Raw genomic sequence first — 56,208 nt, 5'->3', positions numbered from 1 at the left:
GAACGGCCGATCGATTACGTCCCCACTCAGATCACGCCCGAGCATGTGCTCGCGTCGTCGGCCATTCCGATCGCGTTTCCGCCCGTTCACGTCGGCGACAAGCAAAGCTGGGACGGCTGGTACATGGATGGGGGAATCCGGCTCAACGCGCCACTGAAACCCGCGCTCGCGCTGGGCGCCGACGCGATCGCCGTCGTGGCAACCCATCCCGAAATCGACGACAGCAAACCGGCACCCGCCGAAGGCGCGCCGCCCGACGTGTACGACGTGGTGGTACGGCTGATGGATGCGACACTGATCGACCGGATGGTCGAGGACCTGCGCACACTCGCCAAAGTCAACACACTGGTCGACTCGACGGAGCCGGCACAAGCAACGGACCGACCGCGAAAGGTCATTCCTTTCCTGGCGATCGCCCCGGCGGCGCGCGCGACCCTGGCCCAGCTGGCTGACGAGGTGTTCCAGCAGAAGCGCCACCAGTGGGGAGGCGGGTCGGGGGTGCTGCGCGAGGCGGAGTTACGGCTGCTGGGACGCGCGCTGGGCGGTGACGGCCCGCGCCGCGGCGACTTGTTCAGCTACCTGTATTTCGATCGGGAGTTCATCGACGCATCGATCGCACTCGGCCAGCGCGACGCGCAGGCCGTTTTCGATGGCTCGCCCGCCGGGCAGGTGCCGTGGCGAACCGGTCTGCGGTAAGCGGTTGCAAACCTGTCAGGAGGAAGCGATGCACGTCTATGAAGCGATCGTCAAAGGCCTCGAAAGCATCGGAGTGGATACGGCATTCGGCGGCAACGGCGAAAACATCGCCAGTTTAACTGTGGCGCTGAAACATTCGCGCATTCGGGCGATAGCGACGCGCCACGAGCAGGCGGCCGCGTACATGGCCTGTGGGTATGCAATGTTCACCAACAAGCTTGGTGTGTGCTATGCCACCGTGGGGCCCGGCGCGTTCAATCTGCTGACCGGCCTCGGCGTGGCGATGTCCGATTCGTATCCGGTGTTGGCGATTACCGGGTTCATCCGGACGGAGTGGCAGGGGCGCGGCGCCGTCAACGACACATCGGGCGTCAACGGCACGCCGGACTCCCGTGCGATTTTCGCCGCGGCCACCAAGGAGTCGTTTTTCATCGAGGGTGTCGAAGATACCTGCGACATCCTGGAAGAGGCGGTCAACACGGCGTTTTCCGGCCGGCCGGGGCCGGTGCACATCCACGTTCCGCAGAACCTGACCGACCGCGGCGTGAGAGTGACGAACTACCGCGATATCCGCCTCAACGTGCGGCCGGTGCAGCCAGAGCCCAACGAGGTCGCCGATATCGCCGCGGTTCTGGCCGACACCTTGCGCAGCGGTCGACGTGCCGTGCTGCTCGCCGGATACGGCGCGATCCGAAGCGGCGCCCAGGATGTGGTGCTGCGCTTCATCGAGCGCTTCCAGCTGCCGCTGATCACCACGCTGGACGGCAAAGGGATTGTCGCCGAGTCGCATCCGCTCTGCGCCGGAGTCTTTCATGAAAGCGGTCATTCCAGCGCGTGGAAGGCATTTCGTGAGGCCGAGGTGGTGTTGGCGGTCGGCAATTCCCTCAGCCAGCATGCGACATTTGGCCTGCGCAAAGATCTGTTTGAGGACAAGACGCTGGTACAGGTCAACATCGCGGCGGGCGAGATCGGTAAGTTCTATCCCGCGCAGCATGCGCTGGTGTCCGACGCCCGGCTGGGTCTGGAGGCGATCATGGCGCTGCTTGAGACCAAGGTCGGCGACGTCGCGCCGGTGCGCATCGACAGTCAGGATTACGAGTTCCGCAAGCTGCTCCCGCGAGTCGGGGCGGTACATCCGGGCAAGCTGGCACAGTCGATCGGGCGCCACCTGCCACCCAACGCGGCATTGCTGGCCGATGCGGGCACGCACCTCGCGTGGATGGGCTATTACGTCGATCTGAAGGCGGGGCAGAATTTCCGCAAGTGTGGCCAGTTTGGTCCGATGGCCGCGCATACCAACGGTGCGATCGGCGTCAAATTGGCCCAACCGGAACGCACCGTTGTGGTGGGTTGCGGAGACGGATGTTATTCGATGGCCGGCTTTGAACTGATGACCGCGTTGCAACACGATGTCGCGGTGATCTGGGTCATCTTCAACGACGACGAGTACAAACTGGTCAAGGTGTATCAGCTTGCGCAGTACCAAGAGTCGGCCTTGGTCGAATTCCGCAATCCGGACTTCGCCGCCTACGCGCGGGCGTGCGGCGCCGACGGGCACTCCGTCGATTCGCTCGACGATTTCGAGCGCGTATTCACCGCGGCGATCGCTTCTGGCCGGCCAACCGTGATCGACGTCAAAATCAGCCGCTGGGCGCTGCCGCACTACAGCACGTCACCCGATGGCGTTCTGGCGAGCGTGTTCGACCAGATCGAGCAACGGCTTCGCGGCGACTGAGCGGGTTCAGCTGCCCTTGGGTGGTTTGCCCCTAGGTGGCTTGGCGCAGCGCGGCGCGGGCGCGCGCCTGCTCCGGCAATGTGTTTGGTACGCGGCCGGCCACATCAACGACAGCGGAACGGGCGGACTGGCCACAAAACTCGAAATCATCGAGCGCAGCGCGGAGTTCCAGCAGGGCCGCGCCCTGACTGCGGGCGAGCTGCAGCGCAGCCGCGATGTCGGATCGGCGTGCCCGCGGGTCGGGCTGGGCGCGGGCCCGCCACCGCAGCAGCTCAGCGTCATAGAAATGCATCCCGGTGGTTGCGGTCCGCCGCAACGTGCTGTCCAGATGGCCGCGCGCCAGATCCGGTTTGCCGGCGGCGCTCAGCAGGCGCCCGAGGACGGCGTCGTAGAAGGTTAGGTAGATATCCAGCCCGACCGCGCGCCAGGTATCGAGCAGCATGGTCATCGTCGCGATGTGCTGCTCGAGCGCAGCCTGATCGTGGTCCGCCGAGGCCAGCGCGACGAGGGCGGCGACGGCGCCCTGGTTGGTCATCCCGGCCAGGCGCCATTGGTCAAAGCCTTGCCGTTCGGCCTGCTCAATCAGCTCGGCGGACAGCGCCGCGGCCTGATCAAGCTGCTGCGCCTCGATATGCACCCAGGTCGCCATGAACCGGCCGAAGCATTCCATGAATCCGCCCTGGGGGAAGCCGAGGTGTGCGGCTCGACGCGCCGCAAACCCCAGCTCCGCCTCGGCAGCGACGAGATCACCGCGCCACATGCGGATGAGGCTCAGGTGCAGGTGCGCCGACGCTAACGGCTCGTTGGGCAAGTACCACACCGCCTCGATCGGGTGTTGACCGGCTGGGGCCCGGCCCGCCGTGGCCTCGGTGAAGTACGTCACCGCGGCGTCGAACTCGCCGCGCAGCCACGCCAGCACGCCGAAGGACGAGTCAACGGCGGGGCGGCACCACAGCCGACCCGCGGTGAGGTCGGCCTCCAGTGAGTCCAGCACCTGCGCCATGCGGGGCAGGTCCGCACGGGTGGCGCAGTAGCTAACCAGCGCGATCAGCGTCGCGACCGCCTCGTCGTCATGCAGCTGCATGCCGCCGACCTGCAGACACCGCTCGAAGTCGGCGGCCACCGCCGGGCTGGTATAGAACTCCGCGGCGGCGGCCAGCAACCCACGCTCCAGCCGCATCGCGATCTCTCGCTGGTCTCGGTGCGGACCCGCGGCGCAGCGCTCCAGCCCCGCCAGAGCGAGGTTCATGTAGCTGCGTGCCTCCGCCAACGCGCCGCGGCGCCGAGCTGCGGCGGAGGCCTGCTGATAGGCCGCGGCCGCATCCTCGAACCGCTCGGCCTGCTCATAATGGGCAGCGACAAGCCGCCAGTCCGGGTCACCCGCCGCTCCGGTGACCAGGGCGTTGGCCACCCGGGCGTGCAGGTCACAGCGCACGCTGGGAGGCACCAGCTCGGCGCCCAGCTCCCGCAGCAGCTCATGGCGGAAACGCCAGGTGTCGGCGCCCCACGCCTCGAACACCATCGCGTTTTCCAGGTCGTCGATGACGTCGTCGATGTCGTCCTCGCTGAGGGTGCACACCGCCCGCAGCAGGCCGCGATCGACCTGACGCCCGATGATGGCGGCCGCCTTTACCACCTCGACGACATTCCGGGTCGCGCGCAGCCTGGCGAACAGCGGCTCATAGAGCGGCTCCGGCACGCCGGTCCTCCCCGGGGCTTCTGACCGGGCGGCGCTGATCGCCCCAACGACTTGCTCGATATAAAAGGGCACGCCGTCGCAGCGGGTGCGGACCGCCGCGCGCTCGTCTGCGGTCGCGGTCGGATCCAGCGCGAGGATCAGCTCGTCCGTGTGCTCATCGGAAAGCGACGTCAGATCGAAGACCTTTACCGGCCAGCCGCCAGGCAGCCAATCGCCGCCGCGCCCGGTGATGACCACCAGCAGCCGACCGTCGGCCGCGCCGAGCAGTGTGTCGAGCACCTCGACGGTCGACGGGTCAAACCAGTGCATGTCCTCGGCGACGATCAGTCCCGCCCCACCGCCGAGGCAGGCCAGCAGATAGTCCCGCACACCCTGCGTGATCAGTTCGTAGAGCTTGCGCCCCTCGGCCGGCACGGGTTCATAGCCGGCCTCTGGCCCGACACCGAGCACCGGCGCCAAGAATGGAAGTGCGATCGCGGGCTCCAGCGCGTACGCGCGCAGGTCGTGCTCGAGAAGCGCCAGCCGCTCGCCGGGCTCGGTGAGCCGGCTGATACCGCACCGGCGCTCGAGCATGATTCGCACCGGATGCAGGCCCGCGTCGGTGTGAAACGGTGAACCGTGCAACTCCAACACCACGGCGCCTGAACCCTCGACGAGCTCGACTGCCGCCGTGGCCAGCCGGCTCTTGCCGATCCCGGGCTCTCCGCGAAACACCACGCCCGGTGTGGTCAAGGTTGCGGCCTGCGCCCGCGCCCAACTTTTCTGCAGGCGCGCCCGCTCGCGGTGGCGACCGACCAGCGGGCCCCCGCGGAACCTGTCTGCGCCAACCCGTTCACCGAGCACCCGGTAGTGGACAACCACCCCGTCGACACCCTTGACGGCGGCCGAAGGACCACGCTGCAGCTCAAAGTCGTGGCGCACCAACGGCTCTACGGCATCCGAGACGACAAGCGCGCCCGGCGAGGCAAGACTGCACACCCGCGCAGCCACGTTGGCCGCCAATCCGTACACATCATCCTGGGCAATGTCCAGGTACACCAGGCCGCGGTGCACTCCGACGCGGATATCGATGCTCTCCCCTAACCGGCGCCGCGCGTGTTCACTCAAGTTCGCGGCCTCGCGGGCGATCTCCAGCCCCGCCAGCACCGCGCGACGCGCGTCGTCCTCATGGGCGGTGGGGTGGCCGAACACCGCCAATAGCGCCTCGCCCTTAGTCGATCCGAGATGCCCCTCGTAGCGGTTGACGATCTTGCATACCTGTTCGCGGTAGTGCCGCACCACCATGCGGTACGCCTCCGGGTCGATACGCGCCGACAAGGCCGTGGCATTGCTCAGGTCGGCGAACAGGATCGTCAGCCGCCGAATCTCGCCGACATCGCCCGGTGCGGCCAGCAGATCCTCCGCGTCGGCGTTGCGGTGATCGACGGCCAGCACCTGTTCCGCCAACACCGTCGCGGTGGCGCGATCACCGCGGTTGATCGCCACCACCGCCCGATCAAGCAGCTCATCAATCGGCGCAGCGCGCCCGACAAGGCCCATGCGCCTCCCGTCTCCGCAGATGAGAATCATATCCCGCGGTCGGCGGTCAGGCGACGCTCAAAGGCCCTGGTAAAGCCGTGCATCCGACGGTTCGATGCGACACACGATGCCGTCGGCGCGCAGCCGAGACATGACCTCGTGGCCGCCGTTTGGTGTCGTATTGGCAACGCGTCAAGGTGCGGCACCGGCCCGACTACACGATCAACCCGTGACGCCGCACGATCAGCGCGGCGACCGCGCCCGCCTCATTGATCGCCAAGTGCGCCAGCATGGGTGCGGCGAGGCTCCCGGAACGCTCGGCCAGCCAGCCGAACAGCCAGCCCGCGAGGCCGGTGACGAGCACGGTGCCCACCACCGGCTCGCCCGTCGCTCGCGCGTCGGCGATGTGGGATAGGCCGAAAGCGGCGGCCTGCAGCGCCCGGCCGCCGGATCGCCCGAAGGCCGTGGATCCGGCGGCCGCCAGCGCGGCGCGGAAGGCGGCCTCCTCGGACCACACGGTTCCGATGGGGATCCGCACCAGCAACCACACCGGCGCGGACGCCGGCGGCTCGTGGGCGCCCATCGCCGAACGGACCGCCGGCAGAGAGGTGGTCGCGGCGATCACTGCGGCTGCGGCCACTCCGGCCGACGCCCCCGTCCGCACACCGGGCCAGAGCCGCGGCGGGCGCAGGCCCAGCGGTGCACGGGTCACCAGTACCAGCAGCGCGCCCACGCCGGTCTGCAGCGTCACCCGCCAGCTGCCGGGTAGCCGCGGACTGACAAAGCTCCAGCCGACCAGTGCGGCGGCCAACGACAGCGCGCGCAGCCGGCCTATCGGAAGAATCGCGGCAGCACCGCCTCGGACGTCTCGCGCAGTTCGGCCAGCGACACCGTGAACAAGCCCTGGACCTCCACCGCGCGGGACGCCTGATCGACGACGCCGATGCGGACCGCGGGCAGCCCCCGCGCCTCGCACATCGCGCGGAACCGGCTCTCCTCGGTGCGCGGCACCGCCACCAGCACCCGGCCGGCGGACTCGGAGAACAGCATCACGAACGGATCGGTATCCTCGGGAAGCACGATGCGACAACCGGTTTCGCCCGCCAGCGCCGATTCCACGATGGCCTGGGCGAGGCCGCCTTCGGACAAGTCGTGCGCAGCGGACACCAGCCCGTCGCGCGACGCCGCGGCCAGCACCTCGGCCAGCAGCTTCTCGCGCGCCAGGTCCACCGCGGGCGGCAGCCCGCCCAGATGGTCGGCGGTCACCTGCGCCCACACCGAACCGTCGAACTCGTCGCGCGTATCGCCCAGCAGCAGCAGGGTTTCCCCCGGCTCGGTGCCCAGGGCGGTGGGGATGCGCCGCCCCACGTCATCGATGACGCCGAGCACGCCGACCACCGGAGTGGGCAGGATTGCCGCCGATCCGGTTTGGTTGTAGAAGCTGACGTTGCCGCCGGTGACCGGAATCCCAAGGGCCGCACAGCCATCCGCCAGGCCCCGCACCGCCTGCGAGAACTGCCACATGACGCCGGGGTCTTCGGGTGAACCGAAGTTGAGGCAGTTGGTCACCGCGACCGGAGTCGCGCCGGTGACGGCGACGTTGCGGTACGCCTCGGCCAGCGCGAGCTGCGCGCCGGCGTAGGGATCGAGCAGCGTGTAGCGCCCCGAAGCATCCGTGGACACCGCGACGCCGCGACCGGTGGACTCGTCGACGCGCAGCACGCCGCCGTCGGCGTGCTCGGCCAGCACGGTGTTGCCGCGGACGTAGCGGTCGTATTGCTCGGTGATGAACGCGCGGCTGCACAGGTGCGGACTGCCAAGCAGCGTAAGCAAAGTCGCGCGCAGCTCGTCGCCGGTGACCGGCCGCGGCAGGCTCGTCGACCGGTCCGCGTTCATGGCGTCCTGGGATTCGGGGCGCGCGACCGGCCGCTGGTACACCGGACCCTCGTGGGCCACGGTGCGCGGCGGCACGTCGACGACCGTCTCACCGCGCCAGGTGATCTGCAACCGGTCGCCCTCGGTGACCTCGCCGATCACGGTGGCCAGCACGTCCCATTTGCGGCACACCGCCATGAAGGCGTCGACGTTCTCGGGCGCGACCACCGCGCACATGCGCTCCTGCGACTCGCTGCACAGCACCTCGGCGGGCGTCATCTCCTTGGTCCGCAGCGGGACGGAGTCCAGTTCAACCGCCATCCCGCCGTCTCCGGCTGACGCCAATTCGGAGGTGGCGCAAGCCAATCCGGCGCCGCCCAGGTCCTGAATGCCGATCACCAGCCCGCCCGCGTACAGCTCGAGGCAGCACTCGATGAGCACCTTCTCCATGAAGGGATCGCCCACCTGAACCGAGGGCAGCTTCTTGCGGGATCCGGTGCTGTCGAAGGTGTCCGACGCCAGCACCGACACCCCGCCGATGCCGTCCAGCCCCGTCCGCGCGCCGAACAGGATGATCTTGTTGCCGGCGCCGGAAGCGAACGCCAAATGCAGGTCCTCCTGGCGCAATACGCCGACGCACAGGGCGTTCACCAACGGGTTGCCGGCGTAGCAGGCGTCGAACACCGTCTCGCCGCCGATGTTCGGCAACCCCAGCGAGTTGCCGTAACCGCCGATGCCACGGACCACGCCGTCGACGACGCGGCGGGTGTCCGGCGCGTCGGCGGCGCCGAACCGGAGCTGGTCCATCACGGCGACGGGCCGTGCGCCCATGGCCATGATGTCGCGGACAATGCCGCCGACGCCGGTGGCCGCGCCCTGATAAGGCTCGACGTAGGACGGGTGGTTGTGCGACTCCACCTTGAAGGTGACGGCCCAGCCGTCGCCGATGTCGACGACGCCGGCGTTTTCGCCGATGCCGGCCAGCATGCCGGCGCGCATCTCGTCGGTCGTGGTCTCACCGAAGTAGCGCAGGTGGACCTTGGACGACTTGTACGAACAGTGCTCGCTCCACATCACCGAGTACATCGCCAGCTCGGTGTCAGTGGGCCTGCGGCCCAAGATCTCGCGAATCCGCTGGTACTCGTCGTCTTTGAGGCCCAGCTCGCCGAACGGCTGCGGTTGATCGGGGGTGGTGGTGGCGTGCCCCACGGTGTCGATGGCCTGGGTGCGCGCGCTCGTCCCGGAGACGGTCACGCAGACAGTCTAGGGTGGCGCCGCCGCGGCCGCCGGGGCGCTCAGCAGCCGCTTGCGTCGGCTATTGAGCGACCACGCAGAAGACGTTGCCCTCGGGGTCGGTCAGCACCACCCAGCGGAAGCTGTCGCCGAAGGTGTGCCGACCGACCTCACTGGCCCCGGCCGCGGTCAGCCGCGACACTTCGGCGTCGACGTCGGCCGCACTCAAGTCGAGATGCACGCGGTTCTTTCCGGGCGTGGGATCGGGCACCTTCTGGAACCCGAGCCGCATCCCCTCCGCGAAGGTCACCGCGGTGAATTCGTCGGCGAGCACTTCATGCGTCTTCCCGCCGAACTGCTCAGCCCACCAGCCGGCAAGTTTCGCGGGGTCGCCGCAGTCGAAGGTGACCATCTCCACGTTGAGCGCCATGTCGACGACGGTACTCACCCCGCCGAGGGCTGACCCACCGACTCGATGGCGTCGCCGCGTAACAGAGCGGCGCTCTGCGCATCGGCGGGATAGAACAATTCGACGGCAAGTTCGGCGAGGGTGACATCCAGCGGGGTCCCGAACGTGGTCAGCGTCGTGAACATGGCAAGGCGTCGACCGCCGGCTATCGCGAGTTGGAACGGCACCAGCAACGACGCGTTGCGCGGCGGCGCGTTCCACGCCGTGGCCGCGGCCGCAACGCCGGGGTACCCGCGCACCTCCTCGTAGAGCACCTGCAACGCCGGGTCACCGGTAAGAGCGATCGTGCGCCGCAGCTGATGAAGCAGGTAGCCGGCCCACTCCTCGAAGTTCAACGTTCGCGCGGCCAGGCCATCGGGATGCAGCGATAAGCGGTAGACGTTGGCCGGCGGGCCGAGCAGGCAATCCGGCATACCGGCGGTGAGCGCGTCCGCGGCGGCGTTGGAACCGACGATGTTCCAGCACCGATCGATGACGAGGCCCGGGTACGGGTCGTGCGCGTCGAGGAGCCGCTGCACGGCCGCACGAGCCGGTGCGAGCGCGTCGTCGTCCAGCGCGCGCGACGGGTATCGCGGTGCGTAGCCGGCGGCCAGCAGCAGGGTGTTCCGCTCCCGCAGCGGCACGTCGAGGCCTTCGGCCAGCGCGAGCACCATCTCGGCGCTGGGCTGGGAGCGACCGGTCTCGATGAAGCTCAGGTGCCTTGCCGAGACGCCCACGCTCGACGAAAGGTCGAGCTGGCTCACGCGCCGGCGCGCCCGCCAGTCACGCAACAAGGTCCCAACCGCTGCTTCGGTCACGAAGAAACGGTAACCACATTGCTGCGCTCAGGGCGATGACCTCCGAGGTAATTGTGCTGCCCCAACCCGTGGGCCCAGGCTCGATGCGACGGGCTCTACCGGAGCCCCCAACCCTTGGAGGAGGAGCCATGACGAACATCCAGTCCCCGTCGTTCAGCGCCGAACGGTGGGCGGCGTACTGGGCGGCCCCCGATATGTCTGGTGAGTTCGAGATGCTGGCCGACGACATCGTCGGCTACTGGCCCGAGGCCCCAGAACCGGTGCGCGGCAAGGACGCCTACACGGCGAAGATCGCCGAACTGCTGACGGTGGCGCCGGATTTGCGGTTGCAGTTGGTCGACAGCGCGACCGTCCCCGGCGCCATCGAGGGCGAGGAGCTGGTCTTCCTGCACTACGTCGGCCAGGGCACCGGCCCGGCAGGACCGTTTGAGATCCGCGGCATCGATCGGGTCCGCACCCGCGACGGCATCGTGGTGGAGAACGTCATCCGCTACGAACCGGCCATCGTTTCCGAACGCTGACCGGGTCACCGCGGCGACAAAAACGCCTGCAGCGCAGCCGCATAGGCGTCCACGTCGTGGGCGCCCATCAGCTCGCGCGCGGAATGCATGGCGAGCTGCGGGGCGCCGACGTCGACGGTCGGGATGCCGGTGCGCGCTGCGGCCAGCGGCCCGATCGTCGAACCGCAGGGCAGGTCGGCGCGGTGCTCGTAGCGCTGCAACCCGACGCGGGCCTGTCGGCAGGCCAGCTCGAACCCCGCGGCGGTGCGCCCGTCGGTGGCATAGCGCAGGTTCGGGTGCACCTTGAGCACCGGCCCGCCGTTGATGTCGATCAGGTGGCCGGGCTCGTGCCGTTCGGGGTAGTTGGGGTGGGTGGCGTGGGCCATGTCGGCCGAGGCCAGCAGCGAGGCCGGCAGCCGGCGCAGGAAGTCTTGCCGGTCGCCGCCGGCCGTGAGGACGATCCGTTCCAGCACGGTGCTCAGCAGGTTGGACTGCGCGCCGTGGTCGGAGGACGAACCGACCTCCTCGTGGTCGAAAAGCACCAGCACCGGCAGGAAGCCGCTCGGCTGGGCGGCCAACAATGCCTCCAGGCCCGCATAGCAACTGGCCTGATTGTCGAGCCGGGGGGCGCTGAGCAGGCTGGCGTCGGCGCCGATCACGCTCGACGGGGTCAGGTCGTGCGTCATCAGGTCGGCGGCCAGCACGTCGGACGGCGCCACCCCGGCGCGCTCGGCGACGTAGTCGACGAAGCGGCCCGGTTGGTCGGCGACGCCCCAGACCGCGTTGAGGTGTCGCTGCGGGTCCAGAGTCAGCGACTTGCGGTCCTCGGCCAGGTGGATGGCGAGCTGCGGCACCCGCAGGATCGGATCGTCGATGCGGACGAGCCGGTGCGCGATCCCGGCGCCGTCGCGCACCGACAGCCGCCCACTGATGCCGAGATCGCGGTCCAGCCACGAGTTGAGCCACGCGCCCCCGTACGGCTCCAAAGCCACCACCCGCCAACCGGCGACCAGCCGGTCCGGATGCTGCTTGACCCTCAGGTTCGGACTGTCGGTGTGTGCGCCGACGACGCGGAACGGGGCCTGTGGCCCGTCGGAGTTCCAGGCGACCAGGGAGCCGGCGCGGACGGTGAAATAGCGGCCCGGTTTCTCGGGCCAGCGGTCGGCTTCGCCGAGTTCGGTGAATCCCGCGGCGCCCAGCCGGGCGGCCACCGTGGCGCAGACGTGAAACGGCGACGGGGACGCGTCGATGAACTCGCAGAGGCCTGCGGCGCTGGCCGGCATGTTCAACATCATGGCTTCCGGCGCTCGCCGTCGCCACGCTAGGCCCCATTGCGCGGCTCCTTACTCGCGCCGCTTCCGGCGCTCGCCGTCGCCACGCTAGGCCCGATTGCGCGGCTCCTTACTCGCGCCGCTTCCGGCGCTCGCCGTCGCCACGCTAGGGTCGGCAGCGTGCCTCCGGTTCAGCCGCAACCCATCCTCGAGCCGCTGACGCCCGCCGCGATCTTCCTCGTCATCACCATCGACGAAGGCGGCGAAGCGACCGTGCACGACGCGCTGCCCGACATATCGGGGCTGGTGCGCGCGATCGGTTTCCGCGAGCCACCGAAAAGATTGTCGGCGATCGCCTCGATCGGCTCTGAAGCCTGGGATCGCTTGTTTTCCGGGCCGCGCCCCGCCGAGCTGCATCCGTTCGTCGAGCTGCACGGTCCGCGGCACACCGCACCCGCCACACCGGGCGACCTGTTGTTCCACATCCGCGCCGAAAGCCTAGACGTCTGTTTCGAGCTCGCCGACCGGATCCTCAAGTCGATGGCCGGCGCGGTGACGGTCGTCGACGAGGTGCACGGCTTTCGCTACTTCGACAACCGGGACTTGCTGGGCTTCGTCGACGGCACCGAAAACCCCGACGGCCCATTGGCCTTGAGCGCCACCGCGATTGGCGACGAGGACCCCGATTTCGCGGGCTCGTGCTACGTACACGTCCAGAAGTACGTGCACGACATGTCGTCCTGGAATTCGCTGTCGGTCACCGAGCAGGAAATGGTGATCGGCCGCACCAAGCTGGAAAACGTTGAACTCGATGACGACGTCAAGCCGGACAACTCACACATCGCGCTCAACGTGATCACCGACGACGACGGCGCCGAACTAAAGATCGTTCGGCACAACATGCCTTTCGGTGAGCTCGGTAAGGGCGAATACGGAACGTATTTCATCGGATACTCGCGCACGCCGCGGGTCACCGAGCAGATGCTGGAAAACATGTTCCTCGGTGATCCACCCAGCAACACCGACCGCATCCTGGACTTCTCCACGGCGGTCACCGGCGGGCTGTTCTTCTCACCCACCGCGGACTTCCTCGACGATCCGCCTCCCCTTCCCGGATGCGCGCAACCGGCGCGCCCAACCACCCCAGCATCTGATGACGGCTCACTGGCGATCGGCAGCCTGAAAGGAACCACTCAATGAACAACCTCTACCGCGACCTGGCACCGGTCACCGAAGTCGCTTGGACCGAAATCGAATTGGAGGCGACCCGGACGTTCAAGCGTCACATCGCCGGGCGTCGCGTGGTGGACGTCAGCGAGCCGGGCGGACCGGTCACGGCGGCGATCAGCACCGGTCGGCTGCAAGACGTCGAAGCACCGACCGACGGCGTGGTGGCCCACCTGCGGGCAAGCAAACCCCTTGTGCGGCTGCGTGTTCCGTTCACCCTGTCACGTACCGAGATCGACAACGTCGAGCGCGGTTCCAACGACTCCGATTGGGACCCGGTCAAGACCGCGGCCAAGAAGCTGGCGTTCGTCGAGGACCGCACCATCTTCGAGGGCTACGCGGCCGCGTCGATCGAGGGCATCCGGACGTGCAGCTCGAACCCCGCGCTGACGTTGCCCGAGGACCCGCGCGACATGCCCGACGCCATCTCGCAGGCGCTGACCGGTCTGCGGCTGGCCGGTGTCGACGGCCCCTACTCGGTGCTGCTGGCCGCCGACGTCTACACCAAGGTCAGCGAGACCACCGAGCACGGATATCCCATCCGCGAGCACCTGAACCGATTGGTCGACGGTGACATCATCTGGGCGCCGGCCATCGACGGCGCCTTCGTGCTGACCACCCGCGGCGGCGACTTCGACCTGCAGCTCGGCACCGACGTCGCCATCGGTTACCTCAGCCACGACGCCGACACCGTGCAGCTGTATCTGCAGGAGACGCTGACGTTTTTGTGCTACACCGCCGAGGCGTCGGTCTGCCTGGCGCCGTAGGAATAAATCTCGCGGGCCCGCTGCTTCGGGGAAAGCAAGTCAACTTCTCTCCCGAAGGCAGGTTTGATGGCTTCATCATTGACCGGCTCGACCGCACTGGTCACCGGCGCCACGTCTGGGATCGGCCGCGCAATAGCGCTGCAACTCGCGGATCGCGGTGCCGAGGTCGTGGTGCACGGACGCAGTGCCGAGCGCGGCGCCCAGGTCGTGCGTGAAATCGAAAGTGGAGGCGGGAAAGCCCGTTTCGTCGCGGCGGACCTTGACGACGCCGACGACGTCCGACGGCTGGCCGCCCAGGCCGGCACGGTTGACATCCTGATCAACAACGCCGGCATCTACAAGTTCGGTGGAACCATCGACACCGATGACGCAACCTTCGACGAGCATGTGAACGTCAACATCCGCGCGCCGTTCATCTTGGTCCAAGAGCTTGCGCCCGCGATGGCGAAACGCGGCGGCGGCGCGGTGGTCAACGTGAGCACCCTGGCCGCCTCGGTGGCGGCGCGTGGGGCCGGCATTTACGGAGCGAGCAAGGCCGCGCTCGAACAGCTGACCCGCGTGTGGGCGGACGAGTTCGGCAGGTCGGGGGTGCGGGTGAACGCGTTGGCCGCGGGTCCGACCGACACACCTGGCGCCAACGTGCTGCCGGGCTTGGTCGAGGGGCTGGGGGCAACCACCGCGTTGGGCCGGCCGGCCGACCCACGTGAAATCGCCGGTGCAGTCGTCTTCCTCGGCTCACCGGAGGCGAGCTACATCAACGGCGCCGTCCTGCACGCCACGGGCGGACAACTGGCGATCGCGCCTTAGTTGCTCAAAGGTCAAGAACAAGTTCGCTACACGGTGCGGCCGAGCAGATGAGCACCTCCCCGTCCTCGGGCGGCTCCAACGGCGGTTGGACGTAAGTCGTCGCCCCGGTGACGACTCCGGTGACACAGACATGGCAGACCCCGCTTCGGCACGAGAACCGGGTCGGCACGTCGCACGCTTCGGCGAGCTCGAGGATGCTTGCGTACTCGGTCGACCAGTTGACGGTCAACCCGCTGCGCGAGAAGGTGATCGACGGTCCGGCACCGGGAGTTCCGGCGGGCGGGTGTGGCGGCTTGTGGGGGGCCCCGTCGACGATGCCGGGATTGATCGGCGGTAAGGCACCGAACAACTCGCTGTGGATTCTAGCGGGGTCGAGCCCCGCTGCGGTGAGGGCCTCTCGCATGTCGGTCATGAACTGCGTTGGGCCGCAAAGGTATGCCACGGCATCGGTCGGCAGGCCCAGCGCCGCGATCGACTGTTGGTTGAGGCGGCCTTGCGTTTCGGTGTAGGAGGTCAGCTGTCGAGCATGGGGCAACGCCGCCAGCAGGGTCGTGACTTCGGCTGCGAAGGCTTGTGTTTCGCGATTGCGGGTGGTGTGCAGCCACCAGATTTCTCGGTTGCTGCGCGCCGCCGACAGCTTGTGCAACATCGCCAAGACCGGCGTGATGCCGATGCCCGCCGACATCAGGACCACGGGGCTGTCGGCGTCGGTGAGAAAGAACTCGCCGCGCGGGGCGGCGGCCTCGATGACGGATTCCGCCCTGATGTGGGCGTGCAGCCAGCGGCTCACCAGGCCGTGATCTTCGCGTTTGACGCTGATGCGGTAATACCCCCCGGCGGGGTCGCCCGACAGGGAGTAGCTGCGCAGGGGCATCGGCTCACCGGCACCGGGAATGCGCAGGGTCAAGTATTGGCCGGGGAGCGGAGGCGGCAGCGCGCTGTGGTCGTCGGCCTCCAGAAGGATCGATAAGACCTGCGGACTCTCGTGGCGTACTTGAGTGACCCGAAGGGGACGGAATCCGTTCCATGGGGGCTCCACTCCGACCGGCGGTTCGGGCCCGGTCAGCATGTCTCGGAACGACTGTTGCCAGCCGGGGCTGAGCGCCGGAACGTCGACGATTTTGTGGAGTTGCTCGATATTGCGGTTCGGCAGATACAGCAGAGCGTCGACGTCGGCGACACTGAGCTCGTGCCTGCCACGGCGGGTCCGCACGATGTCGTCGCCGGCCCGGACGTGACCCTCGGTGATGACACGGAAGTAGAAGCCTGGCCGATGCTCGGAGACAAGCAGATTCGGCATCCTGGGCTCGTTGAGGCGCATGCCGACCCGGAAGCAGGTAACGCGCGGCTGGGTCACCTCGAATTCCGCCTCACCGATCCGATAGCGGTCGCCGACACAGACCGCGTCGTCGGAAAGCCCGGCGATGGTGAAGTTTTCGCCGAAATGGCCGGGTTCAAGGTCGTCGCGGCGCAGGTAGTGCTTCCAGAAGTCGTACGACTCCGTTTGGTACACCATGACGGCCCGTTGCTCGCCGCCATGGCCGGCGAGATCACCCTGCCCGTCACCGTCGATGTTCAGGCGGCGCACCATCACGGGTCCGTCGACCGGGGCCTTCCATATGCCCGTGTAGACGGTCTTGCCCCGCCACTGCACGTTCTTGGGTAGGCCCACGTTTATCGAGACGAGCTTGGCCACTGCGCCTCCGCCGTAACGTGATCAAACTGGGTTAGTCAGCCCAGACTAGGACTCGCGATGGGAGCGGTCAACTCCTGCGGGACGGTCTTGCGGCTTGGAAATTTTGGCGCATACTGGGATACATATCCCAATTTGCGTCCGATGCGGAAGGATTGTCATGCCGGCGGTTCATCATCGATACGCCACCGTCGACGGCCATCGGCTGTTCTTCCGTGAATCCGGCGACCCGGACGCGCCCGCAGCGGTGTTCTTGCACGGCTTCCCGACCAGCTCCCACATGTTCCGGAACCTGCTACCCGCGCTCGCTGACCGCTACCACGTCATCGCGCCGGACCACCTGGGTTTCGGGCTCTCCGATGCGCCGCCCGTCGAGGAGTTCGACTACACCTTCGACGCGCTCGCCGACCTCACCGCGGGCCTGCTGCGCACACTCGGCATCGACCGGTACGCCATCTACGTGCAGGACTACGGCGCACCGATCGGCTGGCGGCTCGTGCTGCGTGAGCCGTCGTCGATCACCGCGATCATCACCCAGAGCGGCAACGCTTACGACGCCGGGTTCGTCGAGAGTTTCTGGAAAGTCCTGTGGGACTATCAAGCTGAGCAGACGCCCGACACCGAGGCCGCGGTGCGGCAGTTCCTCACGCTGGACGCGACCCGATGGCAATACGTCACCGGGGTCGCCGACGAGACACTGGTCGACCCCGACTGCTGGCATCACGACTACGCGCTGATATTGCGCCCGGGCAACGACGAGGTGCAGCTGAAACTGTTCCTCGACTACGCCACCAACGCGCCGCTATACCCGCGCCTGCACGAATACTTCCGCGCCAGCCGCGTACCACTGCTGGCGGTGTGGGGCCGAGGTGACGAAATCTTCGGCCCGGCCGGCGCCGAAGCGTTCGCCGACGACCTGCCCGAAGCCGAGATCCATGTGCTCGATGGCGGTCACTTCCTGCTCGAGTCCGCGCTGGACGAAGCCACCGAGCTGATCCGCGGGTTTCTCGCCAAGGTGCACGCACCCGCCTGACCCGACCCGCGACAGCGGGCCGCCCGGACAGTGGGCTGGATATCCCAAATTCCGGGTCGCCCGGGGTTAACCTGACGCGATGGCCCAGCTGCAGTCGCAGGACGAAAAGCGGTTGACCGCCAAAGGGCGTGCCACCCGCGATCGGATCGTGGAATCGGCGGCACAGCTGATCGTCACCGAGGGCCTGGCGGCCTTCAACATGGACAACGTCCGCAAAACGGCGTCGGTGAGCGGCTCGCAGCTCGCCCACTACTTCGCGGACAAGGGCGCGCTCGTCCGCGCGGTCATCGCCCGTCAGATCGGGGTGGTCCTCGAGTTTCACCGTCAGCCCAAGCTTGGCGGGCTGGCCTCGTTCGACGACTTCGAACGCTGGATCGACCTCAACATGCGCTACCTCAGGCGCATTGGATACTTCGGCACGCCCACTTACCACGCGCTTGCCGGGCAGCTGGCCAAATCCGATGACGCAACGCGCCAAACGCTCGCGGCGGGCTACTGGGACTGGGTCGAGGTTCTTCAGCAGGCGATCCAGCGGATGAAACACGACGGGATTCTGGTCGCGGATGCCGACCCACGGCAGCTCGCTCTGGTCATTGTCAGCGCTCACCAGGGAGGTGGCACCTTGGCATTTACCTACCGGGCGGAATGGCCGCACGCGGACGCGGTCCGTTTCGCGGTCAACTATCTCCGCATGTTTGCCACCGATTCCGCCGAACGTGCTCCGCGTCCCCCGCGCCGTCCGCGCAGCCGGCGCCCGGTGACTAACGTCAGCTGAATCATCTGCCAAAGGCGGCAACGTGTCCGAACAGCCCTCGTCGCGGTTCACCCGCAAGGGACTGGCGACTCGTGCGCGCATCATCGGCGTCGCCGCCCGTCTGATGTTTGAGCGCGGCATCGCCAACACCAGCATCGAGCGGGTGCGGCGCACCGCAGGCGTGGGCGGATCACAGATCTCCCACTACTTTCGCGACAAGCGCGACCTGACCCGTCACGTCGTCGGCGCACGCCGCCACGATCTTCGCGCCTTTCACACTCAACCGCGGCTCGGTGCGCTCGATAGCCTCGACGCCCTGCAGGCATGGGCGGACGCCTGCGTGTCCGACATCGACGCCGTATACCGCGTTGGCGGCTGCGTCTACGGTTCCTTGGCCGGTGAGCTGATCGAGGCCGACGACGAAGTACACGCCGATCTCGCCGCCGGCTACGACGAGTGGATTGAGCTGTTTCTGGCCGGCCTCGAGACGATGCGCCGACGCGGCGATCTACGCCCGGAGGCCAACCCGCGGCACTTGGCGGTGTCACTGGTCACCGCGCATCAGGGCGGCGCGATGATCACGTATGCCACCAATGACCCCGAACCCCTGCGCGTCGCCGTCAACGCCGCCGTCGATTACGTGCGCTCCTTTGCGCCACCGCCCGCGCGCCGCAAAGGCCGATACACCCCGCCTCGGCACCGATCCAACGCGTGAACGGCCGCTCGCTCCGCGCCCTGGACATGTGTGGGTCTGTAGGCCCATAATAATGGGTCAGCTGGCCCATTTAATGTGTGCGGTCGCCCGACTGCCGTCGGTCCCTGCTTGCAAATCGAGATCCGAAGGCCACTAACCATTTTGGGAGGGCCGATGTCCGCCTCCAGTTCGACCGGGCTGCCCACGGCTCCCGCCGTGGTGCGGGAAAAAGCCGGCGGGCAAACCATGCGCGCGATCATCCTGAACGGATTCGGTGGACTCGACAGGCTGGTCTACACCGATCTCCCCAAGCCGCTGCCCAAGGACGGCGAAGTGGTGATCGCGGTGAAGGGGTTCGGAGTCAACCACGCCGAGATGCACATGCGCCGGGGCGAATGGGCCGAGGCCGCGGAGGTCAGCGGCATTGAGTGCGTGGGCATCGTGGACTCGTGCCCGGGCGGCGAGTTCCCGGTCGGCGCCAAGGTGGCCGCGCTGATGGGCGGATTGGGTCGAACCATCAACGGCAGCTACGCCGAGTTCACCCGCGTCCGTGCGGCGAACGTCGCCCTCATCGAATCCGATCTGCCTTGGTCAGACCTTGCGGCGCTGCCCGAAACCTATGCGGTCGCCTGGACATGCCTCTTCCGCAACATCGACCTGAAAGCCGGGCGGACGTTGGTGCTGCGGGGCGCGACGTCATCGCTGGGCCAGGCCGCGCTCAAGATGGCGGTCGCCGCCGGTGCACACGTCATTGCCACCACGCGCAGCCCTGACCGCTTTTCCATGCTCGAGAAGCTTGGCGCGTCCCGCGTCGAGCAGGAGAGGCGCGACCTGGCCGCCCACATCCCCGAGGCCAAGGAGATTGACGCCGTCCTGGACCTCGTCGGCAACAGCACCATCCTCGACTCGCTCGACATGCTGCGCCGCGGCGGTACGGCCTGCCTGGCGGGGTGGCTGGGCGGGCTCGACCCCATCGGTGACTTCAACCCGCTGTTGCGCATGGCCAGCGGTGTGAACTGGAACTTCTTCGGCAGCTTCGTATTTGGGACTCCCGGCTTCCCGCTGTCCGATGTGCCCCTGCAAGACATCGCCCGACAGGTTGCCGAGGGCAAACTGGAAGCAAAGCCGTCCCGCGTCTTCTCGTTCGACCAGATTCATGAGGTGCACCGGGTGATGGAGGCGGGTGAAGCCGGCGGCAAGATGGTCGTCGTGATGGGCTGACAAGGGGGCAAACACCCTTTGTACGAACAGATTCGCTAAAGGAAGGACATCGGCGATGGGGCTGGCCTGGCAGCAAGGTCCACTGGCGACCGGATCGGTGGGACACTTCCTCACAGAGCAGCCGCTGCCGCCGCGGTTGCTGTTCGCCGAGCCGCTGCGGCGGCGGATGAGAGTCCGCTTCGCGGACCGATGGATCGCCGACAGCGAGGACGTTGTCCTGCTACACGAGCCGGGCCGCTATCCGGTCGCCTACTTCCCGCGCGGCGATATCGAGGAGGGAATTCTGGTAGCCGAAGACCGGGTGACCGAGCACCGCGACCTCGGCGACACCGCGTGGTTCGCCGTCAAAGTTCCTGAGCGAGAAGCTAACCACAGCGCCTGGCAACACACCGCGCTGCCGCCTCATGCGGCGGTTCTGGAGGGCCGGCTGGCTTTCGCCTGGCGCTCCATGGACGGCTTCTACGAAGAAAACGAACGCATCGTCGGTCATGCCTCCGATGCCTACCATCGTATCGACATCCGCTCTACTTCACGGCATCTCGTTGTTCGCGACGGTGAGCAGGTGATCGCCGACACGAAGCACCCGCTGGCGCTCTATGAATCGGGCTTTGCGCCCCGCTGGTATGTACCGCGCGAGAACATCGACGAATCCGCCCTCACACTCGTTGACCTGCAGACCTTTTGCCCCTACAAGGGGATCTGCTCCTACTACGACATCGGCAGCCACCAGCGCGCCGCGTGGTCCTACATCAACGCCTGGCCCGAAGTCGGGCGGGTGACCAATCTGGTGTCCTTCGAACCCGACAAGATCGACGTATATCTCGACGGGAAACAGCTACAGCTCGAACCCGGCCAGACGGTCCTTCCCCACGGTGTCGACCGAGGACTCGAGATCGACGAGGTGCTGCGGAAAACACCCACTCGGAACATCCGATGAAGGCGCTGTTGGAAGTTGTCATCCTGCCGGTCGCCGATCCGGATCGGTCGCTGCGGTTCTACCGCGACCAGGTCGGCTTCACCCTCGACGTCGACTACGCGCCCGCAACCGAATTTCGCGTCATCCAGCTGACACCCGAGGGGTCGGCAACCTCGATCCAGTTCGGGGTCGGCTTGACCAACTCGGCGCCCGGATCGGTGCGCGGCCTTTATCTGGTGGTTCCAGACATCGAGGGCTGCCGCGCGGAGCTGACTGATCGTGGGGTGGCCGTCAGCGAGATCCGTCACAAGGACGCCGACGGTGGCTGGCGCGGTGGGTTTCTGCCGGGTCTCGATCCCGGCCGCGCCGATTATGCGAGTTTCGCAGACTTCCGGGACCCAGACGGCAATTCCTGGGTGTTGCAGGAACGAAACCACCAGTCGGCCTGAGGAGACATCGTGGCCGCACGTAAAACCAGTCCTGACCGGGTGGGAGCGTTCTCCGACGGTGTGTTCGCGGTCATCATCACCATCCTGGTTCTGGAGCTCAAGCCGCCGAAGGCATACACCTTCAGTGCCCTGCTACCGGAATGGCCGACGGGGCTGAGTTACGTGGTGAGCTACCTGTTCATCGCGATCGTGTGGGTCAACCATCATCACCTGTTCCGCTACGCGGAGGCGGCGACGCCGCGGCTGGTGTGGTCCAACTTCGCGCACCTGTTTTCGGTGTCGCTGATCCCGATCACCACCGAATGGATCGCCGACAGCAGGCTGGCCGCTGCGCCGGTGACCCTATATGCGGCGGTGTTTGTCCTGGTCAACATCACCTATCTCGGGATGTGTTTCGAGTTGGTGGATCGACCCGCGCACGAAGAGCTCAGCGAGCGGATGCGCAGGCTGCTGCGGATGAGGTCGTTCATCACGATCGGCGTCTTTGCCACCGCGGCGGTGGTTGCACTCAGATGGCCCGTGGCCGGAATGGCGTTGATCTGTATGTGCCTTGTCGTGTACCTACGGCCGGACGTTCCTACCCTGAAGAATGTTGAGCGCTAGCCATGCCGACCACCGTACCGTCTGTGCTCGTGTTCGACGTGAACGAGACGCTGCTCGATATCGATTCCCTGGCACCGCTTTTCGGCGAATGGTTCGGCGACGAACGGGTGCTGCGGGACTGGTTCGCTCAGCTGATCATGTACTCCATGACCGCCACCCTGGCGGAAAGCTATGTGAACTTCTCTCAGTTGGCCCAGGGGGTGCTGCGCATGCTGGGCGACGCATACCGGGTGGACATCGGCGAGGACGAGCTGCGCCGGCTGAAGGCGGGCTTCCTGACCATGCCGGCACATCCCGATGTCCCGGACGGACTTGCCACGCTGCGCGACAACGGCTTTCGCCTTGCCACCCTGACCAATTCACCGCCCAACCCCGACGGGCCGACGGCGCTGCAAAGCGCGGGGCTGGGCGGCTTCTTCGAGCAACAATTGAGCGTCGATGCCTGCCGCGCATTCAAGCCGGCCCCGGCGGTGTACCGGCACGCGTGCGTGAAACTCGGGGTCGCTCCAGCGGATTGCATGATGGTGGCCGCGCACGTCTGGGACACCGTCGGCGCCCAAAACGTCGGCTTCAGCGGTGCTCTGATCACCCGGCCGGGCAATCCACCGCTGCCCGTCGACGGGTTGCCGCAGCCACACCTCGTGGTGAGCGACCTACGCCGGCTGGCCGCGCGGCTCATCGAGGTACGGAGCTGAGGGTTCGAGGACAACGCAAGATGTCGTCCCGTTTGGGCCGACTGTCGCATAGACAACTGAGGCGCGCCCCGGGAAGGATCTTCAACGGTGACAGCAGACGTGAAACAGGACTACGACGTCGTGGTGCTCGGCGCCGGGCCGATCGGGCAGAATGCCGCCGAGCGCGCCCGGGCGGCGGGGCTGAGCGTTGCGGTGGTCGAGCGCGAACTCGTCGGGGGCGAGTGTTCCTATTGGGCATGTGTGCCCAGTAAGGCGTTGCTACGTCCGGTGATTGTCGTCTCGGATGCCCGCCGGGTCGACGGCGCGCGCGAGGCGGTCACCGGTTCCCTCAGCGCGGCGGGGGCCTTCGGCCGCCGCAACCGCTACGTCAGCGACTGGGACGACAGCGGCCAGGCCGACTGGGTGAGCGGAATCGGCGCCTTCCTGGTGCGCGGCCATGGGCGCTTGGACGGCCCGCGACGAGTCGCCGTCTGCGCCCCCGACGGCGAGCGGCGGGTGCTGACCGCGCGGCATGCGGTTGTGGTCTGCACCGGGAGCCGGCCTGCCCTCCCCGACTTGCCCGGCATCGCCGACGCCAGGCCCTGGACCAACCGCCAGGCCACCGACAGCAGTTACGTCCCCGAGCGGCTTGCCGTCGTCGGCGCCGGCGGCGTGGGCGTCGAAATGGCCACCGCCTGGCAAGGATTGGGCTCCAAGGTGACGCTGCTGGCGCGGGGGTCCGGGCTGCTGCCCCGGATGGAACCGTTTGTGGGCGAACTCATCGGCCGCGGGCTCACCGACGCGGGCGTGGACGTGCGCATGGGGGTGTCGGTCGGTGCGCTGCGCCGGCCCGACGGCGCGCCGGTGGTTCTCGAGCTGGACGACGGATCCGAATTGGAAGTCAACGAGGTGCTTTTCGCCACCGGCCGGGCGCCGCTCACCGACGACATCGGCCTGGAGACGGTGGGACTGACGCCGGGCAGCTGGCTCGACGTCGACGACACCTGCCGGGTGCCGGCCATCGAAGACGGTTGGCTCTACGCGGCCGGCGACGTCAATCATCGTGCCCTGCTGACCCATCAGGGCAAATACCAGGGACGCATCGCCGGTGCGGCCATCGGGGCCCGCGCGGCGGGAACCCCGTTGGACACCGCGCCGTGGGGCGCGCATGCGACCACGGCGGACCATTACGCCGTGCCGCAGGCGTTCTTCACCGACCCGGAAGCCGCCGCCGTCGGGTTCACGGCTCAGCAGGCCGAGCGGGCGGGGCATCGGGTGCGCACCGTCGACGTCGAAATCGGCGACGTCGTAATGGGAGCCAAGCTCTACGCCGACGGGTACACCGGCCGGGCGCGGATGGTGGTCGACGCGGATCGGGAGCACCTGCTGGGTGTCACGCTGGTCGGCCCCGGCGTCACCGAGATACTGCACTCGGCCACCATCGCCGTCGCCGGCCAGGTGCCCGTCGATCGGCTGTGGCACGCCGTGCCGTGCTTCCCAACCATCAGCGAACTGTGGCTGAGGTTGCTTGAGGCCTATCGGGATTCGTCCCCGCGAGGCGATTGACGAGTGGAGCGCTCAGGTAGAGCACTCGAAAGTGATGGTTCAACGGCGACGCCGCCGTCCGATGAAAGGCAGTGATCAAGCCCGTGGTTTCGAGCTCCCAAGCAAACTTTGACACCGTTTATCAGCTGATCATGGCCGCCTGGGGAGCCCAGGCAGTCCGCACCCTAGCGTCGCTCTCGGTCGCTGAGCAGCTCGCATCAGGGCCCCGAAGTGCCGAGCAGATTGCCGAGCTTGCAGCCAGTGATCCAGATATGACCTACCGCGTTCTGCGCGCCGGCACCGCGCTCGGGCTTCTGCGGTACGACGCCGCCGAGGGGGTGTTTTCGGGAACCCCGATGTTGGAAGTGCTGCATAAGGACTCACCGTTCTGCCTCAAGCACTACGCGCTGGCCGGACTGTCGGAGACCTTCTGGCTTCCGGCGCTGCGTCTGCCCGATACGGTAATCCGAGGCGAGAATTACGCAACCGAGACTTTGGGCTGCAGCACTTTTGAATATCTGAGCCAGCACCACGAACAAGCACAGATCTTCGGTGCAGCGATGACCGATCTGTCGACACCCGTGATTCGAGACGCGGTGGCTGCCATCGACGTCGCCGATGCACGTCTGGTCGCCGATGTCGGCGGCGCTAATGGTACGTTCCTCGCCGAGCTGCTGGCGGCCCATCCTCAGCTCACTGGAGTGGTCCTCGACCGACCGGCGGCACTGCCCGGTGTGGAGCAAGAGGCGCGCCGGCACCAACTCGGGGACCGCATGACGGGAATGGCCGGTGACTTCTTCGAGGAGATCCCGGCCGCTGATATTCACCTGCTCAAGTTTGTGCTGCATGACTGGAACGACGACTCCTGCAAGAGAATTCTGCGGAACGTTCGAAGGGCCATGAGGCCCGGCGCTCGCCTCATGATCGTCGAGATGACTGTCGACCAGAACCAACTCACTGCGGCGTTGATGGACGTCGCGATGATGTTCGCCTTTTCCGGACGCGAACGCGAAATGGGCGAATTCGAGCGGTTGTTGCAGGCGGCCGACCTCAAGATAAGCTGCGTTACACCCCTGCACCCGCCATACCACCTGATTGAGGCCTGCGCCGCCTGACCGAAACTCGAGATTGTCGACGGACCACCATTGACGAAAGGAGTGCCCGTGGGAACCTCTGACGGATTCCATCCTGACTTCGACGACAGCGCGACGGAAGTCACCCGCAACCGGGTGCATCACGTCAAGGCGTCCGACATCAGTTCGGACACCGCGCAGTCGGAGGGGCTCCGGCGGTTCGCCGCGCTCAGCGGCAAATCGGTCGGCGCGGAAAAGCTGTGGATGGGCGAGACACACGCCTCACCGGGAACCGCCTCGTCGAACCATCATCACGGCGAATCCGAAACCGCGATCTATGTGCGAAGCGGCAACCCCGAGTTCGTGTTTCACGACGGCGTCCAAGAGGTGCGCATCTCGGCCGCTCCCGGCGATTACGTCTTCATCCCTCCCTATCTGCCGCACCGGGAGGAAAATCCCGACCCGAGCACACCAGCCGAAGTGGTTATCGCCCGCAGCACCCAGGAGGCCATCGTGGTGAACCTGCCGGCGCTCTATCCGCTCTAAAAACGTTCAGTAGACGGCGATTTCCACGAGGTTGCCGTCGATGTCACGGCAGTAGTGAGACGTCATCGCCCCCAAGGCTCCGGTCTTTGTCACCGGCCCAGAGACGATCTCCACCCCGCACTCGGCGAGATGGGCGCGCACGTCGTCCGGGCTGCTGCGCGTGACGAAGCACAAATCCTCCGAACCGGCCGCTTCCACCGCCCCGGTGACCCAGTCCGGGTCGTCGGCCAGCGCCCCGGTAGGTCGCAGGTTGAGTTTCTGATCGCCGAATCGCAGTGCGATCCTGTTGGCCGGCCCGAACGTCTCGCGCCGCATGCCGAGAACCCGCTCATACCACGACGCGGTGGACTCGACGTCGTTGCAATTGAGGACAATGTGATCGATCCGTTCGACCGCGAATCCCACCGTCACCCCTCCTGAGTGGTTTGGAGCTGCGTTGTCAGCGCGGTCGCCAGATCGTCGGCGGCCCGCTTGTCAAGCGGCTGGTGGCCGAAAATTAGTCGGTACCAGAGTAATCCGAACGCTTGGTCGACGACGGTCGGGGGCGGCCGATTTCCTGGGATCTGTCCGCGGGCCCGCGCTCGGTCAAGGATTTGAGCGAGCTCGTCGCGTCGCGCGGCCGCGAACGTCGCGAGCCGATCCATGGTGGCGTTATCGGCCAGTGCCTCCCGCAGCACGCCCAGCAGCAGGCTGCGGTTGTGGGGTGCCGCGGCGAACGTGGCCCCCAGGAACCGGCGCAGGTCGGTACGCAGATCGCCGCTGTCGGGCGCCGGTGCCACCTGCCGCGCGCGGTGGATCATCGCGTCGAGCAGAACCCCACTCTTCGACGGCCACCAGCGGTAGATCGTTTGCTTGCCCACCCCTGCCCGTTCCGCGATGGCGCCCACTGTGATCGGCGCCGTGTCGGTGGCGGCCAGCAACTCGGCGGCCGCATCCAGGATTGCCTCCCGCGCCGCATCGTTGCGCCGGCTGCCGGTATGGGGCCTGCGCTGGGTCGCCGTCACAGCCTGAGGGTAGCGCGCCCATTGACGAGACCGTGAGTCTCGGCAATGCTGGGTGGCATGACCGCTCACGCCACCCACGAACGCAAACGCCGCCGAGCCGGCTTCTTCCACCGACGTATCGCCAACCCGATTACCCGGCGGCTACCTACCCAAGTCCTATTGGAGACGACCGGGCGCGTCAGCGGGCAGCCGCGACGCACCCCGATAGGTGGGCGGCTCGAGGGCGCCACCTTCTGGCTGGTGTCCGACCACGGCGGGGCCTCGGACTACGTTCGAAACATTAAGGCCAACAACAAGGTTCGGCTTCGCATTCGCGGCCGCTGGCGTACCGGGACCGCGGTTCCGTTGCCCGACGACAACTCGCGGGCCCGGTTGGCGAGACTGCCGCGCTTCAACAGCTCGATGGTGCGCGCGCTCGGCACCGAGCTGCTGACCGTGCGGATCGACTTGGACTGACCGAACCGGATCACCGTTAAAGGCCGGCCCACCTTGACCGCGGGATAGACCTAATGCTAAGCAGGTGCTCAGCATTAGCGGCGAGGAGGCGCCATGACGGCCACGCACCTGGTCTTCGACCCATTCTCGGAGGAGTTCTTCACCGACCCGTATCCGACGTACCGGCGGATGCGCGAGGAGGCGCCGGTCTACTACAACGAGGAGCACGATTTCTACGCGCTGACCCGCCACCAGGATGTCGCGACCGCGTTCAAGGATTATGAGACGTATTCGTCGGCCCGCGGGATCGATCTGGCCATGGTCAAGCAGGACACCCTTCCGCCGGAGGCCAAGTCGATGATCTTCATGGATCCTCCCGAGCATCGGCGCATGCGGAGCCTCGTCAACAAGGTCTTCACGCCGCGCGCGATCTCCGCGATGAAAGACACCGTCACCGAGCTGATCGACTATCAGCTGGAGCGGGTCGATCCCAAGCAGTTCGACGTGGTGGCCGACTTCTCGGCGCTGTTCCCCGTCGAGGTAATCAGCACGGTCCTCGGGGTGCCGACCGAGCAGCGACAACAGATTCGGCATTGGGTCGACACGTCGTTGCATCGCGAGCCGGGTCAACTCGAGATGGACGAAACCAATTGGGAGGCGGTCACCCAGCTCGGTGTGTTCTATTACAACTTGATCCAGGAACGGCGCAAAGAGCCGCGGGACGACATGATCAGCGGCCTCATCGCCGCGGAGGTGCAGCGCGACGACGGCGGCAACACAAGCCTCGACGACATCGAGATCACCGGATTCGCAACGCTTCTGGGCGGCGCCGGCGCCGAGACCGTCACCAAGCTGATCGGCAACGCGATCGTCCAGTTCGCGCGCAACCCCGCACAGTGGCAAAAGCTGCTCGACGACCGCGCCAAGGTGCCGGCCGCGATCGAGGAGGTGCTGCGGTACGAGGCGCCCGCCCAGTACAACGTCCGCTTCTCCCTCAAAGACGTTCACTTGCACGGCGTTACGATTCCCGCCGGCAAACCGGTATTCCTGCTGGGTGGCTCGGCCAACCGCGATCCCGACGCCTTCACGGACGCCGACAAATTCGACATCGACCGCGACCGCAACGAGGCGCAGAACCTCGGCTTCGGCTATGGCGTGCACAGCTGCCTGGGCGCCGCACTGGCCCGCTTGGAAAGCGCGATAGCACTGAACAAGCTGCTAGACCTGATGCCGCGGTACGAAGTGATATGGGACCGTTGCAAACGGGTGACGATGCAGAATGTCGCGGGCTGGTCCAACGTTCCAGTACGTGTGCTGCCCTGAGGGCGGCACCGCCGGCTCAGCCAATTCTCAACAATTTCTTCGGAGCCGACTGGCTCGGCTCCAAGGATCCGCAAAGCCGCCGGCCTCACCATCAACCTCATGACGAGTGAGCGGCTCTGCGCCGACCTGATCGAACGCTACCTGCGCACGCGCGGCAGCCGTTATTTCCGCGGCCAGCACGACGGCGAATTCTTCTACGTCGCCAACACCCGTCCGCGCCGGCTACACGTCCACCTCGAGGCTTGCCCCGCGCACGGCGACGTGTTGATCATTCGGGTGATGCCGTCTTGCTTCTTTCCCGCCACCGACCGTCCGTGGCTGATGCACTTCGCCAACACCTGGAACGAGCAGAATCGCGAGGTCGTCGCGGTCGTGCACGGCTCGTCCGATCCGCAGCGCATCGGCGTGGTGGCCCGCCGGTCCCACTGGATCCGGGACGGCGTGTCTTTCGAGGATTTCGCTTCCTTTGTCGACGGAACCATCGCAGACGCGATCGATTTCTTCGGACAGTTGGCCCCGGTCGTCGAGCTGCCGTCGACGGCACAGCCGTTGCTCCGCGACGCCGGCTGACGCTTCGGCCGTCGCGGCCGGCTACTCGGTGCGGCCCGCTGTGTCGGGCCGGGGCTCGCCCAGCGTGGCCCGGATCGCGCCCCATGGGTCGGCGTAGCGCCCGGGCGTATTCCGGTACGCAGCACGGCGTTTGAGAAACGCCCGGGCGAGCGGCGAAAGCAGCCGCATCGGGCGGCGGCGCCACCCGGCGGCGGCGCGCATTTCGGCGAGCATGTCCGGCCAGGGGTGGCGCTGGAACCGCAGCGCCTGCTGCGCGCGGGTAGTGTCCATCCAGTCGGTCACAAACCAGTCGTCGTCGCTGTCGGGGTCGCCCGGACGGCCCCCGGGCAGGACGTTCACCAAGCCCTGGGCGGCGGCCAGCGCCTTGCCGACGTCCCCCTGCCGAAGCAAGTGCGACTCGTCTCCACCGATCAGCAGGATTTCACCGGCAACATCGGCGGTGACCGCGCCGGCGAACGCGATTGCGGCGTCACGAACGTCGATCGTGTGGATGCGGCCGTCGGTCGGCAGCGCGCTCTCGAAGAAGAGCGCATCGACGCTGAAAGGCATCGCCCCCGGCTCGGTGCTCATGACCCCGGCCAGGCGCAAGAGCACCCACTCAAGGCCCGAGGATCGGACGCGTTGTTCGACCTCGGCCTTGTGTGCGCCGTAGAGATCCGCCGGCCGCAGCGGGGTGTCCGCACGGAGTAGCCCGGGGTGCCGGTGCGGGTTGCGGGAGCCGTGCACGGCATTGCTCGAAGCTTGGATGAAGCGCACCGGACCCGGGCAGGACTGCGTGGCGCGCAGCAGCGCCACGGTGGCGTCGACGTTGACGCGGCGGGCCAGGGCGGCGCGACGATAGATCACCGGCGGGATTACCGCGGCCAGATGGATGATCACCGTCGGCGACGTGTCGGCGACGAGACGGTCGACCTGGGCCGCGTCGGTCAGGTCCGCCCAGTACGCCTGGGCACCGGCCGGCAAGCGCCCGGCGGCTTTGCGCTGCCCGCGGGTCCCCAGGTCGGTGGCGACGACACCGTGACCGTCGGCAACCAACCTGCGGACGGTCTGCGAGCCGACCAGCCCGAAACCCCCTGTGACAAGGACCCGTTCCGACATCTCCTCCGGATTACTCCCCCTGCAGCAAATGAATATGTCATTCTCCTAAAACGAGAGTACCATATGCCATATCGGCCCTGAGGTTTGAGACGGGCGTCACACCGGCAATCAACATCAAATGCGCGAACACGACCGGCAAATCATCGAGGGTGAACCATGAACGCCAGCAGGGGCAAGGCGGCCGACAATCACGAGACCGCGAAATGGGACCCGAGCTTCGCAAGGCAGATCGCCAAAACGATCGGGCCACTGGTCAAGCGGTGGTACCGCGCCGAGGTACGAAACGTGGACCGCATACCCTCGGCCGGTGGCGCTCTGGTGGTGTCCAACCACTCGGGGGGCATGATGACGCCCGACGTGTTCATCTTCGCTCCGGCCTTCTACGACCACTTCGGCTACGACCGGCCCCTCTACACGCTGGCCCACTACGGGGTGTTTTTGGGACCGATGGACGGCTGGCTGCGTCGCCTCGGGGTTATCGAGGCGAGCCGCGAAAATGCCGCCGCCGCTTTGCATTCGGGCGCGGTAGTGCTGGTGTTTCCCGGCGGCGACTACGACTCCTACCGGCCGACGTTGAGCGCGAACACCATCGACTTCAATGGCCGCACGGGCTACGTGCGGACCGCCATCGAAGCCGGGGTGCCCATTGTGCCCACCGTGTCGATCGGCGGGCAGGAGACCCAGCTGTTCCTCAGCCGCGGCCACTGGCTGGCCCGCAGGCTGGGGCTCAGCAAGGCCCGAATCGATATCCTGCCGGTCAGCTTCGGCTTCCCGTTCGGGCTCAGCGTGGTCTTCCCGCCCAACGTGCCGCTGCCGGCCAAGATCGTCGCCGAGGTCCTCGAGCCGATCGACGTCACCGCTCGCTTCGGCAGCGACCCGGACGTGGACGAGGTTGATGCCCACGTGCGCGCGGTGATGGAGGCCGGGCTCAAGCGGCTGGCCGATCAGCGCCGATTCCCAATCCTGGGCTGACTGAAAGCCCGCGGGGCGCGAGGTGGCGTCGTGAAACGACTCAACGGCATGGACGCGATGCTGCTCTACAGCGAGACGCCCAACCTGCACACGCACACCCTGAAGGTGGCGGTCATCGACCCCTCCGACGGCGACTTCGGTTTCGAGGCCTTCCGGCACCACGTGCGTCGGCGGTTGCATCTGCTGGAACCGTTGCGCTACAAGCTCGTGGACCTCCCCTGGCGGCTGCATCACCCGATGTGGCAAGAGAATTGCGAGGTCGATCTTGACTACCACCTGCGCCGGGTCCAGGTGCCGGCACCCGGGGGCCGCCGCGAGCTCGACGGCGTCATCGGCGAGGTGGCCTCCACGCCGCTGGACCGCAGCCGCCCGCTGTGGGAGTTCCATTTCGCCGAGGGGCTGGCCGGCGGCCGATTCGCGGTGATCGGCAAGATTCATCACGCGCTGGCCGACGGCGTCGCCTCGGTCAATTTGCTGGCACGCGCGATGGATCTCGAGGACGCGCCGGCCGACGAGCGCGACAACGACGAAGCCGGCGTGACGCCGTCCGCCGGTGAGCTGCTGCGCGCCGCGGCCCGCGACCACGCCCGCCAACTCGTCGAACTTCCGCGTCTGATCAGGGACGCGGCCGTGGGGTTGGCGCGGGTGCGCCGACGGTCCCGGCAGCGCGGTGCCCACCCGGACCTGGCCGAGGCCTTCGACGCACCGCCGACCTTTTTGAACCATGTGGTGTCACCCCGACGGCGGTTCGCCAGTGCGGCGCTGCCGCTGGCCGGCGTGAAGGCCACCGCCAAGGCGCTGGGCGTCACGATGAACGACCTGGTGCTGGCGACGGCGGCGGGCGGACTGCGGAACCTGTTGTTGGCCTATGACGGCGCCGCGGAGCGGCCGATCATCGCATCCGTGCCCACCGCCACCGACAAGTCGGACCGGATCACCGGCAACGAGCTCAGCGGTCTGTCGATTTCGCTGCCTGTGCACATCGCGGACCCGATCGAACGGGCGCGTCTCGTCGCGCTGGCGACCCGAATTGGCAAGGAAGACCACGAAATCCTCGGGCCCCGGCTCTACGGGCGGATGATGGCGTACCTGCCGGCGGCGTTGGCCCCGGCCGCGTTTCGGTGGCTGGCCTTGCGCGAGGCGCCGAACAAAATGATGAACGTCGCGGTGTCCAGCGTCGTGGGACCGCGGGAGCGCGGGCACTTCGGGGGGGCGACGGTCAGCGAGATCTACTCCACCGGCGTGCTTTCGCCGGGCGCCCCGGTGAACATCACCGTGTGGAGTTACGTCGACCAGCTCGGCATCGCAGTGCTTACCGACGACCTGACGTTTCACGACCCGCACGAGGCGACCGACGCACTTACCGCGGCCTTCACCGAATTGCGCGGCGCCGCAGGGGTTTCCGCTCAGGCGGCCAGCACGGCGTCCAGCGCCGAATAGAACAGGCCCAGCCCGTCGTCGGACGGGCCGGTCAGCGCTTCGATGGCGTGCTCGGGATGCGGCATCAGCCCGACGACGCGGCCGTTGGCGGAACTGACGCCGGCGATGTCGTGCAGCGAGCCGTTGGGGTTGTCGTGGTAGCGGAACACCACCCGGCCGTCACCCTCCAGCTCGTCGAGCACATTCTGCGGCGCCACGTAGCGGCCCTCGCCGGACTTCAGCGGCACCAGCAGGTCGGCCTCGGGCTCGAAACGCGACGTCCAAGCCGTCGAGGTCGACGCCACGCGCAGCCACACGTCGCGGCAGATGAAGTGCAACCCCGCGTTGCGGGTCAGGGCGCCGGGCAGCAGGCCGGCCTCACAGAGCACCTGAAAACCGTTGCAGATCCCCAACACCGGCATGCCACGCCCGGCGGCGCCGACCACCTCGGCCATCACCGGGGCGAACCTGGCGATGGCGCCGGCCCGCAGGTAGTCACCGTAGGAAAAGCCACCAGGCACCACCACGGCGTCGACCGCCCTGAGGTCGGCGTCGGCGTGCCACAGGGCGATCGCCTCGGCGCCGACGCGGCGCGCCGCGCGGGCCGCGTCCACGTCGTCAAGCGTGCCGGGAAAGGTGATGACGCCGATGCGTGCCCTCACTGCGCGTCCCGGCTGATCGTCCAGTCCTCGATCACGGTGTTGGCCAACAGCGACTCCGCGATCTCGGCGAGCGTCGAGTCATCGACGGTGTCGTCGACCTCCAGCTCAAACCTCTTGCCCTGCCGCACATCTGAGATCCCGGGGTGTCCGAGCCGACCCAGCGCGCCGACAATCGCCTGACCCTGCGGGTCGAGAATCTCCGCTTTGGGCATCACATGAACGACCACCCGGCTCACCGGCGCTCCTCCTCAGGGTTTGGCTCGGCCCCCAACTCTACCGGCGACACGCCGGTCACGGGCACGAGGCGATGTAGGCGTCGCACAGGGGCGCGACCATGGCGTTCAGGACCGCGTCGTCCGCCATCACCGGCCAGGGCACCTGCGGGGGCCCCGATTCCCACAGCGTGAGCTCGCTGATGGTGCTGCTCGCCGGGTGGGCGATCAGGTAGGTGTGCATGATGGCGGGACCGCTGATCACCGCGGCCATCCGGTTGGGTTCGTCGGTGGTGATCGACGGTGACTGCGCCGGCGCGCCCCGCTGGCAGCCGCGCAGGGCGGCGACGGCGTTGCCGAACACCGACGCCGCGGTGGGTCCGCCGCGGGCCGTGTCGCCGCGCCAGTGCAGGACCTGGGCCTGCAGCTGCCATTGGCCGTCGGGGTGGGAAATCGTCACGCGCGCCGCGACCGCCGAATCGCGGGCATCCCGAGGTACCGGCGGCGCCGCGCACAGGTCCTCGAACCGGAAACGGGGGCTCGCCGCCCCCGTTGTCTGCACCGCCAGGCCGGCCAGCGCGGGCCAGTTGTACGCCGAGTCCAGCGGCACCGCGCGCTGCTGAATCCACGCGGTGGTCGGGATCTGGTCGCACACCGGCGGACACGCCTCCGGGTCCGCGTGGGCGGGTACCACGACGATGAGGGCCACCGCGAGGCCGCCGACAACCAGAATGGTCGCCAGGATCACCCGCATCGGCATCACCTCCGTCGGGGCACAATCGTAAACATGCAACTGACGCATTTCGGCCATTCCTGTCTAATGGCGGAGTTGGACAACACCCGTTTGCTGTTTGATCCCGGGACGTTTGCGCACGGCTTCGAGGGGATCACCGGCCTGTCTGCCATCCTGATCACCCACCAGCACCCCGACCATGTCGACGTCGCACGGTTGCCGGCTCTCCTGGAGGGCAACCCGGGCGCAGCCCTGTACGCCGATTCGCAAACCACCGATCAGCTGGGTGCGCCGTGCCGCGCGGTGCACGTCGGCGACGAGCTGAGGATCGGCGAGCTGACCGTGCGGGCCGTCGGCGGCCGGCACGCGGTGATACACCCGGAAATCCCTGTGATAGAGAACATTTCGTTTCTCGTCGGCGACGGGGAACACGCCGCCAGGTTGATGCACCCCGGCGACGCGCTGTTCGTGCCCGACGAGCCGGTGGACGTGCTGGCCGCTCCCGCGGCCGCCCCGTGGATGAGGATCGCCGAGGCCGTCGATTACCTGCGCGCGGTGGCGCCGGCGCGCGCGGTGCCCATCCACCAGGGCATCATCGCCCCCGATGCCAGGGGCATCTACTACGGCCGGCTCACCGAGATGACCAGCACCGACTTCCAGGTGTTGCCCGAAGAAACCGGGGTCACCTTCTAGCGCGAGCAGACTAGGTGATGTCGTCGGCGGCGCCTCGGCCGGCGGCACGCCCGGAGAAGATGCAGCCGCCCAGGAACGTGCCCTCCAGCGCCCGGTACCCGTGCACGCCGCCCCCGCCGAAGCCGGCCGCCTCGCCGGCGGCGTATAGCCCAGTGAGCGGGGTCCCGTCGCCCGTGAGCACCCGGCAGGCAAGGTCGGTCTCGATGCCGCCTAACGTCTTTCGGGTCAGGATGTGCAGCTTGACCGCGATCAGCGGGCCGGCCTTGGGATCGGTCAGCCGGTGCGGTGCCACCACCCGGCCGAGCCGGTCGCCCAAATAGTTTCGGGCAGCGCGGATCGCGGTGATCTGGCCGTCCTTGCTGAACTTGTTGGCCACCTCGCGATCGCGTGCGGTGACCTCCGCCTCGACCGTGGCGTAGTCCAGCGGCACCACGTCGGGCAGCTTGTTCATCGCGGTCACCAACTCGCGCAACGAATCCGCGCTGACGAAGTCCACGCCGCGGTCGACGAACGCCTGCACCGGTCCCGGCGGACCGGAGCGCGCCCGGGAACGCAGCAGCTCCCGCACGCTCTGCCCGGTCAGATCGGGATTCTGTTCCTGACCGGATAGTGCGAACTCCTTCTCAATGATCTTGGCGTTCAACACAAACCAGGTGTAGTCGAACCCGGATTTGGTGATGTGCTCGAGCGTGCCCAACGTGTCGAAGCCGGGATACAGCGGGACCGGCAACCGCTTGCCGGACGCGTCCAGCCACAGCGACGACGGGCCGGGAATGATCCGGATGCCGTGCAGCGGCCAGATCGGGTCGTAGTTGGTGATGCCCTCGGTGTAGTGCCACATCCGGTCGGGGTTGATCACCCGTGCGCCGGCCTTCTGCGCAATCGCGATCATCCTGCCGTCGACGTGGGCGGGGACACCGCTGAGCAGCTGCTCGGGGACGCGACCCATCCGCTGCGGCCAATTCTTGCGCACCAGGTCGTGGTTGCCGCCTATGCCGCCACTGGTCACGATCACCGCGGAGGCCCGTAACTCGAACTGCCCCAACGCCTTTCGTGAAGACGCCACACCGCGCGGGGTGGCGGAGGGCTCCAGCACGGTACCCCGGACGCCCGTCACCGCGCCGCCCTCTAGGATCAACTCGTCGACCTGATGGCGGTGCGCGAAGCGCACCGTCGAGCGGTCCCCCAGCCGGCGCGCGAAGATCTCGACCAACGCGGGGCCGGTGCCCCAGGTGATGTGAAAACGGGGCACCGAATTGCCGTGTCCCTGTGCGCCATAACCCCCACGCTCGGCCCAACCCACCAGCGGAAAAAGCTTGAGCCCGCGATCACGCAGCCAGCTTCGTTTCTCTCCGGCCGCGAAATCGACGTAGGCATGCGCCCATTGGCGCGGCCAGTAGTCCTCGGGCCGGTCGAAGGCCGCCGTGCCGAGCCAATCCTGCAGGGCCAGTTCGTGGCTGTCGCGGATGCCGAGGCGGCGCTGCTCCGGGCTGTCGACGAAGAAAAGGCCACCGAACGACCAGAAGGCCTGCCCGCCCAGGTTTGCGCTGTTCTCCTGGTCGACGATCAGCACCCGCAGGCCGCCTTCCACCAGTTCGCACGCGGCAACCAGGCCCGACAGCCCGGCACCGACGATGATCGCGTCGGCGGCGAACGCCGCGGCCGAAGAATCGCTCATGTCGGAACAGGGTAGTGCCCCGTCCCGCAGGTCACTCAGACGCCGGCGTCAGGCGGCGTCGAGAACCGCCCTGTCGGCCCGCCAGCGGTACACCGTCGGCGTGCAACCGTGCATCGCGGCCAGGTCAACGGCGTCCAGCATCGCCTGCAGCGGACCCGGTTTGCGCAATTGGCGGGCGGCCACCGCGACGCGCACTACGCCGCCGCGGCGCGCGATCCGCTCAGCCGACAACACCACCATCCGGCACCACCAGGGCTCGGTCAGGAAGCCCTCGCCGATGCCGAGCACGCGGGCGCGCACGGTGCTGTGCCGGACCAGGTCGGTCACCCCGTGCAGGTCGGCAAGCAACCGAAAACCGTTCAGTGGCAAGGCCTTGACAACTCCCGGCGAGACCACCCAGCCCGGCGCCGCGAACAGCCGGGTGCGCAGCCCCAAGTGCTCGAGCACACGGTCGGCGGCCATCAGGCGCAGGTTGGCCTCGTGTGCGCGCAGGATCGCGAATTCGCCGCGACGCTTTTTGGTGGCGGGGTCGTCGTAGCCGTGCAGCACGATGGAGTCGCCGCCGGCGCGGCGGGCAGATAGCCACTCGACGGTGTGGGGGTCGCGGTCGAGCCGGTAGTCGCCGGACAGGCGCGGGGCCACCAGCAACGACACGGGCACCTTGCGGGCATCCATTTGTGCGCAGAACGACTCGACGTCGGGCAGGGTGCGTTCACCTATCCCCGAGACCGAGACGATCAATTTTCCAGACACACCCGCAGTCTGCCGATTCCAGGTGTCGGGACGGTGAAGGACACGCGGACGGCAGACGTATATCGGCCCCGGTCAGAGGCGCGGGACGGCCCCATTCGCGGCGTTACCGCCGGTGCGGCGCCGGGCACATACCCAGGCCGGCCAGCAAACACCGACCGGCGTCGGCGCCGATGAACGATTCGATATGCTAAGCAACGCTATGGAGAAGGCCCGTTCAGCAGCGGCCGACGCCCCGCCGGTCACCGCCCCCACCGCGCAGCCGGGCGCGCGTGTCTATCCGGACAGGTTGGACGCCGCCCTGCTGCGGATCTCCGGCGTGTGCATACTGGCAACGGTGATGGCGATCGTCGACGTCACCGTCGTCGCGGTCGCGCAACGCACGTTCATCGATCAGTTCGGTTCCTCGCAGGTCGTCGTCTCATGGACGATGACCGGGTACACGCTCGCGTTGGCAACGGTGATCCCACTCACCGGATGGGCCGCCGACAGGTTCGGCACCAAGCGGCTCTTCATCGGCTCGGTGCTGGCTTTTGCGCTAGGCTCACTGCTCTGCGCGGTGGCGTCAAGCATCTTGCAGCTCATCATCTTTCGCATGATGCAAGGCATCGGCGGCGGCATGCTCCTGCCCCTGGGATTCATGATTTTGACGCGCGAAGCGGGCCCCAGCCGGCTCGGCCGTCTGATGTCGATTCTCAGCATCCCCATGCTGCTCGCCCCGATCGCCGGGCCGATCCTGGGCGGCTGGCTCATCGGCACCTCCAGCTGGCGATGGATCTTCCTGATCAACCTGCCTATCGGGCTGATCACGGTGGTCCTGGCGGTGATCGTGTTCCCGAGGGATCACCCGGCGCGGTCGGAAACCTTCGACGCCATCGGCGTGTTGCTGCTCTCGCCCGGGTTGGCGACGTTCTTGTTCGCGGTGTCGTCCATCCCGGGCCGCGGAACCGTGGCCGATCGCCACGTGTTGATACCGGCGACTATCGGCCTGGCGTTGATCGCCGCGTTCGTCGTGCACGCCTGGCACCGCGCCGATCACCCGCTGATCGATCTGCGGCTCTTCCAGAACCCCGTGCTCACCCATGCCAATGTGACGATGCTGGTGTTCGCCGGCGCCTTTTTCGGCGCGGGCCTGCTGCTTCCGAGCTACTTCCAGCAGGTGCTGCACCAGACGCCGATGCAGGCCGGCGTGCGCATGATCCCCCAGGGGCTCGGGGCCATGCTGACCATGCGCCTGACCGGTCCGCTCGTTGATCGGCAAGGGCCGGGCAAGATCGTGCTCGTCGGCATCGCCCTGATCACCGCCGGCCTGGGCACCTTTGCCTTCGGCGTGGCCCGCCAGGCGAATTACGCCCCGACGCTGATCACCGGGCTCACGATCATGGGCCTGGGCATGGGTTGCACCATGATGCCGCTCTCCGTAGCGTCGGTGCAGGCGCTGGCCCCCCACCAAATCGCCCGCGGCACAACCCTGATCAGCGTAAGCCACCAGGTCGGCGGCTCGGTCGGAACCGCCCTGATGTCGATGATCCTGACCAACCAGTTCAACCGCAGCGAAAACGTCGCCGCAGCAAAGAAACTGGCGTCGCTACAGCAGAGGGCCGCCGCCAACGGGGTGCCGGTCAATCAGTCCGAGATACCGCCACAGGCACTTAGCCCCGGCTTCTCGGCCAATGTGCTGCATGACCTTTCCCACGCCTACGCGATGGTGTTCGCGATCGCGGTGGCGTTGGTGCTGTCCACCATCGTCCCGGCGCTGTTTCTGCCGAAGAAACCGGCCAGTCAAACGGCGGCCTGCGATTAGCCGTCGAACAGCATGGTCGCGATCCGCAGCACGGTGTCCATCGGATCGGCCCGCCTGACCGCAGCGTTGACCGCGTCGTTGAGCCACAGCATCGAAAACCCGTGCACCAGTGACCATGCCGCCAGCTGAGCGGCGGCACGGTCGGCCTGCGCGTTGGGGTCCCGCAACGTAGCGACTCCGCGGGAAAGTTCCGCCCCGGCGGCGGCCTCCGCGGCCGCCAGTTCGGTGTCGGCGGCGTCGAGCAGCGACCTGTCGAACATCACCTGATAGTGGCCGGGATGCTCGATGGCGAACCGCACGTAGGCCAGCGCCGCATCGGTGAAGGAGCCCCGGGCGTGGATCAGCGCCTCGGTCAGCAGCCGGAATCCCTGCGTGGCCAACGCGGTGAACAGCCCGCGCCGATCGGTGAAGTGGTGCGCGGGCGCGGCATGTGACACCCCCGCACTGCGGGCCAACTCGCGCAACGAGACCCCGTCCGCGCCGCGCTGGGCCACCAGGCGTGCGGCTTCGGCGAGGATCGCCGCGCGCAGATCACCGTGGTGGTAGTTGGAGCGGTTCATGGCGCCCAGCGTACCGCATATCTTGACAGTGACTAGATACCCGCCTACATTGACGGTACCGCCAAACTTGTCAGTGTCTAGATTGGAAAGATCGCAATGGTTCCATTGATCACCCTGCTCGTGGCCACCGTCGCCGCTCGGAGCATCGGCTGGCTCGGCGTCGGCTATGTGAACAGCTGGACCGCCGCGCTCGCCGTCGGGCTCGCGGTGATGTTCGTGTTGACCGGCATTTCGCACTTCGCGCTGCCGCTACGGCGCGACCTCATCGCGATCGTGCCGCCCCGGTTGCCCGCCCCCGGTCTGCTGGTGACCATCACCGGCCTGCTGGAGCTGCTGGGCGCGGCGGGCTTGCTGCTCCCCGCGATCCGGGTGGCGGCGGCCGTCTGCCTGGTGGTGCTGATGCTGGCCATGTTCCCGGCCAACGTCTACGCCGCCCGGATGCCCGATCCGCCCAAGTCGATGACGACGCGACTACCCCTGCGGACGGCCATCGAGGTCGTATTCCTGGCCGCGGCCGTAGCGGTCGCCGTCGGCAGCGGCCAGTAGCCACGCGTACTGGAATGCGGTTTCCTCCCAAGCCCTATAGCGACCACTGACGCCACCATGCCCGGCGTTCATCTGCGTCTTCAGCAGGATCGGAGCGCCGTCGGTGTCGGCGTGCCGCAATGCCGCAACCCACTTTGCGGGTTCCACGTAGTAGACCCTGGTGTCGTTGAGGGAGGTCATCGCCAGGATGGCCGGATACCGTTTGTCCCCCACATTCTCGTAGGGCGAATACGACTTCATATACCAGTAAACATGGCTGTCGCTCAACGGGTTTCCCCATTCGTCCCATTCGGTGACGGTCAGCGGCAGGGAGGGGTCGAGGATGGTGGTCAGCGGGTCGACAAACGGCACCTGCGCCAGGATTCCGGCGAAAAGCTCCGGCGCCAGGTTGGCCACCGCGCCCACCAACAAACCGCCGGCGCTGCCGCCCAGGGCCACCAGCTGCTGCGGCCCGGTCACGCCGGAGGCCACCAAATGCCTTGCCACCGCGACAAAGTCGGTGAAGGTGTTCCTCTTCTCCAACAGCTTGCCGTGCTCGTACCACAACCGGCCCATCTCACCGCCGCCGCGGACGTGGGCGATCACGAACGCCATGCCGCGGTCCAGCAACGACAACCGCGCGATGGAAAAGCTTGGATCGGTGCAGATCTCGTAGGCGCCATAGCCGTAAAGCAGCGCGGGCGCCGGGAACTCGATGTCGGCGCGGTGCACGATCGAGACCGGGACCCGGGTGCCGTCGTCGGCCAGCGCCCAATCGCGGCGTTCGACGTAATCGTCGGGCCGGTAGCCGCCGAGGACGGGCTGCTCGCGCAGCAAGGTCCGCTCACCGGTGCCAAAGTCGAGGTCGTAGATCTGCGCCGGGGTGACCAGCGACCCCGCCCTGATGCGCAGCTTCGGGGACTCCCAGTTGGGATTGCCGGCCAAACCGCACCACATCAGCTCGGAGTCGAACGAGATCTCGTCGGGTTCACCGTAGCCGCCGTCGGAGCCGATGGGCCACAACTGAATCCGGGGTAACGCGTCTCGGCGGTAGCTGACCACCAGATGGCCGGCAAAGGCATCCACGCCATCGAGCCGGACATCGTCGCGATGGGGAATCAGGGTGCGTTGCCGCGTCGGGTCACTGACCGGCGCCTCGCTGAGGACGAAGTTCACCGCACCGTCGTTGTGCAGGATCAAGAAACGGTCCTGCCCGTCGACCACCGCGTGCTCTACGGAGTACTCGACGCCTTCGCGGCGGGGCAGCACGACGGTGAACCGGGCGTCCGGGTCGGCCGAGTCGGCGTAGCGCATTTCGGTGGTGATCGACGAACCCGCGGCGATGAACACATATTTCTCACTTCGGGTGAGCCCGGCGCCCACCCAAAACCGTTCGTCGGGTTCGTGATACACCAGCTCCGCCGGCTCTGTCGAGCCGAGCCGATGGCGCCACACCTTGTCGGGACGGTGGGCCGGATCCAGGGTCAGGTAGTACACCGTACGGTTGTCGGCCGCCCAGGTGACTCCGGCCGCGATGTCGGCGATCTCGTCACCGAACAGCTCGCCGGTCCGTAAATCCTTGAACCGCAGGGTGTAGCGCTCGTCGCCGACGGTGTCGACGGAGTAGGCCAGCAGGTTCCCGTCCAGGCTGACCATCGCGGCCCCCAGCGCGAAGAATTCGTGGCCTTCGGCCTCGGCGTTCGAATCGAGCAGCACCTGCTCCCCCGGGATTTCGGTGTTCTCGTCCAGGAGCGGGGGGTTCCAGTCGTCGGGATCGGCTATCGGGCAACGGCACTGGACGCGATACTGCTTTCCTTCGAAGGTGCGGGCGTAGTACCACCAGTCGCCTTGACGCGTCGGTACCGAGAGATCCGTTTCCTTGGTGCGCGCCTTGATCTCGTCGAAGATCTGCTGCCGCAACGGTTCCAGACGGGCCGTCATCCGGTCGGCGTAGTCGTTCTCGGCCTCCAGGTAGGCGATGACTTCCGGGTCGGCCTTGTCCCGCAGCCATTCGTACGGGTCGACGAAGACGTCCCCGTGGTGCTCTCGCCGGCTCTCCACCCGCTTGGCTGTGGGCGGTGACGGTGCGTCGACGGAAGTCTCGGTCATGCGCCCGGACCGATCCAGTCGCCGAACCTCAGGCCGGAAATGCGTTCGTAGGCATTGATATAGCGATCGCGCGTGGCCTCGATGATGTCGTCGGGAAGCGGTGGCGGAGGTTGTGAGCCGTGTCGGTCCCAGCCGGACTCGGGGCTGGTCAGCCAGTTGCGGACGAACTGCTTGTCGAAACTGGTCTGGACCTCACCGGGCCGGTAACCGTCTGCCGGCCAGTAGCGCGACGAATCCGGGGTGAAGATCTCGTCGGCCAGCAGCAGGTTGCCGTCGCGGTCGGTGCCGAATTCGAACTTGGTGTCGGCGATGATGATTCCCTTCGTCAGGGCGTGGTCGGCGGCCTGGACATAGATCTGCAGGGTACGGTCGCGCAGTTGGTTGGCCCGCACTGCTCCCACCATCTCGATCACCCGGGCGAACGGGATGTTCTCATCGTGGTCCCCGAGCGCCGCCTTGGTCGCCGGGGTGAACAGCGGCGTGGCGAACCTGCTGGCTTCCACCAAACCCGGCGGCAGCGGGATGCCGCAGACCTTGCCGGTGGCCTGGTAGTCCAGCAGCCCCGAGCCGGTCAGGTAGCCGCGCGCCACGCATTCCACCGGAACCATCTCGAGTCGGCGCACCACCAGCGCGCGGCCCAGCACCTCGTCGGGGATGCGCGGGTCATCCGGCGGCCCGGCCAGGTGGTTGGGGGCCTCGACGAGGCCGAAAAAGAACACGCTCATCGCGGTCAGGATGCGGCCCTTGTCCGGGATGGTGCTGTCCAGCACGTAGTCGTAGGCCGAGATCCGGTCGGTCGCCACCAGCAGCAGGTGCTGGTCGTCGACGCGATAGATCTCCCGGACCTTGCCGCTGGCCAGATGCCGGTAGTCGGACAGTGCAGGACGCATCGGGTCAGCCTATCGGGCGTCGTAAGAGCGACGCGGCGCTGGGAGCTGTGCTGGTATGGCGCTATGACGTCGCCGACATCGCGAATTCTGCCCTATGCCACGACACCCGGCCGGCTGGCCGTCCAACTCTTCAGCGATTTCGCCATCGTGCTGTGGACGGCGATATGGCTGCTGGTCGGCACGGCCGTGTACGACGCCATCTCGGCCATCGCCGACGCCGGCCGGCAGGTCGAGAACGGGGCGAACGGGATCGCCGGCAATTTGGCCTCGGCAGGCCATGGCGCGCAGCACATTCCGGTGGTCGGCGATGCGGTCAGCAAGCCGCTCACGTCGGCCAGCGAGGCCGCCCTCGACATCGCCGGGGCCGGACACAGCCTGGACACCACGGCCAGCTGGCTCGCCATTCTGCTGGCGCTGAGCGTGGTCGCGGTGCCGCTCCTCATCGTGGACCTGCCATGGCTTTTCCTGCGGCTGCGGTTCTTCCGGCGCAAGTGGGCGGTCACCGGCCTCGCGGCGAGCCCGGCCGGCGAACAACTGCTGGCGCTGCGGGCGTTGACCAACCGCGCGCCGCGCAAGCTGGCCGCGATCAGCGCGGATCCGGTCGGCGGGTGGCGCCGCGAGGATCCCGTCACCATCCGGGCGCTGGCCGCGCTGGAGCTACGGTCGGCCGGCGTCAGAGTTCGGGCGGGCTGACACCAAGGCGCGCGACAAGCGCAGCAGCCCGGCGACCACCACAATCACCCACGCGGCCAACGCATCCCAGAAGAAAACCAGCGACACGGTGATCAGCGAACCGTGACCGATTTCGGCCGCCATGGCATAACTGGCCGCGGCGTACATGCCCAGCGGGAACACCAGCGCCCACCACACGCCGGCGAACCGCAGCAGGTCGGGCCCCTGCCTGATCCGGTGCAGGCCGAAGTAGATCAGCGGCGGTATCCACAAGGTGGCCGCCACCCAGGTCACGACGGTCAACGCCAGCACCGGCCCCGCCAGCCAGGCCGGAGCCACGCCGTGGATCTTGTCGCCGGCCAGCGTCGCAATCGCCAGGCCGCCCATCAAGATCCAGCTGTCGGGCTCAAAACCGTCACGATCCTGACGTTCGGTGACGGCGCGCCATAGGTTCAGCCACGTCATCAGGCCGTAGATACACAGGGCGGCCACCCAGACGGGCACCGCGACCCAGAGCCACCGGTGTTGGTGCCGCGCGACCGTCGCCGCCACGATCGCCAGTCCGGAGGTGCCCACGCTGGCAAGCTCCCAGGCCCCGTGTGCGCGGTCCCGCAGCGCCGCCCAGGGGCGTGCCGACATATTGCGCGCGGTGAGCACGATCAACAGCAGCCACGACGCGAGCGCCACCGCGCCGAGCAAGTTCAGCGCGACCCGCTGGGACGCCAGGCGGCTGTCCAGCACCGCGCACGCGGCGACAAACGTGAACAGTCGCAGGGTGACGTCGGGGTCACGCAAGTCCCAGGAAGCGATCGCTCTGGTGGCGAGGACCAGGACGACCAGGACCCCCAACGCGACGGTGGCCAGGACGCCCAATGTGTCGCTGATCGCGCGGTAGTGGTGGTCGCGCGCCACGATCGACAGGACTCCGGTCGCCATCACCGCGGCGAACGCGTCGGGTGACGGCTCGACATCGGCGAGCCTGATCCTCACTGGTCCTCGAGCAGCTCCACGACGAGGTGCCGGATGCCGGTATGCCGGTTGCTGCGAGTCCATTCGACGGGCCGGACCACCCGCACGGCTGCAAAGCGGGTCAGCAGTTCCTCGTAGAGGACGCGGAGTTCCAGCCTGGCCAGGTTGGCGCCCAGGCAATAGTGCACACCTTGACCGAATCCCAAGTGCGGGTTGGGTTTCCGTTCAATGTCAAACTCGTCTGCGCGGTCGAACACGCCGGCGTCGCGGTTGGCCGAACCCTCCCAGATCTGGACCTTCTGTCCGGCCTGGATCGGCTGCCCACCGAGGGTGACGTCGCGCGTGGCGGTGCGCCGCTTCGACGGTGACGGCGACGTCCACCGCACCATCTCTTCCACCGCCGTCGGAAGCACGCCGAAATCCCCGCGCAGCGCGCGCAATTGCTCCGGGTGCTCGGCCAGCGCCAGCAGGCCACCGGCGACGGCGTTGCGCGTGGTCTCCGCGCCGGCGCTGAACAGCAGGCTGAAGAACAGGTACAGCTCGAGGTCGGACAGGGCCGGCGCCGCGGCGTCACCAACAGTGGCGTTAGCCACGACCGACAGCATGTCGTCGGTCGGCTGGGCACGCTTCGACGCGATCAATTCCAGGCCGTAGGCATACATCCGCGACCCGGCCGCTGCATCTCTGTCTGAAGCCGAGAGCTGCGACAGCTGCGATAATCTGGCCTTGCGCGAGCCGCCGAAGTCAAACTGCGGCTCGATGGCCTCGAACAGCCAATGCCGTTCGGATTCCGGCACTCCCAGCAGGATGCAGATCATCTGCATCGGCAGCTCGGCGGCGATCTCCACCAGAAAGTCGAACGGTTCGCCCGGCACCACCGCATCCAGGAGCCGGCACGCCCGGGCCCGCAGATCGTCCTCGACGCGACGGATCATCCGCGGCGTCAGCCCGGAGCTGACGAGGCGGCGGATCTGAGAATGCCGCGGGTCGTCCATCATGTTGAGCACCTGGCCGGCGATCGCCAGGTCCTGCAACAGCGTTCCGCCGAACGGCCGCTCGCCCCCCGTCACCGAGGAGAACGTCGTCGGGTCCTTCAGCACCGCAAGCGTTTCCGCATAGGTGGCCACCGACCAGAAGCCCTCGCCGTCTGGCGTGTTGTCGGTCGGCTCGTGCCAGTACACCGGCGCCTCGCGCCGATGGACGGCGAATAGGTCGTGCGGAAATCCATTAGCGAAGTAGTCCAGATCGGTGAAGTCGATTCGCGAGAGCGCACCGGCGAGGGTCACAGGATGGCCCCCGGCGTGTACTTCGCCGCGTCCGGGTAGCGGCTCACCAACGCGTCCACGGCCGCGGTCACCTCGTCCACCTGGTCGGCGGCGGCGCCGGTGAACGCCTTCTTGTCGGCCAGCGCGGCGTCCAGGCCCGCTCGGTCCAGCGGCAGCCGCTCGTCGGCGGCCAACCGGTCCAGCAGGTCCGGCTCGGCGCCGCGTTCCCGCATGGCCAGCGCCGTGGCCACGGCGTGCTCGCGGATCACGTGGTGGGCGGCCTCGCGCCCCATGCCGGCGCGCACCGCGGCGATCAACACCTTGGTGGTGGCCAGGAACGGCAGGTAGCGATCCAGCTCGCGGGCGATAACCGCCGGGTAGGCGCCGAACTCGTCGAGCACCGTCAGAAACGTCTCGATCTGCCCGTCGATGGCAAAGAAGCTGTCGGGCAACGCGACTCGGCGCACCACGGAGCAGAACACGTCGCCCTCGTTCCACTGCGCGCCCGCCAGCTCGGCGCCCATGGAGGCGTAGCCGCGCAGCACCACCTGCAGGCCGTTGACCCGTTCGCAGCTGCGGGTGTTCATCTTGTGCGGCATCGCCGACGAGCCGACCTGTCCCTCAGCGAACCCTTCGGTGACCAGTTCGTGTCCGGCCATCAGCCGGATGGTGTGGGCCATCGACGACGGTCCGGCGCCAAGCTGCACCAGCGCCGAGATCACGTCATGGTCCAGCGAACGCGGGTAGATTTGCCCGACGCTGGTCAAAACCGTTGTGAAACCCAAGAATTCGGCCACGCGTCGCTCGAGTTCGGTCAGCTTGGCCGCGTCCCCGTCCAGCAGGTCCAGCATGTCCTGCGCCGTGCCCATGGGACCCTTGATGCCGCGCAACGGGTAGCGGTCGATCAGCTCGCGCAGTCTGGTCAACGCGACCATCGTCTCCTGGGCCGCCGAGGCGAACCGCTTGCCCAACGTCGTCGCCTGCGCGGCCACGTTGTGGCTGCGCCCGGCCATCACCAGATCGCGATAGGCCACCGCCCGCTCGGACAGCCGCGCCACCACCGCAACGCCATGAGCGAACACCAATTCCAGCGACCGCCGGATTTGCAGCTGCTCCACGTTCTCGGTGAGATCGCGGCTGGTCATCCCCTTGTGCACCTGCTCGTGGCCGGCCAGGGCATTGAATTCCTCGATGCGGGCCTTGACGTCGTGGCGCAGCACCCGTTCGCGGTCCGCGATCGAGGCCAGGTCGACATCGTCGAGCACCCGCTCGTAGTCGGCGATCGCCTCCGGCGGAACATCCACCCCGAGCTCGGCCTGCGCCCGCAGCACGGCCAGCCACAGCCGCCGCTCCGCGACGACCTTGGCCTCCGGCGACCAGATCGCGACCATCTCCGGGCTGGCGTACCGGGCGGCCAGCACGTTCGGAATGCTCACAAACACACAGCTTACGGTTTGCCGTGCTTTCGGCTTTTTCGCCGGGCGTAACGTCGTGGCGGAAATTCGGCCAGAAAATCGCCGTGGCGTTCCATGCGGTGAGGCGTCAGCGGCCCGCCTACCCTGTGGCGATGTACTTCGTCGGCGTCGACCTGGCCTGGGCCGGTCGCAAGCCGACCGGCGTCGCAGTGCTCGACTCCGACGGCCGCCTGGTGCACCTCGGCGCGGTGCGCGACGACGAGGCAGTGCTGGCCGCGTTGTCACCCTACGTGCAGGGCGATTGCCTGGTCGCGTTCGACGCGCCGCTCGTGGTGACCAATCCGACGGGCCAGCGGCCCGCCGAGGCGGCGCTCAACCGCGATTTCCGCCGCTTCGAAGCCGGCGCGCACCCGGCCAACACCGCCAAACCCGAGTTCGCCGACGCGCCGCGCGGGGCGCGGCTGGCCCTGGCGCTGGGCCTCGACATGGACCCACTCTCGTCGGCGGCACGACGCGCCATCGAGGTTTACCCGCACCCGGCAACCGTGGTGCTGTTCCGCCTGGCGCGCACGCTGAAGTACAAGGCCAAGCCCGGCCGCGACGTGGCCCGGCTCAGGTCGGAGCTGACGCTCCTGATGGACGGCATCGACAAGCTCGCACACGCGCCGGTGCCCTTAAACGTCGCCGGCGATGACTGGGCGCAGCTGCGCCGGCTCGTGGTCAGCGCGCAACGCAAGAGCGAGCTGCGCCGGGCCGAAGATCCGGTCGACGCCGTCGTCTGCGCCTATGTCGCGTTGTACGCGCAGCGTTGCCCGGCGGGCATCACGATCTACGGCGATTTCGCCACCGGGTACATCGTGACGCCTTCGTTGCCTCCCGAGCTGGGCCGCCCGTAGGACGGTCAGATCTGCACGGGTCGCGGGTCGATGGGGGCCAGCACGTCGATGATGTCGACGACCGTTCCCATCGCCGCGGCCCGCGCGTCGCCCCCCTCGACCAGGGCGGAGACCACGGCACCGTCGACCGCACAGACGAGGGTGCGCACCAGCTCGATGTGGACCGACCGGCCCGATCGCTCGATGGCCTCGGCCACGGCCTCGGCCCGTTGCCGCAGGCTGCGCCGCATGGTTTCGCGTAATGCGGGCAGCCGCGTGCAGGCGATGTGTCGCTCGTACCGCGATATCAGCTGCTCGACGAGCGACGGGTCGGACAGGTCTCCCACCAGCAGGTCGACCAGCACTTCGGCTGTGGTCTCGGGCCCGCGACGCCGCCGGGACAGCTCGTTGACCCTGGCCCGCAGCTGCGCTATTTCGATCATCCCGATGTGCTCGACGGCGCGGGCGATCAAATCGTCAAGAGACGAGAAGTAATACGTGGTGGAGGCCAACGGCAGGCCGGCCCGCCGGGCGACCGCCCGGTGACGCACGGCCTCGAACCCGCCTTCGGCAAGCAGCTCGGCGGCTGCGCTCACGAGCGCATACCGTCGACGTTCTCCCTTGGGAGTAACTGCTGCCGTCACGAGTAGACATCGTGCCAGCCAAAGTGGTACTGCATTGCCATTTCGGCCAAACGGCCCGCCAGACCAACATGGCATGATGGCCCGCATGCCCGACTTGAGCCGCCGCGCCCTGCTCGGTCTTGGCGCCTCGACGGCCGTCGGCGCTGCCGGCGCATACGCCCTAGACATGCTGCTCCAGCCGCGAACGTCCCACGCTGCGCCGGCGCCGACGGCCGGTCCCCAAGCGCCGCTGGCACCGGCGCCGACTGCACCGCTCGAGCCGGCGCCGTCGGCCCAGCCCGCACCCACCATGGTTACGGGATCCTTCGTGTCGGCGGCTCGCGGCGGCGTCTCGACCAACTGGGCGATCGCCCGGCCGCCCGGACAGACCAAGGCGCTGCGGCCCGTGATCGCGCTGCACGGCAAGGGCAGTGACGCGTCCACAGTCATGGCCGGCGGCGTCGAGCAGGGGCTGGCCCAGGCCGTCAACGCCGGCCTGCCGCCCTTTGCGGTGGTCGCCGTCGACGGCGGCGGGGGCTATTGGCACAAGAGGGCTTCGGGCGAGGACGCCGGCGCCATGGTGGTCAACGAGCTGATCCCGATGCTGGGCGGCCAGGGTCTGGACACTTCGCGGCTGGCGTTGTTGGGCTGGTCGATGGGCGGCTACGGCGCGTTGCTGATCGGAGGTCGGCTGGGACCCGCGCGCACCGCGGCGATTTGCGCGGTGAGCCCCGCGCTGTGGCTGTCGTCGGGGGCGGCCGCACCCGGTGCCTTCGACGGGTCCGACGACTTCGCAGCGAACTCGGTGTTCGGGATGCCGGCGCTGGCGTCGATCCCGATTCGGGTGGATTGCGGCGACAGCGACCCGTTTTACGGGGCGACCAAGCAATTCATCGCTCAGCTGCCGAACCCGCCCGCGGGCGGTTTTTCGCCCGGCGGGCACAACGGGGAGTTCTGGAGCTCACAGCTGCCTGCCGAGCTGACGTGGATGGCGCCGCTGCTGACGGCGTAGCCGGTTGCGGTGGCGAGCGTAACGCCACGGCGGGAAATCACGCCGAAAATCGCCGCAGCGTTACGCTCGCGGACGTGACCACACCGTTCGGTTGGGACTTCCCCTACGCTTGGCCGCGCAAGCCGGTTCTGGCCGCGAACGCGGTGTGCACGTCCCAGCCACTGGCCGGGCAGGCGGGACTGCGGATGCTCGCCGAGGGAGGCAGCGCGGTGGACGCGGCGATCGCCACCGCCATCACGCTCACCCTCGTCGAACCGGTGTCCAACGGCATCGGCTCGGACGCTTTCGCCATCGTGTGGGACGGCGTGCGACTGCACGGACTGAATGCATCCGGCCGCTCCCCCGCGGGCTGGACCCCAGAGTACTTCGGCGGCAACGCCGTTCCCGCGCTCGGCTGGAATTCGGTGACCGTGCCCGGGGCCGTGTCGGCATGGGCCGAGCTGCACGCCAAGTTCGGCAAACTTCCGTTTGCGAAGCTCTTCGAGCCCGCGATCGCCTACGGCCGCGACGGCTTTCTGGTTTCGCCGACGGTGGCGAAGCAATGGGCGGCGAACATGCCGCTGGTCAAGGACCAGCCCGGTTTCGCCGAGGCATTCCTGCCCGGCGGCCGAGCGCCCAAACCCGGTGAGCTGTTTCGGTTTCCCGATCATGCCGCCACATTGGAGCGAGTCGCGGCCACTCACGGCGAGGCTTTCTACCGTGGCGAGCTGGCCGCCAAATTGGAGGCCCACGCGCTGGCCAACGGCGCCGTCATGCGCGCCAGCGACCTTGCTGCCCACCGCGCCGATTGGGTGGGCACGATCCACGCCGACTACCGCGGTTACACGGTGCACGAAATACCGCCCAACGGCCAGGGCATCGTAGCCCTCATCGCCCTCGGAATCCTGGAACATTTCGACATGGCCTCTATGCCAGCCGATTCCGCCGACAACGTACACCTGCAGATCGAGGCGGTGAAGCTGGCGTTCGCCGACGCGCAGGCCTATGTCGCCGACGTCGACCACATGACGCTGGCCCCGGAACGCTTGCTGGACAAGGAATACCTGCGGCAGCGGGCGAGCCTGATCGACCGCAAGCGAGCCAAGCCGGCGTTCGCGGGCACCCCGAACGGGGGAACCGTGTATCTGACCGCCGCCGACGCCGCGGGCGTGATGGTATCGATGATCCAGTCCAACTACATGGATTTCGGATCCGGCGTCGTGGTGACCGGCACCGGGATCTCGCTGCAAAACCGGGGCGCTAATTTCACTGTGGCAGAAGGTCATCCGAATCGGGTCGGGCCTAACAAGCGTCCTTACCACACAATCATCCCGGGCTTCGTCACCAAGGACGGCGACCCGGTGATGAGCTTCGGGGTGATGGGCGGGTTCATGCAGCCCCAGGGCCACGTGCAGGTGATGGTGCGCATCGCCGACCACGGGCAGAATCCGCAGGCAGCGTGCGACGGGCCGCGGTTCAGGTGGGTAAAGGGCACGCAGGTCTGCTGCGAGAAAGCAGGTTTCCCGCCTGCGACGCTGGAAGAGCTGCAGCGGCGCGGACATGACCTGGTTATCGTCGACAACTACATCCAATTCGGCAGCTGTCAGGCGATCTGGCGCCTCGACGACGGCTACCTTGCGGTGAGCGATCCACGCCGCGACGGTCAGGCCGCGGGTTTCTAGACGCTGACCTTGCCCTCCGCCGCGGCCAGGGCGATGTCGCTACGAAAGTGGCTGCCGGGCAGCTTGATTGAGCTCAGGATGTCGTACGCCTTCGCGCGCGCCGCCGCCAGGTCGGCGCCGGTGCCCACCACCGACAGCACCCGCCCGCCCGACGAGACGATGGTGCCGTCGTCGCGCCGCGCCGTTCCGGCGTGCAGCACCCCGTCGGCTTCGGAACCCGCGACGAGGTCGCCGACGCGCGGCCGGCCGGGATAGTTCTCGGCGGCCAGCACCACCGTCACGGCGGCACCGTCGCGCCAACGGAGCTCACCGAAATCGGCCAACGTGCCGGTGCCGGCGGCGTAAAGGAGCTGGGCGAGCGGTGAGTCCAGCAGGGCCAGCACGGCCTGAGTCTCGGGATCGCCGAAGCGGCAATTGAATTCGACCACCGCGGGCCCGTTCCTGGTGATAGCCAACCCGACGTACAGCAACCCGGAAAAGGGACTGCCCCGCCGAACCAGTTCGGCGGCAACGGGTTCGACGATCTGGCTGACCATTTCCCGGTACACGTCGTCGGGCAGCCAGGCCAGCGGCGCATAGGCGCCCATGCCGCCGGTATTGGGTCCGGTATCACCGTCACCGACCCGCTTGAAGTCTTGCGCCGGCACCAGTGGCACCACGGTGTCGCCGTCGACGACGCAGAACAGCGACACCTCCGGGCCGTCGAGAAAAGACTCCAGCAGCACCGGGTGGCCCGCGTCGAGCAGCCCGGCGGCGTGGACGCGCGCCGCGTCGCGATCCGGCGTCACCACCACGCCCTTGCCTGCGGCCAGGCGGTCGTCCTTGACCACCCAGGCCGGGTCGCCGGCCGGCGGCCCGAACCGGTCCAGGGCGACATCCAACTTCGCTGGATTGTCGACGATTTCGCTGGCCGCCGTCCGCACGCCGGCCGCGGCCATGACCTCTTTGGCGAACGCCTTGGAGCCTTCGATGCGGGCGGCGTCCTTGCTGGGCCCGAAGCACACCAGGCCGGCGGCGCGCACGGCGTCGGCCACGCCCAGCACGAGCGGCACCTCGGGACCGATGACCACCATGTCGGCGCGCACCTCGCGCGCCAACGTGACCACGTCCTCGCCGGAGGTGATGTCGACGTCGTGTTGCTCGGCCAGCCGCGCGGTGCCGGCGTTGCCGGGCGCGATGGCCAGCCCGGTGACCTGCGGGTCTTTGCTGAGCGCGAGCAGCAGCGCATGTTCACGGGCTCCGGAACCGATCACCAGGACGCGCACGAAACGTCAGACTAGCTCAGACGTTCAGACGATTCGTTCCAGCAGTCTTTTCAGCTCTTTCTGCTGGCCGACGGTGAGGCGCCCGAGACGCTTGTCGAACTCCGCCGACAGCAGCGCGAGGCCGTCGGCGGCGACTTTGCGCCCGGCCGGGGTGAGCAGGAGTCGATGGCGCCGCAGATCTGTCGGATCGATCTCGCGGCGCACGAACCCCGCCGCCTCAAGTCGTTTCAGATAAACCGTCACCGTCGGCTTAGGCATGCTCAGCGTCGTGGCCAGTTCGGCCGGGAAGGGATGCTCATCGATCTCGGCGAGCAGGAATAGCTCTTTGGACTCGAGCCCGAGCGCGCAGATTTCGCTCTCGGCGCAGGAGATGACCGATAGCAGCACCCTGTAGTTCAACGACCAGATCTTGGCCGCATCGACAGTGGACACGACTTGTCCGATCGTTTAGTTATAAACTAGTTTAGTTCTGAACATACCCATCTTTTGAACAATCTATCAGAAAGGGTCGCCATGCCCCTGGATCAATACGTGACGCTGGGACGGTCCGGCTTACGCGTCAGCCCCCTGTGCCTGGGAGCGATGACCTTCGGTGAGGACCTCGGCTGGGGCACTAGTGTGGAGGAGTCGCAACAGATCATCGATCGATACGTCGCACTCGGCGGCAATTTCATCGACACCGCCAACTTCTACACTCGCAGCCACTCCGAGAAGATCATCGGCGATCACATAGGTCGGCACCCCGCCCGCCGCGATCGCTTGGTGATCGCGACCAAGTTCAGCGGCAACCTGTATCCGGGTGACCCCAACGGAGGGGGCTCGGGTCGCAAATCGCTGATCAACGCGTGCGAGAACTCGCTGCGGCGGTTGCAGACCGATTACATCGACCTGTACTGGCTCCACATCTGGGACGCGAATACTCCCATTGACGAGACGATGGCCGCACTCGACGACCTCGTCCGGGCTGGCAAGGTGCGCTACATCGGCGTTTCCGACACCCCGGCGTGGAAAATCGCCCAAGCCAACCTGATTGCCCGTTTCCGCGGCTGGTCGGCATTCGTGGGGTTGCAAGTTGAATACTCGCTGCTCGAAAGGGATGTCGAACAGGAACTCGTCCCGATGGCTTCGGAATTCGGCCTGGGCATCACACCGTGGTCGCCGTTGAAGAGCGGCGTGCTCAGCGGCAAGTACACCCGGCGAAATGCCGGGCAGCACAAAGCCGATCGCGGCGCGCTCGTCGACAGCTTCCTCACCGAGGAGACCTACGCTGTCATCGACGAACTCGAGGTCATCGCCAAAGCGCACGAGACAAACGTTGCCAGTGTGGCGCTGGCGTGGGTTCACGCCCAGCCCGCCGTCTCGTCGATCATCATCGGGGCACGCCGGCTCTCGCAGCTCGAGGACAATGTCCGCGCCGTCGATGTGAACCTCACCGCCGACGAACTGGCCCGGCTCGACGCATTGACCAAGCCGACTTTCGGCTTCCCGCACAACATGCTGGAAATGGCCCCGGGCATGATCAACGGCGGGGCGACGGTTAACGGCGTCTTCGCGCCAACCTCCGAATATGTGATGCCCGAAGGCGGCCAGCCGCACTGAGACGTCGCGCATCCGAACCAACCAGGATCGCCTCGGCCATACACTTGACAGCTAGGTGTATGGTCGAGGCGAGGGTGTGTTTCAGCTCACCCGGGGAGGTAATCGCGCATGACCACAACACCGAGCGTCTGCCCATTCGGCTCCGGTTTCGACTTCACCGATCCCGATGTACTCCACCGTGGGGTGCCCATAACCGAGTTCGCCGAACTCCGCAAGACCGCGCCGATCTGGTGGAATGAGCAGCCGCCAGGCGCCAGTGTCTTTGACGACGGCGGGTATTGGGTGATCAGCAGGCATCAAGACATCAAGGAGATCTCCCGGGACAACGAGGTGTGGTCGACGAACGCTAAGGGCGTCGTGATGCGATTCCCCGACGGGATGACGGCCGAGCAGCTGGAGCTCACCAAGGCGCTGTTGATAAATCATGATCCGCCCGAGCACACTCGGCTGCGCAAGCTGGTCTCTCGGCTCTTCACACCACGATCGGTAGCCTCGCTCGAGCAGAAGCTCGCGTCCGCCGCCCACGACATCGTCCGTGCCGCGGCCGAGAAGGACACCGGCAACTTCGTCGACGACATCGCCATGAAGCTTCCCCTGCTGGCGATCGCGGATCTGATCGGGGTTCCGGAAGCCGACCGCGAGCGGCTGTTCGCCTGGACGAACGCCGTGATGAATGCCGACGATCCGGATTTCGACAGCGATCCCACCACGGCCAATGCCGAGCTGATGGGCTACGCCTACAACATGGCCGACGATCGCCGCCGCTGTCCGGCCGACGATATCGTCACCAAGCTGGTGCAGGCCGACATCGACGGCGAATCGCTGGGCGAGACCGAGTTCGCGTTCTTCGTCATCCTGCTTGCCGTCGCGGGCAACGAGACCACCCGCAACGCTATGACGCACGGAATCAACGCATTTTCCGAGCATCCCGACCAGTGGGAGCTTTACAAGCGCGAGCGCCCGGAGACCGCCGTCGACGAGATCGTCCGCTGGGCGACGCCAGTGCACTGTTTCCAGCGGACCGCCCGCAAGGATGTCGAGCTCGGCGGTGTCGCGATCCGAGAAGGCCAGCGGGTCGGTCTGTTCTACAGCTCGGCCAACTTCGACGAAGACGTCTTCGACCGACCGTTCGAATTCAACGTCTTGCGCAATCCCAATCCGCACCTGGCATTCGGCGGAAACGGCGCCCACTACTGCATTGGCGCCAACCTGGCGCGCATGGAGATCAAACTGATCTTCAACGAAATCGCCGACCAACTACCGAGGATCTCCGCGATAGCGAAACCCCAGCGGCTTCGGTCGGGATGGATCAACGGCATCAAAGATCTGCAAGTCGCCTACCACGGGTAGCCGCCGCATAGGATTCCGGCGTGCGCACCCACGGATGGGCGGGCGCCGCGCCCGCCACCGACGAGGAGGCCGTCGCCCGTATCTTGGCCGCGGCCAGCCAGGCCATCGACAGCCGCGGCGGCGACTTCAGCATCGCCGACGTGGCGCGCGCGCTCGGTGTCACGCGGCAGACCATTTACCGGTACTTCCCCAGCACCGACGCTTTGCTGGTCACTGCGGCCACCCAGGCGGCGACCGGCTTCCTCGATCGGTTGGCTGCGCACTTGTCGG

56 protein-coding genes (2 of these 56 cut by a window edge) are annotated in these 56,208 nt (G+C 67.3%); 32 read left to right on the top strand and 24 right to left on the bottom strand.

From position 1 onward, the window contains the following. Nucleotides 1-696, top strand: the 3' portion of a protein-coding gene (locus A5764_RS01445) for a patatin-like phospholipase family protein (protein WP_082951394.1). The gene continues 522 nt to the left of window position 1, outside the view; 696 of the gene's 1,218 nt are visible here — the last part of the coding sequence; its start codon lies beyond the left edge, outside the window; the stop codon is at nt 694-696. Nucleotides 697-724: 28 nt separating this feature from the next. Further along, complete coding sequence (locus tag A5764_RS01440; RefSeq protein ID WP_067107366.1) at nt 725-2,431, top strand: thiamine pyrophosphate-binding protein; 1,707 nt, start codon at nt 725-727, stop codon at nt 2,429-2,431. Between the two features lie 31 nt (nt 2,432-2,462). Here A5764_RS01440 and A5764_RS01435 read toward each other — a convergent pair whose 3' ends face one another. The 5 genes from A5764_RS01435 to A5764_RS01415 all read right to left on the bottom strand — a co-directional run bounded on the left by A5764_RS01435 (nt 2,463) and on the right by A5764_RS01415 (nt 10,022). Continuing rightward, nucleotides 2,463-5,669, bottom strand: a complete 3,207-nt coding sequence (locus tag A5764_RS01435) for an adenylate/guanylate cyclase domain-containing protein (RefSeq protein ID WP_067107363.1) — start codon at nt 5,667-5,669, stop codon at nt 2,463-2,465. A 193-nt stretch (nt 5,670-5,862) separates the two neighbouring features. Next, a complete protein-coding gene (locus A5764_RS01430; protein WP_197501166.1) occupies nt 5,863-6,483 on the bottom strand; it encodes a CPBP family intramembrane glutamic endopeptidase in 621 nt (206 codons plus the stop codon). Next, nucleotides 6,480-8,777 carry a phosphoribosylformylglycinamidine synthase subunit PurL gene (gene purL / locus A5764_RS01425; RefSeq protein ID WP_067107357.1) on the bottom strand — a complete coding sequence of 766 codons (2,298 nt, stop codon included), beginning with the start codon at nt 8,775-8,777 and terminating at the stop codon, nt 6,480-6,482. Before purL ends, A5764_RS01430 begins: the two co-directional genes overlap by 4 nt. Before the next feature lie 61 nt (nt 8,778-8,838). After that, complete coding sequence (locus A5764_RS01420) at nt 8,839-9,186, bottom strand: VOC family protein (RefSeq protein ID WP_067107615.1); 348 nt, start codon at nt 9,184-9,186, stop codon at nt 8,839-8,841. A 14-nt stretch (nt 9,187-9,200) separates the two neighbouring features. Further along, on the bottom strand, nt 9,201-10,022 hold the full coding sequence (locus A5764_RS01415; RefSeq protein ID WP_067107354.1) for a helix-turn-helix domain-containing protein: 822 nt from the start codon (nt 10,020-10,022) through the stop codon (nt 9,201-9,203). 128 nt (nt 10,023-10,150) lie between these two features. On the opposite strand from A5764_RS01415, the gene A5764_RS01410 reads away from it, so the two are divergent. Further along, entirely contained in the window at nt 10,151-10,543 is a 393-nt protein-coding gene (locus A5764_RS01410; RefSeq protein WP_067107351.1) for a nuclear transport factor 2 family protein, read from the top strand. A gap of 5 nt (nt 10,544-10,548) precedes the next feature. Here the strand turns inward: A5764_RS01410 and A5764_RS01405 are convergent, their stop codons facing one another. Next, the gene (locus tag A5764_RS01405) at nt 10,549-11,805 is read right to left on the bottom strand and encodes a M18 family aminopeptidase (protein WP_067107611.1); all 1,257 of its coding nucleotides are present in this window, start codon (nt 11,803-11,805) and stop codon (nt 10,549-10,551) included. A 168-nt stretch (nt 11,806-11,973) separates the two neighbouring features. Between A5764_RS01405 and A5764_RS01400 the strand changes: the two genes are divergently transcribed. The 3 genes from A5764_RS01400 to A5764_RS01390 all read left to right on the top strand — a co-directional run bounded on the left by A5764_RS01400 (nt 11,974) and on the right by A5764_RS01390 (nt 14,594). Beyond that, complete coding sequence (locus tag A5764_RS01400) at nt 11,974-12,993, top strand: Dyp-type peroxidase (RefSeq protein ID WP_067107348.1); 1,020 nt, start codon at nt 11,974-11,976, stop codon at nt 12,991-12,993. Next, nucleotides 12,990-13,787 carry a family 1 encapsulin nanocompartment shell protein gene (locus A5764_RS01395; protein WP_067107344.1) on the top strand — a complete coding sequence of 266 codons (798 nt, stop codon included), beginning with the start codon at nt 12,990-12,992 and terminating at the stop codon, nt 13,785-13,787. Before A5764_RS01400 ends, A5764_RS01395 begins: the two co-directional genes overlap by 4 nt. A gap of 66 nt (nt 13,788-13,853) precedes the next feature. Then, nucleotides 13,854-14,594 carry an SDR family NAD(P)-dependent oxidoreductase gene (locus A5764_RS01390; RefSeq protein ID WP_067107342.1) on the top strand — a complete coding sequence of 247 codons (741 nt, stop codon included), beginning with the start codon at nt 13,854-13,856 and terminating at the stop codon, nt 14,592-14,594. Nucleotides 14,595-14,598: 4 nt separating this feature from the next. Here A5764_RS01390 and A5764_RS01385 read toward each other — a convergent pair whose 3' ends face one another. After that, on the bottom strand, nt 14,599-16,290 hold the full coding sequence (locus A5764_RS01385; RefSeq protein WP_067107340.1) for an MOSC and FAD-binding oxidoreductase domain-containing protein: 1,692 nt from the start codon (nt 16,288-16,290) through the stop codon (nt 14,599-14,601). 157 nt (nt 16,291-16,447) lie between these two features. Here A5764_RS01385 and A5764_RS01380 point away from each other — a divergent pair, with 157 nt between their 5' ends. The 11 genes from A5764_RS01380 to A5764_RS01330 all read left to right on the top strand — a co-directional run bounded on the left by A5764_RS01380 (nt 16,448) and on the right by A5764_RS01330 (nt 25,795). Beyond that, complete coding sequence (locus A5764_RS01380) at nt 16,448-17,320, top strand: alpha/beta fold hydrolase (protein WP_067107338.1); 873 nt, start codon at nt 16,448-16,450, stop codon at nt 17,318-17,320. A gap of 79 nt (nt 17,321-17,399) precedes the next feature. Next, nucleotides 17,400-18,095 (top strand): TetR/AcrR family transcriptional regulator, encoded by a 696-nt coding sequence (locus tag A5764_RS01375; RefSeq protein WP_067107337.1) that lies wholly within the window; start codon nt 17,400-17,402, stop codon nt 18,093-18,095. A 22-nt stretch (nt 18,096-18,117) separates the two neighbouring features. Next, nucleotides 18,118-18,789 carry a TetR/AcrR family transcriptional regulator gene (locus tag A5764_RS01370; protein ID WP_067107335.1) on the top strand — a complete coding sequence of 224 codons (672 nt, stop codon included), beginning with the start codon at nt 18,118-18,120 and terminating at the stop codon, nt 18,787-18,789. 153 nt (nt 18,790-18,942) lie between these two features. Then, entirely contained in the window at nt 18,943-19,989 is a 1,047-nt protein-coding gene (locus tag A5764_RS01365; RefSeq protein ID WP_067107331.1) for a zinc-binding dehydrogenase, read from the top strand. Between the two features lie 55 nt (nt 19,990-20,044). Then, nucleotides 20,045-20,926 (top strand): DUF427 domain-containing protein, encoded by an 882-nt coding sequence (locus tag A5764_RS01360; protein WP_067107329.1) that lies wholly within the window; start codon nt 20,045-20,047, stop codon nt 20,924-20,926. Then, nucleotides 20,923-21,354 (top strand): VOC family protein, encoded by a 432-nt coding sequence (locus A5764_RS01355; RefSeq protein WP_067107314.1) that lies wholly within the window; start codon nt 20,923-20,925, stop codon nt 21,352-21,354. Before A5764_RS01360 ends, A5764_RS01355 begins: the two co-directional genes overlap by 4 nt. Nucleotides 21,355-21,393: 39 nt before the next feature. Beyond that, nucleotides 21,394-21,957 (top strand): TMEM175 family protein, encoded by a 564-nt coding sequence (locus tag A5764_RS01350; RefSeq protein WP_082951393.1) that lies wholly within the window; start codon nt 21,394-21,396, stop codon nt 21,955-21,957. Between the two features lie 2 nt (nt 21,958-21,959). Then, nucleotides 21,960-22,652 carry a haloacid dehalogenase type II gene (locus A5764_RS01345; protein WP_067107311.1) on the top strand — a complete coding sequence of 231 codons (693 nt, stop codon included), beginning with the start codon at nt 21,960-21,962 and terminating at the stop codon, nt 22,650-22,652. Between the two features lie 87 nt (nt 22,653-22,739). Beyond that, nucleotides 22,740-24,197 carry an NAD(P)/FAD-dependent oxidoreductase gene (locus A5764_RS01340; RefSeq protein ID WP_067107308.1) on the top strand — a complete coding sequence of 486 codons (1,458 nt, stop codon included), beginning with the start codon at nt 22,740-22,742 and terminating at the stop codon, nt 24,195-24,197. Between the two features lie 71 nt (nt 24,198-24,268). After that, complete coding sequence (locus A5764_RS01335) at nt 24,269-25,291, top strand: methyltransferase (RefSeq protein ID WP_082951392.1); 1,023 nt, start codon at nt 24,269-24,271, stop codon at nt 25,289-25,291. Nucleotides 25,292-25,339: 48 nt separating this feature from the next. Next, on the top strand, nt 25,340-25,795 hold the full coding sequence (locus A5764_RS01330; protein ID WP_067107303.1) for a cupin domain-containing protein: 456 nt from the start codon (nt 25,340-25,342) through the stop codon (nt 25,793-25,795). A 6-nt stretch (nt 25,796-25,801) separates the two neighbouring features. On the opposite strand, the gene A5764_RS01325 is transcribed toward A5764_RS01330, so the two are convergent. Both A5764_RS01325 and A5764_RS01320 read right to left on the bottom strand, forming a co-directional pair. Next, complete coding sequence (locus tag A5764_RS01325) at nt 25,802-26,200, bottom strand: VOC family protein (protein ID WP_067107606.1); 399 nt, start codon at nt 26,198-26,200, stop codon at nt 25,802-25,804. 2 nt (nt 26,201-26,202) lie between these two features. Next, nucleotides 26,203-26,799, bottom strand: a complete 597-nt coding sequence (locus tag A5764_RS01320; protein ID WP_067107300.1) for a TetR/AcrR family transcriptional regulator — start codon at nt 26,797-26,799, stop codon at nt 26,203-26,205. A gap of 57 nt (nt 26,800-26,856) precedes the next feature. Here A5764_RS01320 and A5764_RS01315 point away from each other — a divergent pair, with 57 nt between their 5' ends. The 3 genes from A5764_RS01315 to A5764_RS01305 all read left to right on the top strand — a co-directional run bounded on the left by A5764_RS01315 (nt 26,857) and on the right by A5764_RS01305 (nt 29,127). After that, nucleotides 26,857-27,255, top strand: coding sequence for a nitroreductase/quinone reductase family protein (locus A5764_RS01315; RefSeq protein ID WP_067107603.1), 399 nt, complete (start codon nt 26,857-26,859; stop codon nt 27,253-27,255). Between the two features lie 93 nt (nt 27,256-27,348). Then, nucleotides 27,349-28,557 carry a cytochrome P450 gene (locus tag A5764_RS01310; protein WP_067107297.1) on the top strand — a complete coding sequence of 403 codons (1,209 nt, stop codon included), beginning with the start codon at nt 27,349-27,351 and terminating at the stop codon, nt 28,555-28,557. A 99-nt stretch (nt 28,558-28,656) separates the two neighbouring features. Beyond that, nucleotides 28,657-29,127: a YbjN domain-containing protein gene (locus A5764_RS01305; protein ID WP_067107294.1), complete on the top strand. Its 471-nt coding sequence runs from the start codon at nt 28,657-28,659 to the stop codon at nt 29,125-29,127. A gap of 21 nt (nt 29,128-29,148) precedes the next feature. Here A5764_RS01305 and A5764_RS01300 read toward each other — a convergent pair whose 3' ends face one another. Continuing rightward, a complete protein-coding gene (locus A5764_RS01300) occupies nt 29,149-30,225 on the bottom strand; it encodes an NAD(P)-dependent oxidoreductase (RefSeq protein WP_067107291.1) in 1,077 nt (358 codons plus the stop codon). Nucleotides 30,226-30,381: 156 nt separating this feature from the next. On the opposite strand from A5764_RS01300, the gene A5764_RS01295 reads away from it, so the two are divergent. Further along, nucleotides 30,382-31,197, top strand: coding sequence for a lysophospholipid acyltransferase family protein (locus A5764_RS01295; RefSeq protein ID WP_067107289.1), 816 nt, complete (start codon nt 30,382-30,384; stop codon nt 31,195-31,197). 30 nt (nt 31,198-31,227) lie between these two features. Further along, complete coding sequence (locus A5764_RS01290; RefSeq protein WP_197501162.1) at nt 31,228-32,637, top strand: wax ester/triacylglycerol synthase family O-acyltransferase; 1,410 nt, start codon at nt 31,228-31,230, stop codon at nt 32,635-32,637. On the opposite strand, the gene purQ is transcribed toward A5764_RS01290, so the two are convergent. From purQ to A5764_RS01275, 3 genes are read right to left on the bottom strand one after another with little or no spacing between them, the layout of a single operon-like run. Continuing rightward, nucleotides 32,604-33,278, bottom strand: coding sequence for a phosphoribosylformylglycinamidine synthase subunit PurQ (gene purQ, locus A5764_RS01285; RefSeq protein WP_067107286.1), 675 nt, complete (start codon nt 33,276-33,278; stop codon nt 32,604-32,606). The two genes, A5764_RS01290 and purQ, sit on opposite strands and share 34 nt — an antisense overlap. Continuing rightward, nucleotides 33,275-33,514 carry a phosphoribosylformylglycinamidine synthase subunit PurS gene (gene purS, locus A5764_RS01280; protein WP_067107278.1) on the bottom strand — a complete coding sequence of 80 codons (240 nt, stop codon included), beginning with the start codon at nt 33,512-33,514 and terminating at the stop codon, nt 33,275-33,277. The genes purQ and purS overlap by 4 nt, the downstream gene beginning before the upstream one ends. A 55-nt stretch (nt 33,515-33,569) precedes the next feature. Continuing rightward, nucleotides 33,570-34,301: an ATPase gene (locus A5764_RS01275; RefSeq protein ID WP_067107276.1), complete on the bottom strand. Its 732-nt coding sequence runs from the start codon at nt 34,299-34,301 to the stop codon at nt 33,570-33,572. On the opposite strand from A5764_RS01275, the gene A5764_RS01270 reads away from it, so the two are divergent. Continuing rightward, nucleotides 34,278-34,916 (top strand): MBL fold metallo-hydrolase, encoded by a 639-nt coding sequence (locus A5764_RS01270; RefSeq protein WP_067107597.1) that lies wholly within the window; start codon nt 34,278-34,280, stop codon nt 34,914-34,916. The genes A5764_RS01275 and A5764_RS01270 overlap by 24 nt on opposite strands. Before the next feature lie 10 nt (nt 34,917-34,926). On the opposite strand, the gene A5764_RS01265 is transcribed toward A5764_RS01270, so the two are convergent. Both A5764_RS01265 and A5764_RS01260 read right to left on the bottom strand, forming a co-directional pair. Then, on the bottom strand, nt 34,927-36,594 hold the full coding sequence (locus tag A5764_RS01265; RefSeq protein ID WP_067107274.1) for an FAD-binding dehydrogenase: 1,668 nt from the start codon (nt 36,592-36,594) through the stop codon (nt 34,927-34,929). Nucleotides 36,595-36,642: 48 nt separating this feature from the next. Next, the gene (locus tag A5764_RS01260) at nt 36,643-37,347 is read right to left on the bottom strand and encodes a DUF2334 domain-containing protein (protein WP_067107272.1); all 705 of its coding nucleotides are present in this window, start codon (nt 37,345-37,347) and stop codon (nt 36,643-36,645) included. Nucleotides 37,348-37,531: 184 nt separating this feature from the next. Here A5764_RS01260 and A5764_RS01255 point away from each other — a divergent pair, with 184 nt between their 5' ends. Continuing rightward, complete coding sequence (locus A5764_RS01255; RefSeq protein ID WP_067107270.1) at nt 37,532-39,148, top strand: DHA2 family efflux MFS transporter permease subunit; 1,617 nt, start codon at nt 37,532-37,534, stop codon at nt 39,146-39,148. Here A5764_RS01255 and A5764_RS01250 read toward each other — a convergent pair. Next, a complete protein-coding gene (locus A5764_RS01250) occupies nt 39,145-39,708 on the bottom strand; it encodes a TetR/AcrR family transcriptional regulator (RefSeq protein ID WP_067107268.1) in 564 nt (187 codons plus the stop codon). The two genes, A5764_RS01255 and A5764_RS01250, sit on opposite strands and share 4 nt — an antisense overlap. Nucleotides 39,709-39,804: 96 nt before the next feature. On the opposite strand from A5764_RS01250, the gene A5764_RS01245 reads away from it, so the two are divergent. Further along, entirely contained in the window at nt 39,805-40,254 is a 450-nt protein-coding gene (locus tag A5764_RS01245; protein WP_067107265.1) for a DoxX family protein, read from the top strand. On the opposite strand, the gene A5764_RS01240 is transcribed toward A5764_RS01245, so the two are convergent. Further along, entirely contained in the window at nt 40,180-42,342 is a 2,163-nt protein-coding gene (locus tag A5764_RS01240; RefSeq protein ID WP_067107262.1) for a S9 family peptidase, read from the bottom strand. The genes A5764_RS01245 and A5764_RS01240 overlap by 75 nt on opposite strands. Further along, on the bottom strand, nt 42,339-43,232 hold the full coding sequence (locus A5764_RS01235) for a phosphoribosylaminoimidazolesuccinocarboxamide synthase (protein WP_067107260.1): 894 nt from the start codon (nt 43,230-43,232) through the stop codon (nt 42,339-42,341). The genes A5764_RS01240 and A5764_RS01235 overlap by 4 nt, the downstream gene beginning before the upstream one ends. A gap of 63 nt (nt 43,233-43,295) precedes the next feature. Here A5764_RS01235 and A5764_RS01230 point away from each other — a divergent pair, with 63 nt between their 5' ends. Next, nucleotides 43,296-43,925: a hypothetical protein gene (locus tag A5764_RS01230; RefSeq protein WP_067107256.1), complete on the top strand. Its 630-nt coding sequence runs from the start codon at nt 43,296-43,298 to the stop codon at nt 43,923-43,925. On the opposite strand, the gene A5764_RS01225 is transcribed toward A5764_RS01230, so the two are convergent. The 3 genes from A5764_RS01225 to purB are packed head-to-tail and all read right to left on the bottom strand — an operon-like array spanning nt 43,890 to nt 47,574. After that, on the bottom strand, nt 43,890-44,894 hold the full coding sequence (locus A5764_RS01225; protein ID WP_067107254.1) for a tellurite resistance/C4-dicarboxylate transporter family protein: 1,005 nt from the start codon (nt 44,892-44,894) through the stop codon (nt 43,890-43,892). The genes A5764_RS01230 and A5764_RS01225 overlap by 36 nt on opposite strands. Then, nucleotides 44,891-46,159, bottom strand: a complete 1,269-nt coding sequence (locus tag A5764_RS01220) for a cytochrome P450 (protein ID WP_067107251.1) — start codon at nt 46,157-46,159, stop codon at nt 44,891-44,893. The genes A5764_RS01225 and A5764_RS01220 overlap by 4 nt, the downstream gene beginning before the upstream one ends. Further along, nucleotides 46,156-47,574, bottom strand: coding sequence for an adenylosuccinate lyase (gene purB / locus A5764_RS01215; RefSeq protein WP_067107244.1), 1,419 nt, complete (start codon nt 47,572-47,574; stop codon nt 46,156-46,158). The genes A5764_RS01220 and purB overlap by 4 nt, the downstream gene beginning before the upstream one ends. 131 nt (nt 47,575-47,705) lie before the next feature. Here purB and A5764_RS01210 point away from each other — a divergent pair, with 131 nt between their 5' ends. Continuing rightward, nucleotides 47,706-48,449 carry a DUF429 domain-containing protein gene (locus A5764_RS01210; RefSeq protein ID WP_067107594.1) on the top strand — a complete coding sequence of 248 codons (744 nt, stop codon included), beginning with the start codon at nt 47,706-47,708 and terminating at the stop codon, nt 48,447-48,449. A 5-nt stretch (nt 48,450-48,454) separates the two neighbouring features. On the opposite strand, the gene A5764_RS01205 is transcribed toward A5764_RS01210, so the two are convergent. Continuing rightward, nucleotides 48,455-49,072: a TetR/AcrR family transcriptional regulator gene (locus A5764_RS01205; RefSeq protein ID WP_067107242.1), complete on the bottom strand. Its 618-nt coding sequence runs from the start codon at nt 49,070-49,072 to the stop codon at nt 48,455-48,457. 73 nt (nt 49,073-49,145) lie between these two features. Between A5764_RS01205 and A5764_RS01200 the strand changes: the two genes are divergently transcribed. Next, nucleotides 49,146-50,063 carry an alpha/beta hydrolase family protein gene (locus A5764_RS01200; protein ID WP_067107240.1) on the top strand — a complete coding sequence of 306 codons (918 nt, stop codon included), beginning with the start codon at nt 49,146-49,148 and terminating at the stop codon, nt 50,061-50,063. A gap of 74 nt (nt 50,064-50,137) precedes the next feature. Continuing rightward, nucleotides 50,138-51,724, top strand: coding sequence for a gamma-glutamyltransferase family protein (locus tag A5764_RS01195; RefSeq protein ID WP_067107590.1), 1,587 nt, complete (start codon nt 50,138-50,140; stop codon nt 51,722-51,724). On the opposite strand, the gene purD is transcribed toward A5764_RS01195, so the two are convergent. Both purD and A5764_RS01185 read right to left on the bottom strand, forming a co-directional pair. Next, nucleotides 51,721-52,989, bottom strand: a complete 1,269-nt coding sequence (gene purD / locus A5764_RS01190) for a phosphoribosylamine--glycine ligase (RefSeq protein ID WP_067107238.1) — start codon at nt 52,987-52,989, stop codon at nt 51,721-51,723. The two genes, A5764_RS01195 and purD, sit on opposite strands and share 4 nt — an antisense overlap. A gap of 24 nt (nt 52,990-53,013) precedes the next feature. Continuing rightward, nucleotides 53,014-53,376 carry a MarR family winged helix-turn-helix transcriptional regulator gene (locus tag A5764_RS01185; RefSeq protein WP_231989566.1) on the bottom strand — a complete coding sequence of 121 codons (363 nt, stop codon included), beginning with the start codon at nt 53,374-53,376 and terminating at the stop codon, nt 53,014-53,016. A 126-nt stretch (nt 53,377-53,502) separates the two neighbouring features. On the opposite strand from A5764_RS01185, the gene A5764_RS01180 reads away from it, so the two are divergent. From A5764_RS01180 to A5764_RS01170, 3 genes are all read left to right on the top strand, one after another. After that, the gene (locus A5764_RS01180; RefSeq protein ID WP_067107233.1) at nt 53,503-54,588 is read left to right on the top strand and encodes an aldo/keto reductase; all 1,086 of its coding nucleotides are present in this window, start codon (nt 53,503-53,505) and stop codon (nt 54,586-54,588) included. Nucleotides 54,589-54,696: 108 nt separating this feature from the next. Further along, nucleotides 54,697-55,938 (top strand): cytochrome P450, encoded by a 1,242-nt coding sequence (locus A5764_RS01175; protein ID WP_067107231.1) that lies wholly within the window; start codon nt 54,697-54,699, stop codon nt 55,936-55,938. Between the two features lie 20 nt (nt 55,939-55,958). Beyond that, nucleotides 55,959-56,208 carry the 5' portion of a TetR/AcrR family transcriptional regulator gene (locus A5764_RS01170; protein ID WP_067107228.1) on the top strand. It continues 386 nt past the right edge of the window, so 250 of the gene's 636 nt are visible here — the first part of the coding sequence; its start codon is at nt 55,959-55,961; its stop codon lies off the right edge, out of view.

Origin of the sequence: Mycobacterium sp. 852002-51057_SCH5723018 (genome assembly GCF_001667035.1) — a bacterium.
GTDB lineage: Bacteria > Actinomycetota > Actinomycetes > Mycobacteriales > Mycobacteriaceae > Mycobacterium.
Note: the sequence above shows the minus strand (reverse complement) of the source record. Positions and strands in the feature narration are given on the sequence as shown.

What these genes read in the sequence shown, in the direction of transcription:
- A5764_RS01255 (WP_067107270.1), top strand. Translation starts at nt 37,532, where the DNA reads ATGCTAAGCAACGCTATGGAGAAGGCCCGTTCAGCAGCGGCCGACGCC.
- A5764_RS01180 (WP_067107233.1), top strand. Translation starts at nt 53,503, where the DNA reads ATGCCCCTGGATCAATACGTGACGCTGGGACGGTCCGGCTTACGCGTC.
- A5764_RS01355 (WP_067107314.1), top strand. Translation starts at nt 20,923, where the DNA reads ATGAAGGCGCTGTTGGAAGTTGTCATCCTGCCGGTCGCCGATCCGGAT.
- A5764_RS01230 (WP_067107256.1), top strand. Translation starts at nt 43,296, where the DNA reads ATGACGTCGCCGACATCGCGAATTCTGCCCTATGCCACGACACCCGGC.
- A5764_RS01250 (WP_067107268.1), bottom strand. Translation starts at nt 39,708, where the DNA reads ATGAACCGCTCCAACTACCACCACGGTGATCTGCGCGCGGCGATCCTC.
- A5764_RS01440 (WP_067107366.1), top strand. Translation starts at nt 725, where the DNA reads ATGCACGTCTATGAAGCGATCGTCAAAGGCCTCGAAAGCATCGGAGTG.
- A5764_RS01315 (WP_067107603.1), top strand. Translation starts at nt 26,857, where the DNA reads ATGACCGCTCACGCCACCCACGAACGCAAACGCCGCCGAGCCGGCTTC.
- A5764_RS01200 (WP_067107240.1), top strand. Translation starts at nt 49,146, where the DNA reads ATGATGGCCCGCATGCCCGACTTGAGCCGCCGCGCCCTGCTCGGTCTT.
- A5764_RS01210 (WP_067107594.1), top strand. Translation starts at nt 47,706, where the DNA reads ATGTACTTCGTCGGCGTCGACCTGGCCTGGGCCGGTCGCAAGCCGACC.
- A5764_RS01270 (WP_067107597.1), top strand. Translation starts at nt 34,278, where the DNA reads ATGCAACTGACGCATTTCGGCCATTCCTGTCTAATGGCGGAGTTGGAC.
- A5764_RS01375 (WP_067107337.1), top strand. Translation starts at nt 17,400, where the DNA reads ATGGCCCAGCTGCAGTCGCAGGACGAAAAGCGGTTGACCGCCAAAGGG.
- A5764_RS01420 (WP_067107615.1), bottom strand. Translation starts at nt 9,186, where the DNA reads ATGGCGCTCAACGTGGAGATGGTCACCTTCGACTGCGGCGACCCCGCG.
- A5764_RS01245 (WP_067107265.1), top strand. Translation starts at nt 39,805, where the DNA reads ATGGTTCCATTGATCACCCTGCTCGTGGCCACCGTCGCCGCTCGGAGC.
- A5764_RS01360 (WP_067107329.1), top strand. Translation starts at nt 20,045, where the DNA reads ATGGGGCTGGCCTGGCAGCAAGGTCCACTGGCGACCGGATCGGTGGGA.
- A5764_RS01295 (WP_067107289.1), top strand. Translation starts at nt 30,382, where the DNA reads ATGAACGCCAGCAGGGGCAAGGCGGCCGACAATCACGAGACCGCGAAA.
- A5764_RS01365 (WP_067107331.1), top strand. Translation starts at nt 18,943, where the DNA reads ATGTCCGCCTCCAGTTCGACCGGGCTGCCCACGGCTCCCGCCGTGGTG.
- A5764_RS01175 (WP_067107231.1), top strand. Translation starts at nt 54,697, where the DNA reads ATGACCACAACACCGAGCGTCTGCCCATTCGGCTCCGGTTTCGACTTC.
- A5764_RS01435 (WP_067107363.1), bottom strand. Translation starts at nt 5,669, where the DNA reads ATGGGCCTTGTCGGGCGCGCTGCGCCGATTGATGAGCTGCTTGATCGG.
- A5764_RS01275 (WP_067107276.1), bottom strand. Translation starts at nt 34,301, where the DNA reads ATGGCCGAAATGCGTCAGTTGCATGTTTACGATTGTGCCCCGACGGAG.
- A5764_RS01405 (WP_067107611.1), bottom strand. Translation starts at nt 11,805, where the DNA reads ATGCCGGCCAGCGCCGCAGGCCTCTGCGAGTTCATCGACGCGTCCCCG.
- A5764_RS01380 (WP_067107338.1), top strand. Translation starts at nt 16,448, where the DNA reads ATGCCGGCGGTTCATCATCGATACGCCACCGTCGACGGCCATCGGCTG.
- A5764_RS01265 (WP_067107274.1), bottom strand. Translation starts at nt 36,594, where the DNA reads ATGAGCGATTCTTCGGCCGCGGCGTTCGCCGCCGACGCGATCATCGTC.
- A5764_RS01240 (WP_067107262.1), bottom strand. Translation starts at nt 42,342, where the DNA reads ATGACCGAGACTTCCGTCGACGCACCGTCACCGCCCACAGCCAAGCGG.
- A5764_RS01305 (WP_067107294.1), top strand. Translation starts at nt 28,657, where the DNA reads ATGACGAGTGAGCGGCTCTGCGCCGACCTGATCGAACGCTACCTGCGC.
- A5764_RS01235 (WP_067107260.1), bottom strand. Translation starts at nt 43,232, where the DNA reads ATGCGTCCTGCACTGTCCGACTACCGGCATCTGGCCAGCGGCAAGGTC.
- A5764_RS01310 (WP_067107297.1), top strand. Translation starts at nt 27,349, where the DNA reads ATGACGGCCACGCACCTGGTCTTCGACCCATTCTCGGAGGAGTTCTTC.
- A5764_RS01395 (WP_067107344.1), top strand. Translation starts at nt 12,990, where the DNA reads ATGAACAACCTCTACCGCGACCTGGCACCGGTCACCGAAGTCGCTTGG.
- A5764_RS01390 (WP_067107342.1), top strand. Translation starts at nt 13,854, where the DNA reads ATGGCTTCATCATTGACCGGCTCGACCGCACTGGTCACCGGCGCCACG.
- A5764_RS01410 (WP_067107351.1), top strand. Translation starts at nt 10,151, where the DNA reads ATGACGAACATCCAGTCCCCGTCGTTCAGCGCCGAACGGTGGGCGGCG.
- A5764_RS01300 (WP_067107291.1), bottom strand. Translation starts at nt 30,225, where the DNA reads ATGTCGGAACGGGTCCTTGTCACAGGGGGTTTCGGGCTGGTCGGCTCG.
- A5764_RS01345 (WP_067107311.1), top strand. Translation starts at nt 21,960, where the DNA reads ATGCCGACCACCGTACCGTCTGTGCTCGTGTTCGACGTGAACGAGACG.